Source organism: Mesorhizobium sp. M0040 (genome assembly GCF_040323505.1).
GTDB lineage: Bacteria > Pseudomonadota > Alphaproteobacteria > Rhizobiales > Rhizobiaceae > Mesorhizobium.
This window is the reverse complement of the sequence record NZ_JAMYVA010000005.1, coordinates 222,150-268,756: the sequence shown is the minus strand read 5'-3', so window position 1 is coordinate 268,756 and position 46,607 is coordinate 222,150. Positions and strand designations below refer to the sequence as shown.

Annotated in this window: 40 protein-coding genes and 1 pseudogene (1 of these 41 only partly in view); 26 read left to right on the top strand and 15 right to left on the bottom strand. The window is 63.8% G+C overall.

Annotated elements, in window-relative coordinates; genetic code table 11:
- Together NKJ91_RS07470 and NKJ91_RS07465 are read left to right on the top strand one after the other, a co-directional pair.
- Window positions 1-1,133 (top strand): annotated as a pseudogene (locus tag NKJ91_RS07470) (NAD-glutamate dehydrogenase); the annotation flags it as partial.
- 188 nt (window positions 1,134-1,321) lie between these two features.
- Window positions 1,322-2,698, top strand: a complete 1,377-nt coding sequence (locus NKJ91_RS07465; RefSeq protein ID WP_352455027.1) for an MFS transporter — start codon at window positions 1,322-1,324, stop codon at window positions 2,696-2,698.
- Between the two features lie 39 nt (window positions 2,699-2,737).
- Here the strand turns inward: NKJ91_RS07465 and purH are convergent, their stop codons facing one another.
- The 5 genes from purH to htpX form a co-directional block, all read right to left on the bottom strand.
- Window positions 2,738-4,354 (bottom strand): bifunctional phosphoribosylaminoimidazolecarboxamide formyltransferase/IMP cyclohydrolase, encoded by a 1,617-nt coding sequence (purH, locus tag NKJ91_RS07460; protein WP_352455026.1) that lies wholly within the window; start codon window positions 4,352-4,354, stop codon window positions 2,738-2,740.
- An 84-nt stretch (window positions 4,355-4,438) separates the two neighbouring features.
- Entirely contained in the window at window positions 4,439-6,187 is a 1,749-nt protein-coding gene (locus tag NKJ91_RS07455; protein WP_352455025.1) for a heparinase II/III family protein, read from the bottom strand.
- A 146-nt stretch (window positions 6,188-6,333) separates the two neighbouring features.
- Window positions 6,334-7,680 (bottom strand): RsmB/NOP family class I SAM-dependent RNA methyltransferase, encoded by a 1,347-nt coding sequence (locus tag NKJ91_RS07450; RefSeq protein ID WP_352455024.1) that lies wholly within the window; start codon window positions 7,678-7,680, stop codon window positions 6,334-6,336.
- Complete coding sequence (locus tag NKJ91_RS07445; RefSeq protein ID WP_352455023.1) at window positions 7,677-7,973, bottom strand: hypothetical protein; 297 nt, start codon at window positions 7,971-7,973, stop codon at window positions 7,677-7,679. Before NKJ91_RS07445 ends, NKJ91_RS07450 begins: the two co-directional genes overlap by 4 nt.
- A 26-nt stretch (window positions 7,974-7,999) precedes the next feature.
- Entirely contained in the window at window positions 8,000-9,016 is a 1,017-nt protein-coding gene (gene htpX, locus NKJ91_RS07440; RefSeq protein WP_352455022.1) for a zinc metalloprotease HtpX, read from the bottom strand.
- Between the two features lie 116 nt (window positions 9,017-9,132).
- Here htpX and NKJ91_RS07435 point away from each other — a divergent pair, with 116 nt between their 5' ends.
- Window positions 9,133-9,345 carry a DUF1674 domain-containing protein gene (locus NKJ91_RS07435; RefSeq protein ID WP_352455021.1) on the top strand — a complete coding sequence of 71 codons (213 nt, stop codon included), beginning with the start codon at window positions 9,133-9,135 and terminating at the stop codon, window positions 9,343-9,345.
- Between the two features lie 17 nt (window positions 9,346-9,362).
- On the opposite strand, the gene NKJ91_RS07430 is transcribed toward NKJ91_RS07435, so the two are convergent.
- Window positions 9,363-10,034 carry an HAD-IA family hydrolase gene (locus tag NKJ91_RS07430; protein ID WP_352455020.1) on the bottom strand — a complete coding sequence of 224 codons (672 nt, stop codon included), beginning with the start codon at window positions 10,032-10,034 and terminating at the stop codon, window positions 9,363-9,365.
- Between the two features lie 177 nt (window positions 10,035-10,211).
- Between NKJ91_RS07430 and NKJ91_RS07425 the strand changes: the two genes are divergently transcribed.
- The 3 genes from NKJ91_RS07425 to NKJ91_RS07415 all read left to right on the top strand — a co-directional run bounded on the left by NKJ91_RS07425 (window position 10,212) and on the right by NKJ91_RS07415 (window position 14,427).
- Window positions 10,212-11,081 carry a transglutaminase-like domain-containing protein gene (locus tag NKJ91_RS07425; RefSeq protein WP_352455019.1) on the top strand — a complete coding sequence of 290 codons (870 nt, stop codon included), beginning with the start codon at window positions 10,212-10,214 and terminating at the stop codon, window positions 11,079-11,081.
- A gap of 329 nt (window positions 11,082-11,410) precedes the next feature.
- On the top strand, window positions 11,411-12,772 hold the full coding sequence (locus tag NKJ91_RS07420; protein WP_352455018.1) for a pilus assembly protein TadG-related protein: 1,362 nt from the start codon (window positions 11,411-11,413) through the stop codon (window positions 12,770-12,772).
- A 386-nt stretch (window positions 12,773-13,158) separates the two neighbouring features.
- Window positions 13,159-14,427, top strand: a complete 1,269-nt coding sequence (locus NKJ91_RS07415) for a class I SAM-dependent methyltransferase (RefSeq protein ID WP_352455017.1) — start codon at window positions 13,159-13,161, stop codon at window positions 14,425-14,427.
- On the opposite strand, the gene NKJ91_RS07410 is transcribed toward NKJ91_RS07415, so the two are convergent.
- Entirely contained in the window at window positions 14,428-15,171 is a 744-nt protein-coding gene (locus tag NKJ91_RS07410) for an MOSC domain-containing protein (protein WP_352455016.1), read from the bottom strand.
- Window positions 15,171-17,126 (bottom strand): acetate--CoA ligase, encoded by a 1,956-nt coding sequence (gene acs, locus NKJ91_RS07405; RefSeq protein ID WP_352455015.1) that lies wholly within the window; start codon window positions 17,124-17,126, stop codon window positions 15,171-15,173. The genes NKJ91_RS07410 and acs overlap by 1 nt, the downstream gene beginning before the upstream one ends.
- Window positions 17,127-17,431: 305 nt before the next feature.
- Between acs and NKJ91_RS07400 the strand changes: the two genes are divergently transcribed.
- Complete coding sequence (locus NKJ91_RS07400; RefSeq protein ID WP_023678111.1) at window positions 17,432-17,704, top strand: usg protein; 273 nt, start codon at window positions 17,432-17,434, stop codon at window positions 17,702-17,704.
- A gap of 45 nt (window positions 17,705-17,749) precedes the next feature.
- Here NKJ91_RS07400 and NKJ91_RS07395 read toward each other — a convergent pair whose 3' ends face one another.
- Entirely contained in the window at window positions 17,750-18,784 is a 1,035-nt protein-coding gene (locus NKJ91_RS07395) for an aldo/keto reductase (protein ID WP_352455014.1), read from the bottom strand.
- Between the two features lie 55 nt (window positions 18,785-18,839).
- The gene (locus NKJ91_RS07390) at window positions 18,840-20,021 is read right to left on the bottom strand and encodes an MFS transporter (RefSeq protein ID WP_352455013.1); all 1,182 of its coding nucleotides are present in this window, start codon (window positions 20,019-20,021) and stop codon (window positions 18,840-18,842) included.
- Between the two features lie 137 nt (window positions 20,022-20,158).
- Between NKJ91_RS07390 and NKJ91_RS07385 the strand changes: the two genes are divergently transcribed.
- Window positions 20,159-21,067 (top strand): LysR family transcriptional regulator, encoded by a 909-nt coding sequence (locus tag NKJ91_RS07385; RefSeq protein ID WP_352455012.1) that lies wholly within the window; start codon window positions 20,159-20,161, stop codon window positions 21,065-21,067.
- Between the two features lie 60 nt (window positions 21,068-21,127).
- Here NKJ91_RS07385 and NKJ91_RS07380 read toward each other — a convergent pair whose 3' ends face one another.
- Entirely contained in the window at window positions 21,128-22,177 is a 1,050-nt protein-coding gene (locus NKJ91_RS07380; protein WP_352455011.1) for an aldo/keto reductase, read from the bottom strand.
- 110 nt (window positions 22,178-22,287) lie between these two features.
- A complete protein-coding gene (locus NKJ91_RS07375) occupies window positions 22,288-22,950 on the bottom strand; it encodes a YggS family pyridoxal phosphate-dependent enzyme (RefSeq protein ID WP_352455010.1) in 663 nt (220 codons plus the stop codon).
- 146 nt (window positions 22,951-23,096) lie between these two features.
- Here NKJ91_RS07375 and leuS point away from each other — a divergent pair, with 146 nt between their 5' ends.
- Entirely contained in the window at window positions 23,097-25,721 is a 2,625-nt protein-coding gene (gene leuS, locus NKJ91_RS07370) for a leucine--tRNA ligase (protein ID WP_023678105.1), read from the top strand.
- A complete protein-coding gene (locus NKJ91_RS07365) occupies window positions 25,708-26,289 on the top strand; it encodes an LPS assembly lipoprotein LptE (RefSeq protein WP_023678104.1) in 582 nt (193 codons plus the stop codon). Before leuS ends, NKJ91_RS07365 begins: the two co-directional genes overlap by 14 nt.
- Window positions 26,290-26,359: 70 nt before the next feature.
- Here the strand turns inward: NKJ91_RS07365 and fsa are convergent, their stop codons facing one another.
- Window positions 26,360-27,013: a fructose-6-phosphate aldolase gene (gene fsa / locus NKJ91_RS07360; RefSeq protein ID WP_023678103.1), complete on the bottom strand. Its 654-nt coding sequence runs from the start codon at window positions 27,011-27,013 to the stop codon at window positions 26,360-26,362.
- 90 nt (window positions 27,014-27,103) lie between these two features.
- On the opposite strand from fsa, the gene NKJ91_RS07355 reads away from it, so the two are divergent.
- The 7 genes from NKJ91_RS07355 to NKJ91_RS07325 all read left to right on the top strand — a co-directional run bounded on the left by NKJ91_RS07355 (window position 27,104) and on the right by NKJ91_RS07325 (window position 35,199).
- Complete coding sequence (locus NKJ91_RS07355) at window positions 27,104-29,287, top strand: primosomal protein N' (RefSeq protein ID WP_023678102.1); 2,184 nt, start codon at window positions 27,104-27,106, stop codon at window positions 29,285-29,287.
- A 108-nt stretch (window positions 29,288-29,395) separates the two neighbouring features.
- Window positions 29,396-29,791: an AGROH133_08824 family phage infection protein gene (locus NKJ91_RS07350; RefSeq protein WP_023678101.1), complete on the top strand. Its 396-nt coding sequence runs from the start codon at window positions 29,396-29,398 to the stop codon at window positions 29,789-29,791.
- Window positions 29,792-30,037: 246 nt separating this feature from the next.
- Window positions 30,038-30,598: a F0F1 ATP synthase subunit delta gene (locus NKJ91_RS07345; RefSeq protein ID WP_023678100.1), complete on the top strand. Its 561-nt coding sequence runs from the start codon at window positions 30,038-30,040 to the stop codon at window positions 30,596-30,598.
- Window positions 30,598-32,127, top strand: a complete 1,530-nt coding sequence (gene atpA, locus NKJ91_RS07340; RefSeq protein WP_023678099.1) for a F0F1 ATP synthase subunit alpha — start codon at window positions 30,598-30,600, stop codon at window positions 32,125-32,127. Before NKJ91_RS07345 ends, atpA begins: the two co-directional genes overlap by 1 nt.
- 28 nt (window positions 32,128-32,155) lie before the next feature.
- The gene (locus tag NKJ91_RS07335) at window positions 32,156-33,040 is read left to right on the top strand and encodes a F0F1 ATP synthase subunit gamma (protein ID WP_352455009.1); all 885 of its coding nucleotides are present in this window, start codon (window positions 32,156-32,158) and stop codon (window positions 33,038-33,040) included.
- Between the two features lie 67 nt (window positions 33,041-33,107).
- Window positions 33,108-34,673, top strand: coding sequence for a F0F1 ATP synthase subunit beta (gene atpD / locus NKJ91_RS07330; RefSeq protein ID WP_352455036.1), 1,566 nt, complete (start codon window positions 33,108-33,110; stop codon window positions 34,671-34,673).
- A gap of 118 nt (window positions 34,674-34,791) precedes the next feature.
- On the top strand, window positions 34,792-35,199 hold the full coding sequence (locus NKJ91_RS07325; protein WP_023678096.1) for a F0F1 ATP synthase subunit epsilon: 408 nt from the start codon (window positions 34,792-34,794) through the stop codon (window positions 35,197-35,199).
- Window positions 35,200-35,367: 168 nt separating this feature from the next.
- On the opposite strand, the gene uxuA is transcribed toward NKJ91_RS07325, so the two are convergent.
- Entirely contained in the window at window positions 35,368-36,546 is a 1,179-nt protein-coding gene (gene uxuA / locus NKJ91_RS07320) for a mannonate dehydratase (protein WP_352455008.1), read from the bottom strand.
- A complete protein-coding gene (locus NKJ91_RS07315) occupies window positions 36,543-38,069 on the bottom strand; it encodes a mannitol dehydrogenase family protein (RefSeq protein WP_352455007.1) in 1,527 nt (508 codons plus the stop codon). Before NKJ91_RS07315 ends, uxuA begins: the two co-directional genes overlap by 4 nt.
- Before the next feature lie 175 nt (window positions 38,070-38,244).
- Here NKJ91_RS07315 and uxaC point away from each other — a divergent pair, with 175 nt between their 5' ends.
- The 9 genes from uxaC to recQ all read left to right on the top strand — a co-directional run.
- Window positions 38,245-39,654 carry a glucuronate isomerase gene (uxaC, locus tag NKJ91_RS07310; RefSeq protein WP_352455006.1) on the top strand — a complete coding sequence of 470 codons (1,410 nt, stop codon included), beginning with the start codon at window positions 38,245-38,247 and terminating at the stop codon, window positions 39,652-39,654.
- A gap of 37 nt (window positions 39,655-39,691) precedes the next feature.
- Entirely contained in the window at window positions 39,692-40,669 is a 978-nt protein-coding gene (locus NKJ91_RS07305; protein WP_023678091.1) for a TRAP transporter substrate-binding protein, read from the top strand.
- A 103-nt stretch (window positions 40,670-40,772) separates the two neighbouring features.
- Window positions 40,773-41,300 carry a TRAP transporter small permease gene (locus tag NKJ91_RS07300; RefSeq protein WP_023719697.1) on the top strand — a complete coding sequence of 176 codons (528 nt, stop codon included), beginning with the start codon at window positions 40,773-40,775 and terminating at the stop codon, window positions 41,298-41,300.
- 4 nt (window positions 41,301-41,304) lie between these two features.
- Window positions 41,305-42,585 (top strand): TRAP transporter large permease, encoded by a 1,281-nt coding sequence (locus NKJ91_RS07295; protein ID WP_023678089.1) that lies wholly within the window; start codon window positions 41,305-41,307, stop codon window positions 42,583-42,585.
- 10 nt (window positions 42,586-42,595) lie between these two features.
- Complete coding sequence (locus NKJ91_RS07290) at window positions 42,596-43,372, top strand: FadR/GntR family transcriptional regulator (protein ID WP_352455005.1); 777 nt, start codon at window positions 42,596-42,598, stop codon at window positions 43,370-43,372.
- 28 nt (window positions 43,373-43,400) lie between these two features.
- Window positions 43,401-44,258 (top strand): 5-dehydro-4-deoxy-D-glucuronate isomerase, encoded by an 858-nt coding sequence (gene kduI, locus NKJ91_RS07285; RefSeq protein ID WP_352455004.1) that lies wholly within the window; start codon window positions 43,401-43,403, stop codon window positions 44,256-44,258.
- On the top strand, window positions 44,255-45,022 hold the full coding sequence (kduD, locus tag NKJ91_RS07280) for a 2-dehydro-3-deoxy-D-gluconate 5-dehydrogenase KduD (protein ID WP_352455003.1): 768 nt from the start codon (window positions 44,255-44,257) through the stop codon (window positions 45,020-45,022). The genes kduI and kduD overlap by 4 nt, the downstream gene beginning before the upstream one ends.
- 24 nt (window positions 45,023-45,046) lie before the next feature.
- The gene (locus NKJ91_RS07275; RefSeq protein ID WP_352455002.1) at window positions 45,047-45,385 is read left to right on the top strand and encodes a cupin domain-containing protein; all 339 of its coding nucleotides are present in this window, start codon (window positions 45,047-45,049) and stop codon (window positions 45,383-45,385) included.
- A 364-nt stretch (window positions 45,386-45,749) separates the two neighbouring features.
- Window positions 45,750-46,607, top strand: the beginning of a protein-coding gene (gene recQ, locus NKJ91_RS07270; protein WP_352455001.1) for a DNA helicase RecQ. 978 nt of this gene lie beyond the right edge of the window; the window shows 858 of its 1,836 coding nt (coding positions 1-858); the start codon lies at window positions 45,750-45,752; the stop codon falls past the right edge of the window.

Below are 46,607 nucleotides of genomic sequence, written 5' to 3'. Positions count from 1 at the left end.
ACTTGGCCCTTCCGAGCGGGGTCAGGGCGGCGCCCCTGGCGCGGGGCCGGCCCCCCCGGGCCGCCGCGACGCGGCCGGCCCCGGCGGCTCTGGCCGCCCGCTACCCGCGCGGCGAGCCGCTCACCCGGGCCGAGCTCGGCGTGCTGCTTGCCTATGCCAAGATCGTGCTGTTTTCCGATATCGTCGCCAGCGACGTGCCGGACGATCCGCATTTCGACCGCGACCTGATGGGTTACTTTCCCGACCGCATGGCAAAGAAATATGCGGCGGAAATCCACGGCCATCGCCTGCGCCGCGAGATCATCGCCCGTGTCGTCGCCAATGATCTGGTCAATCGCGGCGGCCCGTCCTTCGTCAACAGGCTGCAGGAAGCGACCGGGCGCAGTGCCGCCGATGTCGTGCGCACCTTCGCCGTGGTGCGGGATGGCTTTGCACTGCCGGCGCTCTATCGCCAGATCGATGCACTCGATAACCAGATCGACGGGCAGATCCAGCTCGACCTCTATCAGGCGGTCAGCCGGCTGATCTATGTGACCAGCGGCTGGTACCTGAAGAACGATGCCGACACTGCACTGCTCGGGCAGCGGATTGCCGAGTTGCAGGATGCGCGCAAGGCGCTGGAGCCGAAGCTCGTTTCGCTGCTGCCGGCCTTCTCGCGCGAGCGGATCGAGGAGCGGCGGCACAGCCTGTCGAAGGGCGGCGCGCCCGAGAGCCTTGCCGAGCAACTGGCGTTGACCGATGTGGCGGAACTCATCCCCGACATAGCGCTGACGGCTCGGACGGCAAATGCCGGCATCGTCGCTGCCGCCAAGGCGTTTTTTGCAGTCAGCGATGTCTTCCGCATCCCGCGCGTCGAAGATGCGGCGCGCTCGATCACGCCCTCGGATTATTACGATCAACTGGCGCTTTCCCGCGCCACCGACACGATCGGCGCGGCCAGGCGCGGCATCGCCGTGGCGGCACTCACCAGTCATGCCGAGGCGGCGGATCCGGTGTCGGCATGGTTGGAGGCCGGCGGCGAACGGGTCGGACGCATCCGCGAGCGGTTGCAGGCGCTGACCGAGGGCGGTGACATCACCGTGTCGCGGCTGTCGGTGGCATCCGGCCTGATGAGTGATCTGACGCAGCTGTGAGACGTCTTCCACATCGCGCGGGATTGCCGGGAAGAACTGCGCTATTGAGCGAACGGCGCCCTGCTTTGGGGGGCGCCGGAGCATGATCCCAAAAAGTGACGATCGGCTTTTGGACAAGATCGTGCTCAACAGAAGACGGAGCGTCATTCCGATTCGATCGGCATGGAGCAAGCTCCAGCGGAGGGGACATGGCTGAGATGGCAGTGCAGCGGGCATCGGGACGCGGCATCTGGGGATGGATGCTGTTCGACTGGGCGGCACAGCCGTTTTTCACGGTCGTTACCACCTTCATCTTCGGTCCTTATTTCGTCTCGCGCATGGCCAGCAATCCGGAGACCGGGCAAGCGGCCTGGGGCTACGGCATTGCCGCCGCCGGCCTCGTCATTGCCGTTTTGTCGCCGGTCCTCGGCTCGATCGCCGATCAGACCGGACCACGCAAACCGTGGATAGCCTTCTTCGCCGCGGTTAAGATCACCTGCCTCACCCTGCTGTGGTTCGCCGCGCCCGGCTCTAATCTTTTTCTGGTCGTGGCGTTGTTCTCGCTGGCATCGGTCGCGGCGGAATTCTCGACTGTGTTCAATGATTCGATGATGCCCCGCCTGGTGCCGAAGAGCGACATCGGCAGGATCTCGAACATGGCCTGGGGACTCGGCTATCTCGGCGGCATGATCGCACTGATCTTCGTCGTTACCGTCATGGCCGGCTCGCCTGAAACCGGCAAGACCGTCGTTGGGCTCGACCCGATCTTCGGCCTCGACCCCAGGCTCGGCGAGGACGCGCGCGCTACCGGGCCGTTATCGGCCGCCTGGTATTTCTTGTTCATCCTGCCGATGTTCTTCTTCACGCCTGATGCGATCAAAGGCATTCCAATCGGGCCGGCGGTGCGCGAGGGACTATCGGAACTGAAGTCGACGCTGGCCGAAGTGCGCAAGCGCAGCGGCATTTTTCGCTTTCTCGTCGCCCGTATGATCTATCAGGACGGCGTCAACGCACTGCTGGCGCTGGGCGGAACGTTTGCGGCGGCAATGTTCCATTGGTCGATTACCGAGATCGGCCTGTTCGGCATCATCCTCAACGTCGTTGCCATCGTCGGCTGCCTGGTTGCCGCACGCCTCGACACAGCGCTGGGTTCCAAGACCATAGTGATGATTTCGCTGGTCATGCTGAGCATTGCCACGCTCGGCATCGTCTCGACCGGCCCGGGCTATACGCTGTTCGGCGCCTGGGTGATGCCCGGACTGGACGGCGGCGGATTGTTCGGCACGGCGGCGGAAAAAGCCTACATTTTCTACGGCCTGCTGATCGGGCTTGCTTTCGGGCCGGTGCAGGCATCGTCGCGCTCCTACATGGCGCGCAGCGTCTCCGCTGCCGAATCGGGCCGCTATTTCGGCATCTATGCGCTGGCCGGCCGGGCAACCAGTTTTGCCGCACCCTTCATGGTGGCCACGATCACCCTGGCCAGCGGCTCGGCGCGGCTCGGCATGGCGGCGATCGTGCTGTTCCTTGGCGCCGGCATGGCGATCCTGATCGGCACGCCCTATCCGGCAGATCGGCCGGCGGAGTGAGCTGCTCTTGCCTTCTCCCACAGCGGGAGGGTAACGCGTTCAATGCCGGAAATGCCTCACTCCGGTGAAGACCATGGCAATGCCGTGAGCGTCGGCGGCGGCGATGACATCGTCGTCGCGCATCGAGCCGCCGGGCTGGATGACGGCGGTGGCGCCGGCTTCGATTGCCGACAAAAGCCCATCCGCGAACGGGAAAAAGGCATCCGAGGCGACGACCGAGCCCCTGGTCAAAGGCTCCGTCAGGCCGGCAGCCTCGGCCGCGTCGAGCGCCTTGCGCGCCGCGATGCGCGAGGAATCGACCCGGCTCATCTGGCCGGCGCCGATGCCGACTGTAGCGCCATCCCTGGCATAGACGATGGCGTTCGACTTGACGTGCTTTGCCACGCGAAAAGCGAATTTCAGATCGGCCAATTCGGCCGGCGTCGGAGCGCGCCTGGTCACCACTTTCAGCTCGAGGTCATCCACCACCGCGTTGTCGCGGCCCTGGACCAGCAAACCGCCAGCAACCGATTTCAAGCCAAGGCCCGCCGCGCGCGGGTCGGGCAGGCCGCCGGTGACCAGCAGGCGTAGGTTCTTCTTGGCGGCAATGATGCGGACTGCTTCTTCGGACGCCTCCGGTGCGATGATCACTTCGGTAAAGGTCTTGACGATCTCTTCGGCGGTTCCGGCATCGAGGATGCGGTTCATGGCGACGATGCCGCCGAAAGCCGAGACCGGGTCGCAGGCCAGCGCCTTGGCATAGGCCGCCTGCAGCGAAGCGTCCTCAGCGACGCCACACGGGTTGGCATGCTTGATGATGGCAATTGCTGCGGAGCGCGACGGGTCGAACTCGCCGACCAGCTCGAAGGCAGCGTCGGTGTCGTTGATGTTGTTGTAGGAAAGCTGCTTGCCCTGAAGCTGGCGCGCCGTGGCGACGCCCGGCCGCCTGTCGCCGTTGACATAGAAGCCGGCGCCCTGATGCGGGTTTTCGCCATAGCGCATCACCGACTGCAGCTTGCCGCCGAAGGCGCGCCATGTCGGATGCTCGATCTCAAGCGCCTCGGCGAACCATCCCGAGATCGCCGCATCGTAGGTGGCGGTGCGGGCAAAGGCCTTGGCTGCCAGCTTCTTGCGGAAATCCAGCGACAACGACCCGAAATTCATCTCCAGCGCGTTGAGCACCGAGGCATAGTCATCGGGATCGGTGACGATGCCGACATAGGCGTGGTTCTTGGCCGAGGCACGGATCATCGCCGGGCCGCCGATGTCGATGTTCTCGACGATCGCCGCGTAGTTGGCGCCGGAGCGACGCACCTCTTCGAACGGATAGAGATTGGAGACGACGAGATCGATCGGCTCGATGCCGTGGTCGCGCATCGCTGCGGCGTGCTCGGGATCGTCGCGCACGCCAAGCAGTGCGCCATGCACCGACGGGTGCAGCGTCTTGACGCGGCCGTCCATGATCTCGGGAAAGCCGGTGAGCTCGGACACGTCGCGCACGGCCATGCCTGCCTCGGCAAGGGCCCTTGCGGTGCCGCCGGTCGAGACTAGCTCGACGCCGGCCGAAGCCAGCGCCCTGGCGAAATCGATCAGGCCGGTCTTATCAAAGACGGAAAGGAGCGCGCGACGGATGGGTACAAGGTCGGGCGCGGGAATGTTCTTGGCGGCGACGGCCATGGGCTGGCGGCCTTTCCAGTTCTGGTTGGAGAGCGTCCGCGGGCCGTAGCATATGAGGCCCGGAAATCAAGCCGCAAGACTTGATCAGTGTCTGCCGTTGCCACCGGCTTCAGCTTTTTCCGGACGGCCGGCGATGATGGTGCGCGTCAATTGCCAGTGGACCTCGGAAATTTCCGAGGCCTTGAACGCAAGCACGATCTGGCGGCTGCGGCGCGGGCCGCCAAGCCCTGCGAAATAGATCGATTCCTCGACCTCGGGCACCACTTCGGTAGAGGTAAACACCCAGGTGTCGGCATGGTCGGCGGCCAGCACCAGACGGTCATGCTCATCCTGGAGCAGGCTTATATCGGGATGGACATGGAAACGCACCGTGACGAAGTCACGGCCATTGTTGCGGATAGAAGCGCCGCCCGGGCGCAGGAAACGTTCCTTGCCGGCAAGCACATTGCCTTCGGTCGATAATTTCAGCTCGCGCTCATGCAGGAAGCCGAAGCGCGCCACATAGCCGTCATGGCGGGCGATGAAGCCCTGGCTGCCCTTCTGGTCGGTGCGCTTGCAAGGCACATGCTGCGGCCCGCCGATCAAAGGCGTGCCGAGCAGGTCGTTGACGCGCAAGGAGTGATTGAAGCGCGCCGACGACGTGTCGTTGATGGTGGCGGTCGAGTGGGCGGCGGTGGCGCGGGCAAGCGGCCGGAACTCGGCGGCGCCATAAGTATCTATTCCGGCATTGACGATATAGTGCTGGCGGCCCGACGACAATTCGAAGGCGAGGCATCCGGCGTGAGCGGCATTGGATACGTCGACGGGGGGCGGCGGGCCGGTATCGGCGATCACAGTGACACCGCCCATCGACAGGCGCTCATAACCCGAATGCGGCGCGTGCAGCAACGGTGCGCCGGCGGTGTCGTCGTGATGCAGGATGCTGGCGATACGGTCGTGAATGGTGGCGCCCATGCCGTTGAAGCGGGCAAGGCTGCCGTCCTGATGGCGAAAGAAGCGCAGTGCCGGCAGCATCCGGTCGATGGCTCCGATCAGGGCGGCCGGCGGCGTCTCGGCCTGATTGGCGTATGTCTGGCGCAACGGCAGAAGGTCGGCGAGGATTTCAAGCACGGTCATCGGATTACGCGAGATATGGCCGCCGTCAGGCAGGATCTGGCGGTCGAGCTCCTCGGCGAGATTGCGGGTAGCACCGCGTAGCGCCGAGGCCGGCGCCGGCAGCGACAAAGCGGCAAAGGCCAGCGCAATGCGGGCGCGCAGCCTGTCCTTGCCGTCCGGCATCTCGCGCACCATGGCGCGCAGATAGCGGATCTGGACGGCGAGCGATTTCAAGAACGCGCGGTAGAACGGAAATTCGGCGCCCTGCAACACGATCGAGGAATGCTGCAGCCAGGCAATGACACGCTTGGCCGTCGTGCCGGGCTCCCAGGCGACGCCGGAAATATGGCTGCCATGGATTGCAATCCAGTCGGAAACCAACGCCCGCGCGTTGGCGGCGGCGAGCTCGGTACCGGCGGCACGCATATGGCGCAGCCAGCGAAAGCCATGCAGCGTTTTTTGCCAGCCGGGATTGGGCACGTCGATCTGGAAGGGCGATTTGCCGCCGGTCTCGACCAGATGCCCCGAAAGCGGATAGCGGCCGTAATAGATCTCGAGCGCGATCTGAGGATCGGCGAGCCGCAGGTCCGGTGGGGCGATCAGGACGCGCTCCGGCGTGCGGCCTGAGTAGCGCCAGCGATAGAGTGGCCCGGCGCGCAAGCGCCGGCGCGTCTTGCGCCAGAACTCCCTCGCGACAAGCGTCCAAAGACGCGTCGTGTTACCGGCAGCGATTGCCAAAACCCCTCCTGATCGTCCTCACCCAAGCACAAGTTTATATGATTCAAGAACTTGTGCGAAGGCGAATTCCGCGGCAGTGGGGCCGTTCAGCCTGTTTTCCATGCCTCCTCGCCCCAAGAAGCCGGACGGCGCTTCAAGATCGGCCCTTAGCCGGCTCTGCGCATGCGGGCGGCGAAGAAGCCGTCCAGCCCGGAGCGGCCCGGCGAGCCTAGCTCCAGATCGGCAGGCGTGGTGCGCAACGTGCCTTGCGGCGTCAGAAACGGGTCGATGCCGGCGATCTCACCCGGCCGAAGCGGGTCGTCGACAATCTCCGCATTGCCGGCGAGAAAGTCGCGATAGAGCTCTTCGCCTTCCAGCGGATCGAGCGAACAGTTGGAAAAGACGATGCGTCCACCAGGCTTGACCAGGGTGACGGCGCGGGCAAGCAGCCGGCGTTGCAGGTCGGCCAGTTTTTCGACGTCGGCCGCCGTCTTCGTCCAGGGAACGTCGGGATGCCGCCGCACCGTGCCGGTCGAAGAGCAAGGTGGGTCGAGGAGGACAGCGTCGAAGAGGTCCTTCGGCTCGTATTTGAGCAGATCGGCCTGGACGATCTCGGCGGCCAGACCGAGCCGTTCGAGGTTCTGCGTCAGCCGTGCCAGCCGCGTTTTGGACATGTCGAGCGCGGTGACGTGGGCGCCGGCGAGGATCAGCTGGGCGGTCTTGCCGCCCGGCGCGGCACAGAGGTCGGCGATTCGCAAACCATTGATGTCGCCGAACAGCCGGGCCGGCAGGCTGGCCGCTGCATCCTGAACCCACCAGGCGCCTTCCCCAAAGCCGGGCAGTTCGGTCACGGAAGCGCTGAGCTTTTCCACCCGCACCGTGCCGGTCGGCAAGACAAAGCCGCCGAGCCGTTCGGCCCACAGCGCCGGGTCCGACTTGACCGAGAAATCGACCGGTGCCTCATGGCGATGGGCGAGCAGTATCTGCCTGGCCTTGTCGAGGCCGTAGACCGTTTTCAAACGGTCGGAAAACCATTTTGGCGCCTCGTCGGTAGCGGCAAGTGCTGCGGCGAGCTCGTCCTGCTTGGCCCGCGCCAGCGTGCGCAGCACGCCGTTGACGAGGCCGGAAAAGCGCGCCGTGCGCGGATCGGACTTGGCGTGTGTCACGGCGAGGTCGACGGCGGCGCTGTCGGGAACATCGAGGAACAGGATCTGCGCTGCCGCCACATGCAAAATGTGCGAAAGCGCCGTGGCGTTGGGCGGCAGCGGCTTTTCCAGGCGACGGGCCAAAAGGCCTGATATGGTCATGCGGTAGCGCAGGGCGGTGACCAGAATGGCGCGCACCAAGGCGCGGTCGCGCAGGTCGAGCGCCTTGTATTGTGGATGGCCGTTTTCATGGTCGGTCAGCCCGTCGAGCGGCGTTTTCGCATCGATGACGGCGGCAAGCAGGCGCGCAGCTGCTTTGCGCGCGGCGAGGCCGGGCGCTTCCGAAGGTTGTCTTGGAAGCGGCGTCATCGTGCGGGTGATCGCTTGGCTAATGCGAAGACGGCGTTGAGAAAATCGTCTTTGCTACCCGCGGGGGAAGACAGCCCCAGGTATTCATTCTCCACCTTGCCGAGATAGTCGGAGATTTGCCTGGGATCTGCGCCGTCGACCACGAGACGCATAATCTGCAGCAGATAGTTGTCATACTCATCTGCAGGAAGCGGACGGAATCCAGGTTCCCTGGATGTCGCTGTACTCTCCATAGGTATTCCAATCGGGTTCCAGTGCTTAGCGCACAGGATACGCATCTCCTCAAGTTGCATAGGCCCCTTCCCGCCCGCGGCTGCGCTCACGACCACGGACCTTTGGGTCCGGTCGGATTGCGTCCCCAGGGATTGGGTCTCGGCTTGGCCGTCTCAGGCGGCCTCTCGGGCCGCGCGGCCCTGTCCCACGGACCAGACGGCTGCTGCCCGGTCCCTTCCGGCGCCGGCCTTGGCGTCGCGGCCGCTTCGGGTGCGCCGGCCATTTCGCTCGCCATCCTCTGCAACGCGGCGATGCGGTTTTCTGTGCTCGGGTGAGTGGAAAACAAACTGTCCATGCGCTCGCCGGAAAGAGGATTGATGATGAAGAGATGGGCGGTTGCCGGATTGCGCTCGGCATCCGGGTTGCGGATGCGTTCGGCGCCCCGCGCGATCTTGTCAAGTGCCGAGGCGAGCCACAGCGGGTGTCCACAGATTTCGGCACCGCGCCGGTCGGCCTCATATTCGCGGGTGCGGCTCACCGCCATCTGCACGATCATGGCGGCCAGGGGCGCGACTATCATCGCCACCAGCACGCCGACGATGCCAAAGGAATTGTTATTGTCGCGGTTGCCGCCGAAAAAGAAGGCGAAATTGCCGAGCATCGAAATTGCGCCGGCAAAGGTGGCGACGATCGTCATGGTCAGCGTATCGCGGTGCTGCACATGGGCGAGCTCGTGTGCCATCACCGCCGCGACTTCTTCATGCGATAGCCGCTCGAGCAGGCCGGTGCTGGCGGCGACAGCGGCATTTTGCGGATTGCGGCCGGTGGCGAAGGCATTGGGCTGCGGATTGTCGATGAGATAGGTTCTCGGCATCGGCAGGCCGGCACGTTGCGCGAGACCCTTCACGATGGCGTAATATTCAGGCGCGTTGCGTTCGTCGACTTCGATCGCACGGTGCATCGACAGCACCATCTTGTCGGCGTTCCAATAGCTGAACAAATTGGTGCCGGCGGCGATCAGCAAGGCAATCATCATGCCGCCGGATCCGCCGATGAGATAGCCGACGCCCATGAACAGGGCCGTCATTGCGGCCAAAAGCATGGCGGTGCGAAGGGTGTTCATCGTCTGCTCCATTTTGGCCCAACAAAGGGGTCGATCCTTGTGGGCCCATCGCTATATGATGGGAAACAGCGGTTCCCGTTTCAATCGGGGCCTGTTTCAATCTAGCGGAAGATCGCATGATCGACAAAACCAGCCATACGCATGCTAACGGCTCGCCGCAAAAGCCGCTGACCCCGGCAGCCAGGCGCGCCTTGGTCGAGGCCGAGGCCCGGCGGGAGAAATATCGCGAGCAGGAAGCCACGCTGCCGAGGGAGATCGGCGGGCGCGGCGGCAAGGAGCCTGGCCGCTATGGCGACTGGGAGGTCAAGGGCCTGACCAGCGACTTTTAGCGCAAGCAGGGTGCTAGTTAAGCAGGCTGTGCGGTCCGTTCCGCTTCGATGGCAATCCAGCCGTTGTCATCGACGGCGATGCCGATCGCGCCATAGCCGGTGATGGCGGCATGCGGCGTCTCCAACGGATGCCGGTGCGTGGCGCTGATCACCACGATTGCAGCGCCCGCGGCTTCGGCCGCCGCTATGCCGGCCGGCGCGTCCTCGAAGACGAGGCAGTCGCCCACATCGACGCCGAGCCGTTCGGCCGCCAGCCGGAAGCAGTCGGGCGCCGGCTTGCCGCGCGATACATCCTCCGCCGCAACAATCACGGCGGGAGCCGGAATACCCGCGGCCTGCAGGCGCAGCAGGGCGAGCTCGCGCGGTGCCGAAGTGGCGATCGCCCAGCTTCCAGGCGGCAGCGACGCCAGGAAGGCCGCGGCGCCGGCAATCGGGCGAATGCCCTCGACATCGGCCGCCTCGGCCTGCAAAAGCGAATCGGCTTCGCGGGCAGGATCGACGCCTGGGAGCGCCAGCCGGCCGATGGTCTCGATCGCCCGCACGCCGTGGATGGTCGGCAGGAATGCGGCGACATCAAGACCTTGCCGATGCGCCCACGCTGCCCAGACCCTTTCCGCCGCGGCGATCGAATTGAGAATCGTGCCGTCCATATCGAACAGGAAGGCCGCGAATTTTCTGCCTTCAAACATCGGTTTCCCGGGGTTATCTTGGAGGGATTATTTCGAAAGACGCGTGTCAATCGACCGTAACGTTGCCGCGTCCGTATGGGAAGCCGCGAGGCGTCGTTTTTGACGACCACAAGGAACCGCCACGCACTGTCCCGCGTTGATCGGCACTATCTTCCATGACGATCGTAGGGGAGGGCGATGCTGATTCGGCTCGGCTATGAAATTGCCATTGAATGCGTTGCAGCAACGCCGGTCGTTTCATTGCTCGATATCCACAGGGATCGCCAGGCCGACATCAAGCGGCAGACGCGCGTGCTGACCTCGCCGTCGGTCCCGACCAGGGTCTACCACGACCTTTTCGGCAATAGCTGCCGCCGCTTCACGGCGCCGGCCGGAAGCTTTCGCATCCTCTATGACGCGGTGGTCGAGGACAGCGGCGAGACGGACGAAGTCAACACGCTGGCGAGAGAAGTCCCGGTTGCCGAATTGCCGGACGAGGTGCTCGGCTATCTGCTCGGCAGCCGTTACTGCGAGACCGACCATCTCGGCGACCTGGCCTGGCAACTTTTCGGCCAGCTTCCGCCGGGCTGGGCGCGGGTGCAGGCCATCGTCGACTATGTCCACAACCGCCTGTCCTTTGGCTACGGCTATGCGCGCTCGACCCGCACGGCGGCGCAGGCGCATGAGGAACGCGTCGGCGTCTGCCGCGACTTTGCCCATCTGGCGATCACGCTCTGCCGCTGCATGAACATCCCGGCCCGCTACGTGAACGGCTATCTCGGCGATATCGGCGTGCCCGCCGATCCGGCGCCGATGGATTTCTCGGCGTGGGTGGAAGTGTTCCTCGACGGCAGGTGGTACACTTTCGATCCTCGCCACAATGTGCCGAGGATCGGCCGCGTCGTCATCGCCCGCGGCCGCGACGCCACCGACGTGCCGCTGCTGCACAGTTTTGGCCCGCATCGGCTCACCCTGTTCAAGGTCTGGACGCACGAGCAGGAAGGTAATCTGTTCAAGCCGCCTTGTCGTGGCGTCGACAAGACGGTCAGCGCACGGATGCTGGCCTAGTCTTTCGGGACACATTCACAGTCCGTGTTTCCATTTCCCGCCACCGCGATCGTGCTGAACCGGTTCGATACATCTCGTCTGTACCGGATTGGGACGCAGTCCAGTCGTCCTGAATTGCGAGCCTGTTCGTGGTAAGCGCTTTGTCAACAAAGCCGTGCCGGCGCAGCTTTCGTTTACCCGCTGTTTACCCTGCCGCCGCTCGAAACCGTTTGGAAACAATGACCTGATCGCGGGCCGGTCGCTTTCCCGGGCCTGGCGGCGCGATCCGGCCGGATTCCTGCAATGCACGTTCGGACAGCTGCAGGCTGTAGCGAATGGAGGCGGAAGGAATGCGGCGTTTCGGGGGTCTTGTTCAGACGATCGGCGGCTTTGCCGGGGATCGCAGCGGAAATTTCGCGGTCCTGTTTGGGATAATCGGCTCAGTGCTGGCACTGAGTGTCGGCTTTGCGGTCAACGTGTCCCAACTCTACAATGTAAAATCGAGCCTGCAAGGCGTGGTCGATGCAGCGGTCACCTCGACGGCCCGCGACCTGACAACCGGCGTCATCAGCGAGGCCGACGCCAGCAAATCGGTGCAGGCCTTTCTCGATGCCAACAGCACGGCGGGTATCCTCCAGGACAACCAGATCGTCCTCGACAATCTGGTTGTCGACAGGACAGCCAAGACTGTCCAGGCGGACGTCCATGTCAACGTCAACTACTATTTCCCGCTTTTCAGCACGGTTGGCATGCAACGCGTCCCCGCATCGACGACGGCGCTCTATTCGGACAAGCAGATCGAAGTCGCGATGATGCTGGACGTGACCGGGTCGATGGCCGGCCAGAAAATCATCGATCTACGGGCGGCCGCGGCGAATGCTGTCGACAGCTTCCTGGGCGGCCAGGACCCCTCCAAGCCACGTGTGCGGGTTGCCATCGTGCCTTATGCCAATTCGGTGAATGCAGGTACACTTGCCGCCAGCAGCGTCTATGTGGAAACCACCGCCAGTCAACGCAAACAGGCGCCGGCCAATGACGCCGTGCAGTATGTCTCGGGCTTTATCCGTCCCGATAATTGCGCCACCGAGCGCAAGGGGATCTATCAATATTCGGACGCAGGCCCCGACGCCAGCATGGTCAACCGCGACTACCTGCTGTCGTCCTTCGCCTGGCAGACCGGCACCGCCGCCTGCCCGATCGCCGCGCTGATGCCGCTGACAGCGGATGCGACGGCGCTCAAGACGGTCATCAAGAATTTCGTCGCCTCCGGCGGCACCGCCGGCCATATCGGCGTGCAGTGGACCTGGTACATGCTTTCGGAAAACTGGGGCAGTGTGATGAAAGCCTCGGAACGGCCGGCCAAGATGGATCCAAAGAAGGTTGCCAAGATCGCGATCCTGATGACCGATGGCGAATTCAACCTGTCCTACTTCGATGCGAGCACGGTCAGCGACGTCTACAATGACGCCGGCAAGGAGCCGACCCGCACGGCCGCCAAGAAACTTTGCGCTGCCATGCGCGACAAGGGCATCGAGGTCTTCACCATTGGGTTTGACCTAAACGAAACGAATGCCAAGGCGACACTCCAGGATTGCGCGAGCCCGGACACCGCCAAGATCAAGCACTTTTATCAGGCGGCCAATGGAACGGAACTCAACCAGGCTTTCCAGGATATAGCGCGCAACGTCGAGATGTTAACCGTAACCAAATAGGGACAACAGCCCAAAAAGGAAAAGGCCGCCGCTTCTCGCGAAGCCGGCGGCCTTCCGTGTTTCCGTCCATGGCGCGGCTCCTGGCGGCGACCCTGGTCGCCAGCCGCGCATCTCGCGCCTTAGCGGGAAGACTGCTTCCCGAAAGTGCGATCCGCTGAGGCCACGTTCTGGAAAACGAAATCACTCGACATCGGATCACCTCCTTTCGATTTGTTGAACACTCCCTCATGATGGGGTGTCATCCGGCAAATGGCAAGGCGCGGCACCCGAAAATCCTGAACAAGCCTGCTTGTGCACTCGGGCGGCTTGCGGCCGGCCGATCGGGCAGGCAAGATCGAGCCGCTATTGTTCCGGGCCACTATTTTGCCGGATAAGGGAGGACGGGGATGGAGGCAGCCGAGAGAGCGGCCCGGATTGTTCGGACGGTCATCGAGACGCTGAAGCCGGGTTTTGCGGTGAGGCTGTGGACAGGCGAGCGGATCGGCCCGGCTGCCGGCCCGGTGCTCACCATCAACGACCAGGACATCGTCTGGCAGATCGTACGTCGGCCCTCTTTATCGACGCTGATCGAGATGTGGATTGCCAAGGCGGTCGACGTCGAAGACGGATCGCTGTTCGATTTCTACGCCTTGCCCACGCACGGCAAGCTCAGGACGAAGCTCAAGACATTGCCGAAGCTGGCGATCCTGCGCGACCTGCCGGCGGTGCTGTTTTCGCGAAAACAGATGACGACGCGAACCGATCTTTCCGGCCGCAATCCTTTCGTCAGCGGTTCGAGCAAGGAGGCGATCCAGCATCATTACGACATTTCCAACGCATTCTACCGGCTCTTCCTCGACGAGCGCATGGTCTATAGCTGCGGCTACTTCAAGGATTTCGCCAACGATATCGATCAGGCCCAGAGAGACAAGCTCGACCATATCTGCCGCAAGCTTCGGCTGAAGCCCGGCGATAGATTGCTCGACATCGGCTGCGGCTGGGGAGCGATGCTCATCCATGCGGTGAAGAATTATGGCGTCGTCGGCCACGGCGTTTCGCTATCGGAAGCACAGACCGAGCTCGCCCGTGAACGCATCCGCGCCGAGGGGCTGGAGGACCGCATCACCATCGAGATAAAGTCCTATGCCGAGCTGTCCGGCTCCTTCGACAAGATCTCGTCGATCGGCATGTTCGAGCATCTGGGGCTTGCCAACCATACGGCCTATTTCTCGAGGATCCATCGCCTGCTCAAGCCGGGCGGCATCTATCTGCACCACGCCATCACCCGGCGCGACAAGGGCAGCTTGAAGAAGACGCTGCGCAAGGGGCCGGAATTCAAGGCGCTGATCAAATACATTTTTCCGGGCGGCGAACTCGATACGATCGGCATGACGCTCGGCAATCTCGAGGCGCACGGCTTCCTCGTCTACGACGTCGAAAATTTGCGCGAGCACTATGCGCGCACCTGCAGGCTATGGGCCGAGCGCCTCCACACACGCTTCGACGAAGCTATCGCCGAGGTCGGCGAAGCCAAGGCGCGGCTCTGGCTGCTTTATCTCACCGGCTGCTCGATTACCTTCGAACGCGCCTCGGCGCAGGTTTTCCAGACCGTCGCCACAAGGCGCGCGCGTGGGCCGAGCGGCCTGCCGCCGACGCGGGCGGATTTGTACCGATAGCTACAGGAGGCGCATCGTGGCGCCGATCTCGACGCGGGCCGGTCGATCGACGGTGCAGTAGACGCCGAGGTTATGGGCGTTGTGGCGGACCAGGCTGCGCAGGATTGCCGGGTCGTGGTCGAACCCGTCCTGGCCAATGATGGTGAAGCCGCAGCGGCGGCACGGCTCGGAGATGGTCAGGAGCAGGTCGCCGATTGCCAGCTTGCGCCCGATCCATTCCGTCTCGGGGAACGATCCCTCGACCTCCGGCATATCGACGACGATGTTGGGGCGGAAGCGGCGCGCGTCGGCGGTGCCCTCTGGATGCAGCACTTTCAAACGCGCCAGTGAGGCGGTGGTCAGCAGATGAATAGGGGCTTTGACGTAGCGTTCCGTCAGCGGAGGGCCGGCGTAATCCGGAGCCGCATTTTCCCGACGGAACGGCCGGATGGAAGCCGCAAAGCCGAGATAGGCGCAAATGGCGCGATCACTTTGCGCGCCAGGTGCCGAAAGCCAGCGTCCGTCGGGGATGGCGACCTCCAGCCTGCCGGCCTGCGACAGCCGGGTGCGGATGCGGGGCACCTTGTGCCATTTCGCTTCGCGGTCGGGCCGTGCGATTTCATCGGTCGAGGTATCGACAAGACCAAACAGGCGGTCGCCTTCGACGGTATGCCAGTCGACGGAGATCGCCTGCTGAAACTCGCCGGCGAGCGAGCTCGCGGGATAGCGCCAAAGCTCGGTGACGGCGCCCAATGCGGGTTGCATCAGCCCTTCTTGTTTTGCCGGTTGGCGATAAGGTCGTCGACGACCGCCGGATCGGCCAGCGTCGAGGTATCGCCGAGCGCGGCAAAATCATCCTCGGCGATCTTGCGCAGGATGCGTCGCATGATCTTGCCGGAACGCGTCTTCGGCAGGCCGGGCGCGAACTGGATCTTGTCGGGCGAAGCGATGGCGCCGATCTCCTTGCGGACATGGGCGACGAGCTCCTGGCGCAATTCCTCGCTTGGCGTCTCGCCGGCCATCAGCGTGACATAGCAGTAGATGCCCTGGCCCTTGATATCGTGCGGGTAGCCGACGACGGCGGCCTCCGAGACCTTCCCATGCGAAACCAGCGCCGATTCGACCTCGGCGGTGCCCATGCGGTGGCCGGAGACGTTGATGACGTCGTCGACGCGGCCGGTGATCCAGTAGTAGCCGTCAGCATCGCGGCGGCAGCCGTCGCCGGTGAAGTATCTGCCCTTGTAGGTCGAGAAATAGGTCTGCACGAAGCGGTCGTGATCGCCATAGACGGTGCGCGTCTGGCCCGGCCATGAGTCGGCAATACAAAGATTGCCGCTGGCTTCGCCTTCGAGCACCTTGCCGTCGGTATCGACCAGCTGCGGCTTGACGCCAAAGAAGGGCCGCGTCGCCGAACCCGCCTTGAGGTGGGTGGCGCCCGGAACCGGCGTGATCATGATGCCGCCGGTCTCGGTCTGCCACCAGGTATCGACGATCGGCACCTTGCCATTGCCGACGACGTTGAAATACCACTCCCAGGCTTCCGGATTGATCGGCTCGCCGACGGTGCCGAGCACGCGCAGCGACTTGCGCGACGTTTTGGTGACATGGGCATCGCCGGCGCCCATCAGCGCGCGCAACGCCGTCGGCGCCGTGTAGAAGATGTTGACCTTGTGCTTGTCGATCACGTCCCAGAAACGCGACTGCGACGGGTAGTTCGGCACGCCTTCGAACATCAGCGTGGTGGCGCCGTTGGCGAGCGGCCCGTAGACGATATAGCTGTGGCCGGTGACCCAGCCGACATCGGCGGTGCACCAGTAGATATCGCCGTCATGATAGTCGAAGACATATTGGTGGGTCATCGAGACATAGACGAGATAGCCGGCGGTGGTGTGCAGCACGCCCTTCGGCTTGCCGGTCGAGCCGGATGTGTAGAGGATGAACAGCGGGTCCTCGGCATTCATCTTCTCGGGCTTGCATTCGGCCTTAACCGTGGCGACCTCGTCATGGTACCAGACGTCGCGCCCGGCGGCCCAGCCGGTCTTGCCGCCGGTGCGGCGTACGACCAAGACCTTTTCGACTTTTGTTCCGGCCTTGGCGGCGATCTCGATCGCCTTGTCGGTGTTCTCCTTTAGCGGGATCGGCTTGCCGCCGCGCAGGCCTTCGTCGGCGGTGATGACGAAGGTCGACTTGCAGTCATCGATGCGTCCGGCCAGCGCATCCGGCGAAAAGCCGCCGAAGACGACCGAATGAATGGCGCCGATGCGCGTGCAGGCGAGCATCGCATAAGCGGCCTCCGGGATCATCGGCATGTAGATGGTTACGCGGTCACCCTTCTTGACGCCGTGCTTTTTCATCACATTGGCGAAGCGGCAGACATGCGCGTAAAGCTCGTTATAGGTGATCTTCCTGTCGTCGTAGGGATTGTCGCCTTCCCAGATGATGGCGGTCTGTTCGCCGCGCTTCTTCAGATGCCGGTCGATGCAGTTCCAGGAAACGTTGGTCTGGCCATCCTCGAACCATTTGATCGAGACCTGGCCGTCGAAGGACGTGTTCTTGACCTTGCTGTACGGCTTGAACCAGTCGATGCGCTTGCCGTGCTTGCCCCAGAACTTGTCCGGGTTCTTGACGCTGTCGGCGTACCATTTCAGGTAGGTGTCGTTGTCAATCAGCGCGTTCTTCTTCCACGCCGGCTGGACGCGATGGACATGAACATCGGACATTTCTTCGCCTTCCTCCCCAAAACCAAACCGCCGGCTTGACTGCCGGCAGGATCGCGGCGATGCGGCCGCGAATTCGCGCGCATTATTAACAGTTCGGCCGCGACGGCAACATTAGACGTTGGATTCGCGCGGCGGGATGCCGCAGGTGCCTTGCCGGGCGGTGTCAGCACTCTCGTGAGGCGGCTGCTAAGCGCATGTTTTTGCGGGAGGAATCTAGTTTGATCGCAGAAATATCAATAGACGAATAAGTAAATGGGGTGCACAATTTCAGGCTGGGAGGAAGGAGAATCAACCAGGGGACCGCAATGCGCGACCATTCAGAAATGGACCTGATGCTCAAGGGCTATGGCTTGACCACGGCCAAGATTCTTTATCACTTTCCAGATCACCCGCATCTGCTGCAGAGCTTCATCTGGCAGGATTACGACATCGCCCCGAAATTTCCCGTGCTGATCCGTTTCATCGAGTTCTGGAAGGCCAAGCTCGAGGGCCCGCTGCATTCGGTCAGCTACACGCACCAGAAGCTGATCGCGCCGAACGAATGGCGCAAGGTCGACGGCGAGTTCGTTCTGCATTAGCCGGGCGGGCGGCAGCCTGGGAGCCGCCGCCCAGCTTTTGGAGCGTTAGACTGCGGGCGGGTTCAGCCGGGCAAAACCCTCCTGCCGGCGATAGGGAAAATACGGATAGGGTGCGGTGATCTCACTTGCCGTGTCGAGCTTCTTCATCTGCTCGGCTGTCAAGGACCAGCCGACGGCGCCGAGATTCTGGCGCAACTGCTCCTCGTTGCGCGCGCCAATGATGACGGAGGCGACGGTCGGCCGCTGCAGCAGCCAATTGATGGCGATCTGCGGTATGGTCTTGCCGGTTTCCTCGGCGACAACATCAAGCGCGTCGACGACCCGATAGAGATGCTCATCCTCGACGGGCGGTCCGAAGCTTGCCGTGTCGTGCAGCCGGCTTTTCTCAGGCAGCTTCTGGCCACGGCGGATCTTGCCGGTCAGGCGGCCCCAGCCGAGTGGGCTCCACACCAGCGCACCGACGCCCTGGTCGAGGCCGAGCGGCATCAACTCCCATTCATAATCGCGTCCGACCAGCGAGTAATAGATCTGATGGGCGACGTATCGGGGATAGCCATGTCTATCCGCCAGGCCGAGCGACTTCATCACTTGCCAGCCGGAAAAATTGGAGACGCCGACATAACGCAGCTTGCCGGCGCGCACGAGACTGTCCAGCGTCGACAGCACCTCCTCGATCGGTGTTGCGGCGTCGAAGGCGTGCAGTTGCAGCAGGTCGATGTAATCGGTGCCAAGACGCTTCAGCGCGTCTTCGACGGCCTTGATCAGGCGTGAACGTGACGAGCCGGCATCGTTGGGACCGTCGCCCATCGGCAGCGAGGTCTTGGTCGAGATCAGCACGGCGTCGCGGCGGCCCTTGATGGCAGCGCCGAGCACTTGTTCGGAAGCGCCACTCGAATAGACATCGGCGGTGTCGAACAGGTTGATGCCGGCCTCAAGGCAGATGTCGACCAGCCGCCGTGCTTCCGTCGCATCGCTGTTGCCCCAGGCGCCGAACAGCGGGCCTGAACCGCCGAAGGTTCCAGCGCCGAACGAGAGCGCCGGGACTTTCAGGCCTGATGCGCCAAGATTTCGATAATCCATGGGTTTGCTCCTTGTCGAAGGATGGCTGTTTCAAAGATTGGTTGAGGTTTGCGTTCTATGACCGCGCGATTTCCGGTGTGGCGAGGACAGGATCTCGGTCGAGACGCAGCGCAAACGCCGCCACGGCGAGCGCTGAAAGCGGCAACAGCGCCGCGACCCAGGTGACGGCACCGAGGCCGGGACCATGGGCGATGACCACGCCGCCGAGCCAGGCGCCGGCCGCATTGCCGAGGTTGAAGGCGGCGATGTTGAAGGATGAAGCTAGGCTCTGGCCGGCGCCTTGCGCCTTCTGCAACACCCATAACTGTAGCGGCGCGACGGTGGCGAAGGCGGCGGCGCCGAGCAGGCCGACATAGATAACGGCCATGACCTGGTTGTGCAGGGCGAAGGTCATGGTGCCGAGCACCATCGCCAGCACGACGAGACTGCCGAGAACGGACGGTACCAACCAGCGGTCGGCGAACTTGCCGCCGGCGAGGTTGCCGGCGATGAGGCCGCCGCCGAAGACCAGCAGGATCGGCGACACCGCTGCTTCGTCAAAACCGGTGATCTTGGTCAGCAACGGGGCGATGTAGGTGAAGACGGCGAAGACGCCGGCATAGCCAAGCACGGTGGTGGCAAAGCCAAGCAGGACCGGCGTGCGGCAGAGCACGGCGAGATCGGCGCGCAAATTGCTCTTCTCAGGCTCTGTTCGGCTGCGCGGCACCAGCAGCAGAATGATGGTAAAGGCGGCGATGCCGACCAGGGTCACCGCCCAGAAGGTCGCGCGCCAGCCGAAGGCTTGGCCGAGCCATGTGCCGAAGGGCACGCCGAGGATGTTGGCGATGGTCAGGCCGGTGAACATCAGGGCGATCGCCGAGGCTTTCTTGTTGGGCGCCACCAGTCCGGTCGCCACGACCGAGCCGACGCCGAAGAAGGTGCCGTGGGCGAAGGCGGTCAGTACGCGCGCACCCATCAGCGTCCAGTAGTCTGGGGCAAGCGCACAAGCGAGGTTGCCCAGCGTGAAGATCGCCATCAGCGCCAGAAGCACGGTTTTGCGCGGCCAACGGCCGGTCGCGATCGTCAGCAGCGGCGCGCCGATGACGACGCCCAGCGCATAGCCGGAAATCAGCTGGCCGGAAGCCGAGATCGAGACGCCGAGATCAGTGCTGACGTCGAGCAGCAGGCCCATGATGACGAATTCGGTGACGCCGATGCCAAAGGCACCAGCGGCAAGAGCGTAAAGAGCAAGGGGCATGGCGGTTCCCACTTCGATGACGACCAGTTTTGACGACGGGCGCCGTGTCCTCCCACGCCCCGATCCGGAAGATCGTGCCGCGATGTGCTGTGAACCAGCCTTGCATCGGGCACATCGTCTGTGAAATAAATTCACCAATGGGTAGGCCCGACATCAATCGCTCCGGCGAGATCGAAGTGTTCGTCCGCGTCGTCGAGGCGGGCAGCTTTTCAGCCGCTGCCCGTGCGTTGCGGATGACGCCGTCGGCGGTGAGCAAGCTGATCGCGCGGCTGGAGGCGCGGCTTGGTGCGCGGCTGGTCAGCCGTTCGACGCGCAAGCTGCAACTGACGCCGGAGGGGGCGGCGTTCTTCGACAGCGGCGTGCGCGTCCTGGCCGACATGGCGGCGGCCGAGCGCGAGGCAGCGGCGGGTGCCGCGCCGCGTGGCCGGCTGCGGATCAGCAGCTACGTGCCTTTCGGGCAGCACCGGCTGATCCCGCTTTTGCCGCGTTTTCTAGAGCGCTACCCCGAAATCTCGGTCGATCTGGTGTTGACTGACGATGTCATCGACCTGATGGAGGAGCGCGCTGACGTCGCCATCCGCGCCGGGCCGCTCGGCGAATCACGGCTGGTGGCGCGCAAGCTCGGGCAGAGCCGGGTGGTCGTCGTTGCGGCGCCATCGTATCTCGAAGCGCGTGGCACGCCCAAGGAGCCCGCCGATCTCGATCGTTACAACCGGATGGGCTTCCGTTTCGTACGTCACCTCGAGGGCTGGCCTTTTATCGACGCGGCCGGCAAGCCGATCACCCTGTCGATCATCGGAAATACGCTGGTCAGCGACGGCGAGGCGATGCGGCTGATGGCGCTCTCGGGGGCGGGCATCGCCCGGCTGGCACGCTGGCATGTGGAGGCCGACATTGCCGCCGGCCGGCTTCTGCCGCTGCTGGAAGAGTTCAACCCCGGCGACGAGGAACTCACCCACGCCGTCTATGTCGGCCAAGGCAAGCATCTGCCGGCGCGGGTGCGGGCGTTTTTGGACTTTTTGGTCGAGACTGTCCGGCTGACCTGAGCCCAAAAAAGATCGGGAGCCTGCCGGCTCCCGAAGCATCGAATCGAAGGTGAGTTTGAGTTACGTTTTCGGGACAACGGGCGCCGGACGCCGGCCCGCAGCCTGACGTTCCACCATCCAGCCGGGGTATTCGGCGGGCAGGGCACTGACTTCGTCGAGGCGAACGAGATCATCGGCATCGAGCTTCAACTCGGTGGCTGCAAGGTTCTGTTCCAGCTGCTCCATGCGGCTGGCGCCGATGATGACGCTCATCACGAACGGCTTGGCCAGCACATAGCCGAGCGCCACCGTGGCGACGCTGACGCCGTGCTTGGCGGCGATCTCGCGCATGACGGCGACTGCTGCCCAGGCACGGTCCTCATTGACCGGCGGGAAATTGAAGCTGGCGCGACGGCCCTCGCCATTGCCGGGGGCGCCCGGTCCGTATTTGCCGGAGAGCAGGCCGCCAGCCATCGGCGACCAGACCATCAGCCCGAGCTTCTCCTCGTTGAGCAGCGGCACGATTTCGCGCTCGAGTTCGCGGCCGGCGATCGAGTAGTACGACTGCACGGTCTCGAAGCGGGCAAAGCCTTTGCGCTCGGCAATACCCAGCGCCTTGGCAACGCGCCAGGCCTGCCAGTTCGAGACGCCGACATAGCGGACCGTGCCGGCGGCAACGAGGTCGTCGAGCGCCCGCAGTGTCTCGTCGATCGGCGTCACCGTGTCGGTGCCGTGCAGCTGGTAGAGATCGATGTGATCGAGCTGCAGCCGCTCGAGGCTGCCTTCGACCGAATCCATGATGTGGCCGCGCGAGGAACCACGCTGGTTCGGGCCCCCGCCCATGGCGCCATGGACCTTGGTGGCGATGATCACGTCCTGTCGGTTGACGCCAAGATTCCTGAGCGACTGGCCGAGAAGCCGTTCCGAGGCGCCGAAGGAATAGACATCCGCCGTGTCGAAGAAATTGACGCCGGCGGCGAGCGAGCGGGCAACGATCTCGTCGACGCCCTTCTGGTCGAGGCTGGCGATCAGGCCCCATTGGGCATTCTCGCCGGCCGCGCCGAACGTCATCGTGCCGAGGCAAAGTTCGGAGACGAACATCCCCGTATTTCCAAGTTGATTGTAACGCATGGGTGGCTCCAGACGGGTTGAGAATAACTCGACCCATATAGGAACGAAACGTTCCGTTTCTATACGCTGGCGCAGTCAATGTCAGCCTGTGGCCTAAGGTCGGCTGCGCCTCATCTGGCGCCGAAAATTGCCGATCCAACCCTGACACTGGTCGCGCCGAAGGCGATCGCGGTTTCGTAGTCGCCGGACATGCCCATGGAGAGCTTGTCGACGCCGGCCTCAAGCCCAAGCTTTTCCAGCAGCGCGAAATGCGGACCGGGGTTCTCGTCGGCCGGCGGAATGCACATCAGCCCTTCGATGGCGAGGGCGTGAACCGAGCGGCAGCGGGCCACGAAGGCGACAGCCTCGCGCGGCTCGATGCCGGCCTTTTGCGGCTCGGAGCCGGTGTTGACCTGGACATAGAGCCTTGGTGACCGGCCTTGCCTGGCGATCTCCTTGGCCAGCTCTGCGGCGATCTTTTCACGGTCGACGGTTTCGATGACATCGAACAATGCCACCGCTTCCTTGGCCTTGTTCGATTGCAGCGGACCGATCAGATGCAGCTCGATGTCGGAAAATGCCTCCTTCAGCACCGGCCATTTCGCTTGTGCTTCCTGGACGCGGTTTTCGCCGAAGACGCGCTGGCCGGCCTCGATAATCGGGCGGATATCGGCGGCGTCGAAGGTTTTCGAGACTGCGACCAGCGTCACCGCTCCGGCCTCACGGCCTGCCTCGCACTCGGCGGCAGCGATCCTTGCCTTGACCGTGAAAAGCTGTTCGACGGCGCTCGCCATGCCTATATCCTGCCTGTGTTTGGCTTTTCGCCGGATCGCCGCAGTTGACGGGTCCGGCAATCCATGGTGAACACCGCGACGACATTTCCTGAGCCGCCCGGGCATTGTCCGGCGGCTCGCGCATGCTTTTAAGTGAAAAACACCCGATGGCAACCGAACGATACAATCCGCGCGCGTCAGAGCCCAAATGGCAGAACGCCTGGGACGCCAAGAAGCTGTTCGAAGCCGACAATGACGACCCGCGCCCGAAATACTACGTGCTGGAGATGTTCCCGTATCCGTCGGGGCGCATCCATATCGGCCATACCCGCAACTATACGATGGGCGACGTGGTGGCGCGCTACAAGCGGGCCAAGGGTTTCAACGTGCTGCACCCGATGGGCTGGGACGCCTTTGGCATGCCAGCCGAAAACGCGGCGATGCAGAACAAGGTCCATCCCAAGGACTGGACCTATCAGAACATCGCCGCCATGCGCGAGCAGCTCAAGGTCATGGGCCTGTCGCTCGATTGGGCCCGCGAGTTCGCCACCTGCGACGTCGACTACTATCACCGCCAGCAGATGCTGTTCCTCGATTTCGTCGAGAAGGGGCTGGTGACGCGCAAATCCTCCAAGGTCAACTGGGATCCGGAGGACATGACGGTGCTTGCCAACGAGCAGGTCATCGACGGACGCGGCTGGCGCTCAGGCGCGCTGGTGGAACAGCGCGAGCTGACGCAGTGGTTCTTCAAGATCACCGATTACGCGCAGGATCTGCTGGATTCGCTCGACCAACTCGACGACTGGCCGGAAAAAGTGAAGCTGATGCAGGCGAACTGGATCGGCCGTTCGGAAGGGCTGCTGATCCGCTGGCCGCTGGCCAAGCCAGTCGCCGGCGAGCATGAGCTCGAAGTCTATACGACCAGGCCCGACACCATCTTCGGCGCGTCCTTCATGGCGATTGCGGCCGACCATCCGCTGGCCAAAAAGGCCGCCGAGGACAATCCGGCGCTGGCAAAGTTCATCGACGAAGTCCGCCATATGGGCACTTCGGCGGCGGCATTGGAGACGGCCGAGAAGAAGGGTTTCGATACCGGCATTCGCGTTGTCCATCCGTTCGACGAGAGGTGGACGCTGCCCGTCTACGTCGCCAATTTCGTGCTGATGGACTATGGCACCGGCGCCATCTTCGGCTGCCCGGCACATGACCAGCGCGACCTCGACTTCGCCAACAGATACGGCCTTCCGGTCATTCCGGTGGTGATGCCGGAAGGCGAGAATCAAGGAAGCTTCCAGGTCATCGACGAGGCTTATGTCGATGATGGCGCGATGATCAATTCGCGCTTCCTCGACGGCATGAAGCCGGATCAGGCATTCGACGAGGTGGCGAAGCTGCTGGAACAAAGGACCATCGGCAACCGGCCGATGGCCGAGCGCAAGGTGAATTTCCGCCTGCGCGACTGGGGCATTTCGCGCCAGCGCTATTGGGGGTGCCCGATCCCGATGATCCATTGCGAGGATTGCGGCGTGGTGCCGGTGCCGAAGGCCGACCTGCCGGTCAAGCTGCCGGACGACATCGAGTTCGACCGGCCGGGCAATCCGCTCGATCGCCATCCGACATGGCGGCACGTCAAATGCCCGCGTTGCGGCAAGGATGCGCGGCGCGAAACCGACACGATGGACACATTTGTCGATTCTTCTTGGTATTTCGCTCGCTTCACCGCGCCGTGGGCAAACGATCCGACCGATCCCAAGGCCGCGACTGAATGGCTGCCGGTCGACCAGTATATTGGCGGCATTGAGCATGCGATCCTGCATTTGCTCTATTCGCGCTTTTTCACCCGCGCCATGCGCGAGACCGGCCATGTCGATCTCGCCGAGCCGTTCAGGGGCCTGTTCACGCAAGGCATGGTGGTGCACGAGACCTATCGGGTTGGCGGCGCCTCGAACGGCCGCTGGCTTGCGCCTAGCGAGGTCAGGCTGGAAGACGCCGACGGCAAGCGCCGCGCCTTCGAAATCGCCACCGGCGAAGAGGCGGTGATCGGTCCGCTCGAAAAAATGTCGAAGTCGAAGAAGAATACGGTGAGTCCGGAAGAGATCACCGACGGCTACGGCGCCGATACGGCGCGCTGGTTCATGCTGTCGGACTCGCCGCCCGAGCGCGATGTCGAATGGACCGACGAGGGTGCGGCCGGCGCGCATCGCTTCATCCAGCGCATCTGGCGCCTGGTGTCGACGGCTGCCGAATCGCTCGCCGGAGTCCGGCCAGAGGCGGCGAAGGACGGCGAGGCCGGGACAGTGTCCAAGGCCGCGCACAAGATCTTGAAGTCGGTCGGCGAGGATATCGAAAAGCTCGCCTTCAACCGCGCCATCGCCCGCATCTACGAGCTCGCCAATGCCTTGACCGTACCGCTCAACGAGGCGGCAGAGGGCAGGGCCGGTCCGGCGCTGCAAGCGGCCTGCCGTGAGGCCGTCGAGATCCTGGTGCACCTGATCGCGCCGGTCATGCCGCATCTGGCCGAGGAGTGCTGGCAGACGCTCGGCGGCACCGACCTTGTCGCCGAACGGCCCTGGCCGGATTACGATCGCTCGCTTGTCGTCGACGCCGAGATCGTGCTGCCGGTCCAGGTCAACGGCAAGAAACGCGGCGATTTGACAATTGCCCGTGACGCGGATCAAGGTGCGGTCGAAAAGGCGGTTCTGGCTCTCGACTTCGTGCAGAAAGCGCTCGAAGGTAAGGCGCCGCGCAAGGTGATCATAGTGCCGCAGAGGATCGTCAATGTCGTTGCCTGATCCGCGAAAGACAGAGTTGACGCTGCGCCGCGTTGTGCTTTGCGGGCTGCTCGCCTCGGTGGCGCTGGTTTCCGCCTGCACGGTGCGGCCGCTCTATTCGAGCGCGCCGCTGATCGCCGGCTCGCAGGTCGGCGCTGCTGCCGAACTGGCATCGATCTCGGTCAAGCCGGTCAAGACCCGCTACGCCCAGCAGGTCCGCAACAATTTGATCTTCGCGCTCGGCCAGGGCGCCGGCGAGCCGGCTTCGCCGGTCTATTCGCTTGATCTCGGCGTCTCCGAACTCGTCGAATCGGCGGCAATCGAGCAGGTCACGACCGACGAAGACGAGCCGACCGCCGGCACTGTGACGCTGACTGCCAACTATGTGCTCAGCGATGCCAAGACGGGCACGGTCATAGCGAGGGGCAAGCGCTCGATTCCGTCGTCATACGACAGGCCGCGCCAGGAATTCGCGTCATACCGGGCCCAGATCGACGCCGAGAACCGTGCGGCGCGCGAGCTGGCAGATGTGCTGCGGCTGTCGATTGCCCAGGATCTGATCAAGCACGGCAAGCCGGCGGCAAGCTAGGTCTTTCCAGAGTGCGCAATCTGCAAAAAAGGCCGATTGCTCGGCTTTTTTTGTTCGTAGGATAGTCGCTTCAGCCGATCTTCTGCCCGGTCTTTGCCCAGTCGGCGAGGAACAGTTCCAGGCCCTTGTCGGTCAGCGGGTGCTTGACCAGCGCCTTGAGCGTCGCCGGCGGCGCGGTGATGACATCGGCACCGATCAGCGCCGCCTGCTTGACATGGTTCACGGTACGCACCGAAGCGGTCAGGATTTCAGTCTGGAAGTCATAATTGTCGTAGATGGTGCGGATATCGGCAATCAGCTCCATGCCGTCCCAGCCGCTATCGTCGATGCGGCCGACGAAGGGCGAGATGAAGGAGGCGCCGGCCTTGGCGGCGAGCAGCGCCTGGGTGGCCGAGAAGCACAGCGTGACGTTGACCATGCGGCCGTCCGACCGGATGTCCTTGCAGGCTCTCAGGCCGTCGAGCGTCAGCGGCACCTTGATGCAGACATTGTCGGCGATCCTGGCCAGGATCTTGGCCTCCGCCATCATGTCCTTGTATTCGGTGGCGACGACTTCGGCCGAGACTGGGCCCTTGACGATCTCGCAGATCTCTCTTGTGACGTCGGCGATCTTGCCGCCGGATTTCAGGATCAGCGACGGATTGGTGGTTACGCCGTCGAGCAGCCCCAAATCGTTCAGCTCGCGGATTTCCTTGACATCGGCGGTGTCGACAAAAAATTTCATGGCGGTCTCCTGAAGATTTTTCATGTGCACGTCATGCACATTTGGGGTCGGACTTTGATCTAGACCAAAGTCGGGGCAAGGTCACGCCTCATGATCGAAGATTCGCCCTTTGTCGCGGCCGCACCGGTGCTGGTGCCGATGCCCGCCGAGCGCCCCTACACCTATGCCGTGCCGGCTGGCATGCGCGTGGTGCCGGGCTCGATCGTGCGCGTTCCGCTTGGGCCCCGCCAGGTCGCCGGCATCGTCTGGGACGGCGCCGTCGAAAAGGTCGACGCGAAGAAATTGCGGCCGATCGAGCAGGTTTTCGACTGCCCGCCGATCGACCGCGCGATGCGGCGTTTTGTCGATTGGGTGGCGCAGTACACGCTGTCGCCGCCCGGCATGGTGGCGCGCATGCTGCTCAGGGCGCCGGAGGCGTTCGACCCGGAGCCGTGGATCGAAGGGCTGCAGCGCACGTTCGCCAAGCCCGACCGGATGACGGAGGCGAGGACGCGCGTGCTGGAGACGGCCGAAGGCGGACTTGCCTGGACGCGATCCGGCCTGGCGCATGCGGCAGGCGTGTCGTCGACGGTGGTGGACGGGCTGCGGGTGCAGGGCGTATTCCAGACGGTGATGATCCCGCCGCGGCCGGTGGTCGCAGCACCCGATCCCGGCTACGCCGTGCCTTCACTGATGCCCGACCAGAGCGATGCCGCCGAGACGCTGCGCGCCAATGTCGCGACCGGTACATTCGGCGTCACCCTGCTCGACGGTGTAACCGGATCCGGCAAGACGGAGGTCTATTTCGAGGCGGTCGCGGCCGCGCTCGATCGCGGCAAGCAGGTGCTGATCCTGCTGCCGGAAATCGCGCTGACCCACGCCTTCCTCGAACGCTTCCAGGAGCGGTTCGGCGCCAAGCCGGCGGAGTGGCACTCGGACCTGCCGCCAAGGATGCGCGAAAAGGTCTGGCGGCAGGTAGCGGAAGGCGGCGTGCGGGTCGTCGCAGGCGCGCGCTCGGCGCTGTTCCTGCCATTCAGGGAGCTTGGACTGATCGTCGTCGACGAAGAGCACGATCCCGCCTACAAGCAGGAGGATCGCGTCTTTTACAACGCGCGCGACATGGCCGTGGTGCGCAGCCATATCGGCGGCTTTCCGGTCGTGCTCGCCTCGGCGACACCGTCGGTCGAAAGCCGGGTCAATGCCAGCCAGGGCCGCTACAGCAGGGCGGTGCTTTCGGCGCGCTTTGCCGAGGCGGCACTTCCCGATCTCAAGACGATCGACATGCGCCGCGCGCCGCCGGCACGCGGCGGCTTCCTGTCGCCTGTACTGCTCGGCCATATACGGCAGACGCTGGAAAGAAAGGAACAGTCGCTGCTGTTCCTCAACCGGCGCGGCTATGCGCCGCTGACGCTCTGCCGGGTCTGCGGCCACCGCTTCGGCTGTCCGGTCTGCTCGGCCTGGCTGGTCGAGCACCGCTTTCGCGGCCAGCTCGTCTGCCACCACTGCGGGCACAATGAACGCCGGCCCGAAGCCTGTCCGGAATGCGGCACGCTCGATCATCTGGTCGCCTGCGGGCCAGGCGTCGAGCGCATCGCCGAGGAGGTCGTCGCGCATTTCCCCGATGCCCGCACCATCGTCTTGTCGTCCGACCTGATGGGCGGCGTGCGGCGGCTGCGGCTCGAGCTTGAAGCCATCGCCAATGGCGAGGCCGACATCGTCATCGGCACACAACTCGTCGCCAAGGGCCATAATTTCCCCAACATGACGCTGGTCGGTGTGGTCGATGCCGATCTCGGCCTTGCCAATGGCGACCCGCGCGCCGCCGAGCGCACCTTCCAACTGCTCAGCCAGGTGACCGGCCGCGCCGGCCGCACCGGCAAGAAAAGCCTCGGCCTGCTGCAGACCTTCCAACCCGACCACCCGGTGATGCGCGCGATCGTCTCAGGCGATGCCGAGGCCTTCTACGAGCGCGAGATCGCCGAGCGTGAGCGGGCGGGGCTGCCGCCCTTCGGCAGGCTCGCCGGCGTCATCGTCAGCGCGGCGACACGGGCCGAAGCCGAAGGGCACGCCCGTGGCCTGCGTCGCGCCGCGCCGCAGGCCAGCGACCTGTTCGTGCTCGGCCCGGCCGAGGCGCCGCTGTCGTTGATCGGCGGCCGCCATCGCTTTCGCCTGCTGATCCAGGGCGAACGGCGCGCCGACATGCAAGGGTTCATTCGCACCATGCTGGCCGAGGGACCGAAGATAAGGGGCTCGGTGCGAGTCCAGGTCGACATCGACCCGCAGAGCTTTTTGTGAAGGGGCTCAGAGGACAGGCTTCCGTAAATTGCCGATGCCCATCTGGCGTATGTCTCTTGCTTCGTTAGAATGCCCGAAATTTTGAATATCCATTTACGAGGGGACAACATGGAATTTGCGTTTCCGTGGCCGATGAGCCAGGGCGAGTGGCTGGCATGGTCGAGCGCCGTGGTGACCTTGCTGTTCGGCCTGCTGCTGTTCCTGGCGCCAGGATTGGCCTTCCGGATCCTGCGGCTGCAGGTCAGACCGGAGAAGGCAGCGGCGATCGCCGAGGGGCGCGGCCGGATGTCGGGCTTCTATCTCGGCCTCAGCCTGTGCTGCATCCTCCTGGCGCAGCCGCTGCTCTATATGGCGCTCGGCTTCTCCTGGCTGTTCACCGCCTTCGGCCGGCTGCTGTCGATGATGTCGGACGGCGCCAACACGCCGTTCAACTGGGCATCCATCGTCGTCGAGCTGGTGCTGGCGGCGCTGCCTCTGGCCTTCGCCTTCGGCTTTTTGCCCTGAATCAGGGATCAATCCGGGGTTGGTTGCTGAACTCGGCCGGCGGATGCGACAATAGTGCCTGAAAACCATGCCGGACGACGCATTGCGGTCTGAAAATGCCTGTGCTAGACGGCAATCGACTTTCGACCGGGGATAGCGGAAGCCGCGCCTCCGTGCTTGGAAAAATGCAGTAAGGTCAAAGATTTAGCCAGAGTTTTTGCTCGCGCCAACAATCTGCGGCCTGTCAGACAAGAGAAAAGACGGTCCGTGGCCCAATCGTCATCGCCAATCTCAGGTGTCGCAGAACGCTATGCGGGTTCGCTGTTCGAACTCGCGCTGCAGGCCAATTCGGTCGCCAGCGTCGAGGCCGACCTCAATAGGTTCGAAACGATGCTCGAAGGCAGCGCTGACCTTTCGCGGCTGATCAGGAGCCCTGTCTTCTCCAGCGAGGACCAGGCCAAGGCGATCGCCGCGATCGCCGACAAAGCGGGGATCACCGGCCTCACCGGCAATTTCCTGCGCGTCGTTGCCCAGAATCGCCGGCTATTTGCCGTGCCCGGCATGATCAAGGCGTTCCGCCAGATCGCCGCCGAACACCGCGGCGAGACCGCCGCCGAGGTTACCTCGGCGCATGCGCTGACGCCTGCCCAGGAAACCGAGCTGAAGGCAGCGCTGAAAAGTGTCGCCGGCAAGGATGTGGCGATCACGGTCACCGTCGATCCGTCGCTGCTCGGCGGACTGGTGGTCAAGATCGGCTCGCGCCAGATCGATACGTCGCTCAAAACCAAACTCAATTCGCTCAAGCTTGCACTGAAAGAGGTCGGCTGATGGACATCCGCGCCGCGGAAATTTCCGCAATTCTGAAAGACCAGATCAAGAATTTCGGCAAGGAGGCCGAGGTCTCCGAAGTCGGCCAGGTGCTGTCCGTCGGTGACGGTATCGCCCGCGTCTACGGCCTCGACAATGTCCAGGCCGGCGAGATGGTCGAGTTCCCCGGCGGCATCCGCGGCATGGCGCTCAACCTCGAAGCCGACAATGTCGGCGTTGTCATCTTCGGCGCCGACCGCGACATCAAGGAAGGCGACACCGTCAAGCGCACCGGCGCCATCGTCGATGCGCCCGTCGGCATGGGCCTGCTCGGCCGCGTCGTCGACGCGCTCGGCAACCCGATTGATGGCAAAGGCCCGATCCAGGCCACCGAACGCAAGCGCGTCGACGTCAAAGCGCCCGGCATCATCCCGCGCAAATCGGTGAACGAGCCGATGTCGACCGGCCTCAAGGCCATCGACGCGCTGATCCCGGTCGGCCGCGGCCAGCGCGAACTGGTCATCGGCGACCGCCAGACCGGCAAGACCGCGATCATCCTCGACACCATGCTCAACCAGAAATCGGTGCACGACAACGGCCCTGAGAAGGAAAAGCTGTACTGCGTCTATGTCGCCGTCGGCCAGAAGCGCTCGACGGTGGCGCAGTTCGTCAAGGTCCTGGAAGAGCGCGGCGCGCTCGACTATTCGATCATCGTCGCCGCGACCGCCTCCGATCCGGCGCCAATGCAGTTCCTGGCGCCGTTCACCGCCTGCACCATGGGCGAATATTTCCGTGACAACGGCATGCACGCGCTGATCAGCTACGACGACCTGTCGAAGCAGGCCGTCGCCTATCGCCAGATGTCGCTGCTGCTGCGCCGTCCGCCGGGCCGCGAAGCCTATCCCGGCGACGTTTTCTACCTGCACTCGCGCCTGCTCGAGCGCGCCGCCAAGCTCAATGACGAAAACGGCGGTGGGTCGCTGACGGCGCTGCCGATCATCGAAACGCAGGCCAACGACGTGTCGGCCTATATCCCGACCAACGTCATCTCGATCACCGACGGCCAGATCTTCCTGGAAACCAATCTGTTCTTCCAGGGCGTGCGCCCGGCGGTCAATGTCGGCCTTTCGGTGTCGCGCGTCGGCTCCTCGGCGCAGATCAAGGCGATGAAGCAGGTTGCCGGGTCGATCAAGGGCGAGCTCGCGCAGTACCGCGAAATGGCTGCTTTCGCGCAGTTCGGCTCCGATCTCGACGCCGCCACGCAACGCCTGCTCAACCGCGGCTCGCGTCTGACCGAGCTGTTGAAGCAGCCGCAATTCTCGCCGCTCAAAGTCGAGGAGCAGGTCGCGGTGATCTTCGCCGGCGTCAACGGCTATCTCGACAAGCTGGCGGTCAACCAGGTCGGCAAGTTCGAGCATGGTCTGCTGTCGCATATGCGCTCGGCCGGCAAGGACGTGCTCGACGGCATCCGCAAGGAGAAGGCGCTGTCCGACGATCTGCGCGCCAGGCTGAAGGCAGAAATCGACGCCTTCGCCAAGACCTTTGCTTGAGCAGGACGGACGGGATCAGGTTTGAAGCATGCCTTCGTTAAAAGACCTTCGTAACCGTATCGCCTCGGTCAAGGCGACGCAGAAGATCACCAAGGCGATGCAGATGGTCGCCGCGGCGAAGCTGCGTCGCGCGCAGGAAGCGGCGGAAGCGGCGCGTCCCTATTCGGAGCGCATGGGCGCGGTGCTGGCCAATATCACCCAGGCGATCGGCGGCGGCGGCGATGCCCCGGCGCTGATGACCGGCACCGGCAAGGACGACGTGCATCTGCTTGTCGTCTGCACGGCCGAACGCGGTCTGTGCGGCGGTTTCAATTCGCAGATCGCCCGCTTTGCCCGCGACCACATCCGCAAGCTTCTGGCCAACGGCAAGCAGGTCAAGATCATCTGCGTCGGCAAGAAGGGGTTCGACATATTGCGCCGCGACTACGGGGCGCTGATCATCGAGCGTGTCGACCTGCGCGAGGTCAAGACGCTGGGCTTCGTCAATGCCGATGCCATCGCCAAGAAGGTGATCCGCCTGTTCAACGAAGGCGGCTTCGACATCTGCACGCTGTTCTATTCGCAGTTCAAGTCGGTGATCAGCCAGATCCCGACGGCGCAGCAAATTGTCCCGGCGGGCGCGCCTGCGGCTGGCGCGGAAGTGAAGGACGGCGGCAGCGCCGTCTACGAATACGAGCCGGAGCCGGGCGAGATCCTCTCCGATCTCATCCCACGCAACATTTCCGTGCAGGTTTTTCGCGCGCTGCTCGAGAATGCTGCCGGCGAGATGGGCGCCAAGATGAGCGCCATGGACAATGCGACGCGCAACGCCGGCGACATGATCAACAAATTGTCGATCACCTACAACCGCCAGCGGCAGGCGCAGATCACCAAGGAATTGATCGAAATCATTTCGGGCGCCGAGGCGCTCTAGGCACGCCCACAAGGAGGTCATCGACCTCAAGCGTGTGAGAAACAAAGAGACGAAAAGGGTAATGACGATGGCGAAAGCAGCGACCCCGAAGACGGCAGCCCCTAAGGCCGCGGCACCAGCGAAGGCTCCGGCAGCAGCAAAGGCCGCTCCGGCCAAGAAGGCGGCAGCAACCAAGGCCGCCGCTGTGAATACGCCGGCCGCCTCCATCAAGAAAACCGGCCTGGCAGGCAAGGTTCGCCAGGTCATCGGCGCCGTTGTCGACGTCCAGTTTGGCGAACATCTGCCGGCGATCCTGAACGCGCTTGAGACGATCAACGTCGGCAATCGCCTGGTGCTAGAGGTGGCCCAGCATCTCGGCGAAAACACCGTGCGCTGCATCGCCATGGACTCGACCGAAGGTCTGGTCCGCGGCCAGGACGTCTATGACACCGGTGCACCGATTACCGTGCCGGTCGGCCCGGGCATGCTCGGCCGCATCATCAACGTCATCGGCGAGCCGGTCGACGAGGCAGGCCCGGTCGACGGCATCGAGATGCGCTCGATCCACCAGCCGGCGCCGACCTATGTCGAGCAGTCGACGGAAGCGCAGATCCTGGTCACCGGCATCAAGGTGCTCGACCTGCTGGCCCCCTATGCCCGCGGCGGCAAGATCGGCCTGTTCGGCGGCGCCGGCGTCGGCAAAACGGTGCTGATCCAGGAACTGATCAACAACGTCGCCAAGGCGCATGGCGGCTTCTCGGTGTTCGCCGGCGTCGGCGAGCGCACCCGCGAAGGCAACGACCTCTATCACGAGTTCATCGAGTCCGGCGTCAACAAGAAGGGCGGCGGCGAAGGCTCCAAGGCCGCGCTCGTCTATGGCCAGATGAACGAGCCGCCGGGCGCCCGCGCCCGCGTCGGCCTGACCGGCTTGACGGTTGCCGAATATTTCCGCGACCAGGGCCAGGACGTGCTGTTCTTCGTAGACAACATCTTCCGCTTCACGCAGGCGGGCTCGGAAGTGTCGGCGCTGCTCGGCCGCATTCCTTCGGCCGTGGGCTACCAGCCGACGCTGGCTACCGACATGGGCGCGCTGCAGGAGCGTATCACCACGACGACCAAGGGTTCGATCACCTCGGTGCAGGCGATCTATGTGCCGGCCGACGACCTGACCGACCCGGCACCGGCGACCTCGTTCGCCCACCTCGACGCGACGACCGTGCTCAACCGCGCGATTTCGGAAAAGGGCATCTATCCGGCCGTCGATCCGCTCGATTCGACCTCGCGCATGCTCGACCCGATGGTTGTCGGCGAAGAGCATTACCAGGTCGCCCGCCAGGTGCAGTCGATCCTTCAGCGTTACAAGTCGCTGCAGGACATCATCGCCATCCTGGGCATGGACGAGCTGTCGGAAGAGGATAAGCAGACCGTGGCCCGCGCCCGCAAGATCGAGCGCTTCCTGTCGCAACCCTTCTTCGTCGCCGAAGTGTTCACCGGCGCACCGGGCAAGCTGGTCGACCTCGCCGACACCATCAAGGGCTTCAAGGGCCTTTGCAACGGCGATTACGACCATCTGCCGGAGGCCGCCTTCTACATGGTCGGCGGCATCGAGGAAGCGGTCGAGAAGGCACAGCGCCTGGCCGCCGAAGCGGCCTGATGGTGAATGGTCAATAGTGAATTGTGAATGGGGAGTAGCGGATAGGAAATCGGGGCTGAGTGAAGGTCATTCTTTCTGACCGTTCACCATTCACCATTCACCAGTCGCTAAACTGATCATGCCTGAAGCTTTCAAATTCGAACTGGTCTCGCCGGAGCGCCTCTTGGTTTCCGAGCAGGTCGAATCCGTCGTCATTCCGGGCGCCGAAGGCGAGATGACTGTCATGGCGCATCACGCGCCGGTCATGACCACAATCAAGCCGGGCGTCGTTACGCTGAAGACCGCGCAAGGCAAGGAAGAGCGCTATGTGGTGTTCGGCGGCTTTGCCGACATCGTTCCGGCCGGCTGCACGCTGCTGGCGGAATCGGCTGTGGCCGTCGGCGACATCGACCGCGCCGACCTTGCCCGCCGCATCCAGGAGGCGAGGGAAGACGCCGCCGACGCCAAGGACGACCAGACCCGCAGCAAGGCCGAGCAGTTCCTCAACCAGCTTACGACGCTTGAAGGTGCGCTGTTGCCGGCTTAACAGGCGCCCCTTGCCTTCTCCCCTTGTGGGAGAAGGTGGATCGGCGCGCAGCGCCGAGACGGTTGAGGGGTGTTGGAAGAAACGAGACGTCGGCGTTCCCTGGAACACCCCTCATCCGACCGAGCTTCGCTCGGCCACCTTCTCCCACAAGGGGAGAAGGGGGGCTGGTCACACCGTCAGTGCCTCCACTGCGCGCATGACGCCGCGCAGTTCGGCGAGGCCCTTCAGCCGTCCGATGCAGGAATAGCCGGGGTTCACCTTCTTGCCGATGTCGTCGACGATGGCATGGCCATGGTCCGGACGCATCGGCATCTGCCAGTCCGCCCTGCCTGCCGCCTTGCGCCGCCGCTCTTCGCCAATCAGCGCCGACACGACCGCCACCATGTCGGTGTCGCCGTCGAGGTGCTCGGCTTCGTGGAAGGAGCCGTCTGGCTCCTTGGTGACATTGCGCAGATGGGCGAAATGGATGTTTTCGGCGAAGGCCTTGGCCATTGCCGGCAGATCGTTCTGCGCGCCCGCTCCGTAGGAGCCGGTGCACAGTGTCAGCCCGTTGGCCGGCGAAGCGACCGCGTCGAGCAGCGCGCGGGCATCATTGGCGCTGGAAACGATGCGCGGCAGGCCGAACAGCGAAAAGGGCGGATCGTCGGGGTGGATCGCCATCCTGACGCCGGCCTCTTCGGCCACCGGCACGATCTCGCGCAGGAAGGCAAACAGGTTTTCGCGCAGGCCTTCGGTGGAGACGTCCTTGTAGAGGTCGAGGGCGCGGCGGAAGCTTGCCCGATCGAAGATGAATTCGCGCGCCGGGACCCAGCCGATCAGGTTGCGCTCCAGCCTTGCCTTGTCGCTGTCGCTCATCCCTTGCAGTCGCACACGCGCGGCCTCGACGCGGGCCGGTGGGTGATCGGCCTCCGCCCCTTCTCGCTCAAGGATGAAGACGTCATAGGCGCAGAGCTCGACGACATCGAAGCGCAGCGCCGTGCCGCCATGCGGCATCGGGTAATCGAGGTCCGTCCGCGTCCAGTCGGTGATCGCCATGAAATTATAGCAGACGGTGTTGATACCGGCGGCGGCGACGGCGCGGATCGAAGCCTTGTAATTGTCGATCAGGCTGCGCCAGTCGCCGCTGCGGGTCTTGATGTCCTCGTGCACGACGATGCTCTCGACCACGTCCCAGGTCAGCCCTGCTGCCTCGATCTCGGCCTTGCGCCTGGCGATCTCGTCCGCCGGCCAGGCGCGGCCGTCGTTGAGGTGGTGCAGCGCGCTGACGATGCCGACGGCGCCGGCCTGACGGACATGGGCAAGCGTCACCGGATCGTCTGGCCCGAACCAGCGCCAGGTCTGTCTCATGGCTTCTCACTCCCTATGCCAAGCGCCGCCAAAGCTGCGGCAGTGCCGCCCCGCCGCAGGCGCTCGAGATGGGCTGCCGTCAGATCGATCAGTGTCATGCGGTGGGCATGATCCTTGGCGAAGCCGGCGAGATCGAACATCGCTGTCACCGTTTCACCAGCCGGCCGGCTGCCGAGCGCCGTAAGCCGAGTGTCGATCGGGTCGGTGAAATGGGCTTCCGGCAAGGTTTTGCCGCGCGCCTCGCAAGCGGCGACCCAGGCCGCCACCACCAGCATCAGATGGGCTGGCGGGTCGCCGGCGCCCAGCCGCTCGACGGCCGAGGCGACGATGCGCTGCGGCAGCTTCTGGCTGCCGTCATTGGCGATCTGCGCCGTGCGATGGGCGAGCGCGGTGTTCGAATAGCGTTCGGCGAGCTGGGCCGTGTAGCCGGCCGTATCGAGCCCGGCGTCCTGCGGCAGCGTCGGGATGGCCTCGGCCCATAGTCCGTCGACGAATTGCCGGATCGCCGGATCGGCAAAGGCGCGGTCGACCGTGTCGTAGCCGCTGAGCAGGCCGAGATAGGCGATTGCCGAATGCGAACCGTTGAGCAGCCGCAGCTTCATGTCCTCGAAGGGCCCGACGTCGCCGACCATGGTGACGCCGAACTTTTCCCAGGCCGGCCTGCCTGCCGGGAAATCATCCTCGACCACCCATTGGCAGAACGGCTCGGTCATCACCGGCCAGGCATCCTCGACGCCGAGCTCGACGGCGATACGCGCCCGGTCGGCACCGGTGGTCGCCGGCACGATGCGGTCGACCATGCTCGACGGGAAGGCGACGCCGTCGGCGATGTGTGCGGCGAGCCTGGCATCGCCTGAAGTGGCGAGCCTGGCATCGCCCGAAGTGGCGAGCCTGGCATCGCGCAGTGCGGCGAATTCGACCAGCAGGCGGTGCAGCGTGGCACCATTGGCCGGAAGATTGTCGCAGCAGAGCACGGTGAAAGGCTGGATGCCGGCGGCACGGCGGCGCGACAGCGCTTCGGTGAGAAAACCATGCGCCGTCCGTGGCATTTGCGGGCTAGCCAAATCATGGACGATGTCCGGATGGGTGCTGTCCAGACCGCCGCCGGCTGCTCTCAGATAAGCCTTTTCGGTGATCGTGAGCGTGACGATGCGGGTGCGCTGATCTGTCAGAGCGGCGAGCACCGCAGCCGGATCTTCCGGCGCCACCAGCAGCGACAGGATCGAACCGATGACGCGCAGCTCTTCGCCGATGCTGCTCCTGATCGCCAGCGTGTAGAGGCCATCCTGCGGCGCCAGTGCGTCGCGCGTGTCTGGACTGCGCAAGGACACGCCGACAACGCCCCAGTCCGCCTCTCCCGCCGCCAGGCAGTCGTCGACATAGGCCGCCTGGTGGGCGCGATGGAAGGCACCGACACCGAGATGGACGATGCCAGGTGCGACGCCGCCGCGGTCGTAGCGCGGAACCGCGACCGAAGCCGGCAGTGCCTTCAGCGTGCTGTTGGAAAGGCGTCTACTGATCATTGCGCCACGTGTCTGGTCGAGATTGTTGGGTCACTGCTGGCAGGCGGCGTAACACCCGATGCCGTCACGCACAATGGGCAATGGCCGACGAAAAGTCATCATACAACAACCAAGTTTTTGTATGTTGACATTATTTCTTTCCAACCCTACCGATGTCCGGATTGGGAGGATTTACGTGGCCGCATTGACGGATCCGGACTTGCTGTTTGCCGCCGAGGCGCGCCCGCGTTCGCTGGCCCGCGATCTCTACGCCACGGTCAAGGACCTGCCGATCGTCAGCCCGCACGGCCACACCGATCCGCGCTGGTATGCGCTCAACGAGGCGTTTCCCGATCCGGCGCAGTTGCTGATCGTGCCGGACCACTACATTTTCCGCATGCTGTTCAGCCAGGGCGTTCGGCTTGAGGAGCTTGGTGTGCCGACGCTTGACGGCTCGCCGGTTGAAACCGACGGCAGAACGATCTGGCGGTGCTTCGCCGAGCATTATTACCTGTTTCGGGGTACGCCGACCCGGCTGTGGTTCGACCATGTGCTTGCCCATCTGTTCGGCATCGACGAGCCGTTGACGGCCGCAACCGCCGACCGCCATTACGACATGATCTCGACCTTGCTGCAGTGGGAGAATTTTCGCCCGCGAGCGCTGTTCGAGCGCTTCAATATTGAAGTCATCGCAACGACCGAAGGCGCGCTCGACGATCTCAGATGGCACCAGATGATCCGCGACAGCGGCTGGGACGGCCGCGTCGTCACCGCCTATCGGCCGGATGCGATCGTCGATCCCGACTTCGAAGGGTTCTCGGCCAATCTCGACCGGCTTGGCGAGATCACCGGCTGCAACACCGGCAATTGGGCCGGCTATCTCGATGCGCATCGCCAGCGGCGCGCCTTCTTCAAGAGCTTTGGCGCGACTTCCTCCGATCACGGCCATCCGACGGCCGAAACAGCCAATCTCTCGGATGCCGCCGCGCAGGAGCTGTTCAACCGCATCCGCCGGGGCTCGGACGACGAGCGCGAGCGAAAGCTGTTCCGCGCCCAGATGCTGACCGAGATGGCCAAGATGAGCCGCGACGACGGGCTGGTCCTGCAGATCCATCCCGGCTCCTGGCGCAATCATTCGCCGGCTGTCTTTCACAAGTTCGGCAGGGACAAAGGCTTCGATATTCCGACCCGAACCGACTATGTGACGGCGCTGAAGCCGCTGCTCGACTGCGTCGGGCTGGAGCGCGACCTCACCATCATCCTCTTCACGCTCGACGAGACCAGCTATGCGCGCGAGCTGGCGCCGCTCGCCGGCGTCTATCCGGCATTGAAGCTCGGGCCGGCCTGGTGGTTCCACGACAGCCCCGAAGGCATGCGCAGGTTCCGTGAGATGACCACCGAAACGGCCGGTTTCTACAACACCGTCGGTTTCAACGACGATACCCGCGCCTTTCCATCCATACCGGCCCGCCATGATGTGGCGCGCCGGGTCGATTGCGCTTTTCTGGCGCGTCTCGTCGCCGAGCATCGGCTCGGCGAGGACGAGGCGCACGAGCTGGCGCAGGAACTTGCCTATACGCTCGCGAAAAAGGCGTACCGGCTCTAACGGCGCTTGCCGCCATCGTTCAAACGGGAGGAAACCAATGCTGCATTTTTCGAGATTGGCGGGAGCTACGCTACTTGCCGCCGCACTGCTGGCCGGATCGGCAAGCGCCCAGACGGTCCTGCGCTCGTCCGACACCCACCCGGACGGCTATCCGACGGTCGAGGCAGTCAAATATTTCGGCGAGCTGGTGAAGGAGCGCACGGCCGGCCGCTATGTGGTCGAGATCTATCCTTCCGCGCAACTCGGCGAGGAAAAGGACACGATCGAGCAGGTGCGCACCGGCGTGATCGATCTCAACCGCGTCTCGATGGCGCCGTTCAACGGGCTCATCCCGGAGACCACCGTGCCCTCGCTGCCCTACATCTTCCGTTCGGAAGAGCATATGCACAAGGTCATGGACGGGGCGATCGGCGACCAGATCGCGGCGGCGTTCGACCAGGTCGGGCTGGTGCTGCTCGCCTTTTACGACGGCGGCTCGCGCTCCTTCTATAATTCGAAGAAGCCGATCAACACCGTAGCCGACATGGCCGGGATGAAGTTCCGCGTCATCCAGTCCGACATCTTCGTCGACATGGTGGCGGCACTCGGCGCCAACGCGACGCCGATGCCGTATGGCGAGGTGTATTCGGCGATCGAGACCGGGGTGATCGACGGCGCGGAGAACAATTTTCCGAGCTACGACACCGCCAAGCATGCGGAAGTCGCCAAGTACTATTCGCTCGACGAGCACACGATGGTGCCGGAAGCCTTCGTCATGGCGAAGTCGAGCTGGGACAAGCTGACGCCGGAAGACCAGGCGATCTTCAAGGCGGCCGCCAAGGAAAGCGTCGCCAAGCAGCGCGAGCTGTGGACCGCCAAGGTCAAGGAATCGCGCGCCAAGGTCGAGGCGGCCGGTTCGCAGATCACGACGCCGGACAAGCAGCCCTTCATCGACGCGATGGGGCCGGTCTACGAGAAGCACGTCAAGGACGACAAGCTGAAGGCCATGGTCGAAGCCATCAAGGCCGTGCAGTGATCAAGCGGCGGCGCGGACATTCCGTGCCGCCATCCTCCTGGAGAGAAAACCGGTGACTTCCAGCCCAAGACCAACACCGCTCCTGTCCGGCGTCGCGCAAGTGATGTCGCGCGTCAGCACGGCGGCGCTGTCGATCGCCGGCATCGGGCTGGTGCTGATGACCGCCTTCGTCGCCTGGCAGGTGTTCGGCCGCTATGTTCTGAACCGTTCGCCGAGCTGGACCGAGCCGGGCTCGGTGATGCTGATGAGCTGGTTCATTTTCCTCGGCGCTGCCGTCGGCGTGCGCGAAAACTATCACCTCGGCTTCGACGTCCTGCTCTACGTGCTGCCGAAAGGCGGCAAGCGCTGGCTGCGGATGATTTCGGACCTCGTCGCGCTCGCCTTCGGCATCGGCATGATCTGGTACGGCAGCCAGCTGGTCGCATTGACCTGGGGCTCCGTCTTGCCGTCGCTCGGCATATCGGGGGGCTGGGACTATGTCCCTCTTGTCGCGGGAGGCGCGCTCATCGTGCTCTTCACGCTGGAGCGCATCGTGCTTCGCCTCTCCGGCGCGCCGATCGACGATGCCCTCGATGAACTGCCGCCGGCCGAAGTCGCGGCCGAACTCGACACCGCCAACGTGAAGGTCTGACGCCATGGAACTGTGGATTCTCTTCGGCGTCTTCACCCTGCTGATGCTTATCGGCACGCCGATCGCTTTCTGCCTGGGCGTCGCAAGCCTCGCCACCGTCCTCTATATGGGCCTGCCGCCGCTCATCGTGTTCCAGCGCCTGAATTCCGGCATGAGCGTCTTTTCGCTGCTGGCCATTCCGTTTTTCATCTACGCCGGCGACTTGATGGTGCGCGGCGGCATCGCCAGCAAGATCGTTGCCTTCGCCGGCTCGCTCGTCGGCCATTTGCGCGGCGGCCTCGGCCAGGTCAACATTGCAACCGCTACACTGTTCGGCGGCATTTCCGGCTCAGCGGTTGCGGAGGCAGCGGCGGTAGGCGGCCTGATGATCCCGCAGATGAAGGCGCGTGGATATGGAGCGGACTACGCCGTCAACGTCACGTCGATGGCGGCACTGATCGCGCTGCTGCTGCCGCCGTCGCACAACATGATCATCTACTCGATCTCGGCAGGCGGAAAGATCTCCATCGCCGATCTGTTCACGGCCGGTATCATCCCGGGCCTGCTACTGGCCCTGTCGCTGATGGTCACCGCCTATATCGTGGCGCGCTCCCGCGGCTATCCGACCGAGGCGTTTCCGGGCTTCACCGCGGTCGCGCATCTTTTCGCCGTCGCCGTGCCCGGCCTGCTGCTGATCGCGATCATCTTCGGCGGCGTGCGATCGGGCGTCTTCACCGCCACCGAGAGTTCCTGTATCGCCGTCATCTATGCGCTGCTCGTGACCGTCTTCGTTTACCGGCAGATGACCTGGGAAGGGTTCGTTCATGCCACCCATGGCGCCGTGCGCACCACGGCTATGGTGCTGCTCATCATCGGCATGGCGGCGGCGTTCTCGTGGCTGATGGCCTTCCTGAAAGTGCCGGCAGCGTTGATAGCCTCCATGAACGCGATCTCGGACGATCCGCTGGTTGTGCTTCTCCTGCTCAACCTCTTGATGCTGTTCCTCGGCACGTTCATGGACATGGGGCCGACGATCATCATTTGCACGCCTATCTTCCTGCCCGTGGCGCAGGCCTACGGCGTCGATCCGGTGCATTTCGGCGTCATCATGATCCTCAATTTCGGCATTGGGCTGAACACGCCGCCGGTGGGCGCAGTTCAGTTCGTGGCGTGTGCCGTGGGCAAGATATCCGTCTGGGAATCGATGCGCTCGATCTGGCCGTTCTATGGCGCAGGCCTCGTGGTGCTGGCGCTCGTCACTTACATTCCGGCCATTTCGCTATGGCTGCCGAGCGTCTTCAAATAGGGGGTGTGACATGGCCTCGGACACTGCCGTCGGGCTCCGCGTCGAACGAAGACCGAAGCTTTCGGAAACCGTCGTCGCGGCGATCCGCAAGCAGCTGCAGGCGGGCGAGATCCGGCCTGGGCAAAAGCTGCCGACCGAGGGCCAGCTGACGGAAACCTTCGGGGTCAGCCGCACCGTGATACGCGAGGCGCTTGCCAAGCTTGCCGCGGACGGCCTGGTCGAGCCGCGCCAAGGCGCCGGCGTTTTCGTCACCGAACATATCTCGACAGCGTTCGGTGCTCTGGCAGCGGAGATGGGCAGCAAGGATTCGATTGCCCTCAACGTGCTCGAAGTCCGGTTGGCGATCGAGATCGAATCCGCCGGGCTCGCCGCCATCCGGCGCAACGCCGCGCAGGAAGCGGCAATCCAGGAAGCCTTCTTCGAGTTCGAACGGCTGCTCCTCAACAGCGAGCCGACTGGACCGGCCGACCTTGCCTTCCACCGTGCAATCGCCAGCGCCACCAACAATCCGTTCTATGTCGAGATGCTCGACGTGCTCGGCCGCCGCGCCATTCCTTGCGACGTGACCTCGCCCTGGTCGACCGAGATCGCCCAATCGGACGCCTATCAGCGCGGCCTGCAGCGCGAACACCTGATGATCCTCAACGCCATCTCGGCAGGCGATGCCGAAGCGGCCCGGGAGGCGATGCGCGCGCATCTCGGTGCCAGCCAGCAGCGCTATCGCGAGCGCCTGCACGCGCGCCAGGTTTTTTATGCCGACTCGGTCAAGGCCGCAGCAACCGAATAAGCAATTGAGGCAGCCCCATGGGACAGCAATGAATCACACCGACAATCATACGGATTTCACCTCCCGCTTCGCCATCGATCCTGTTTCTGCTGCGGCTATGGGCACAGACGAACTGCGTCACAATTTCCTCATCGAAGGCCTGTTCCGGCTCGGCAGCATCAGCCTGACCTACACCCATTACGACCGCATGATCGTCGGCGGCGCCATGCCCGCCGGTACACCGCTGCCGCTGCAGGCGATCAAGCCGACCGGGACCAAGAATTTTCTCGACCGCCGTGAGATGATCATCGTCAACATCGCCGGTGCCGGCGTCGTGAAAGCCGGCGGTCAATCCTACGAGTTGCAGGCGCGCGACATGCTCTATCTCGGCATGGGCACGGATGAGGTATCGTTTGCTGCGACCAATCCGGCAGCGCCGGCTAAATTCTACCTGCTCAGCGCGCCGGCGCATCAGGGCCATCCCAACCGGCTGATCCGCATCGGCGATGCCAAGCGGCTCGATCTCGGCAGCCAGGCGACCTCCAACGAGCGCTCGATCTTCCAGTTCATCCATGCCGATGGGGTAAAGACCTGTCAGCTTGTCGTCGGCATGACGCAGCTTGCCCCCGGTTCCGTCTGGAACACCATGCCATGCCATGTGCATGACCGGCGCATGGAGGCCTATCTCTATTTCGACCTGCCGGAGGCGGCGCGGGTGTTTCATTTCATGGGCGAACCGGACGAAACGCGCCATCTCGTCATGCGAAACGAGGAGGCGGTGCTGTCGCCGGGATGGTCGATCCATTCGGGCGCCGGCACCTCGAACTACGCCTTCATCTGGGCGATGGCCGGTGACAATGTCGACTATACCGATGTCGACCTGGTGGCGATGGAGGAGCTCAAGTGAGCGACCTCTCGGCCTTCAGCCTTGCCGGCAAGCGCATCCTCGTCACCGGCGCCAATACCGGCATCGGCCAGGGCATCGCCGTGTCGATCGCGCGCGCCGGCGGCGCGGTGGTCGGCGTCGGCCGGTCGGCGATGGACGAGACGGCGGAGAGGATTGAAGCGGCCGGCGGCCGCTTCGAGGCGGTCCGCTGCGATCTTGGTGATGATGCAGCTGCCCAGGCGATGCTTGACCGCGTCTGGGACGGCACCGGACCGCTCGATGGCCTGGTCAACAATGCGGGCATCATCCGGCGTGCCGATGCGGTCGACCTGACCGAAGCCGACTGGGACGACGTCTTGGGCGTCAATCTGAAGACGGTGTTCTTCCTCAGCCAGAGTTTTGCCAGGCGCGTGCTTGCCGAATCTGGACGGCGTGGCAAGATCGTCAACATCGCTTCGGTGCTGAGCTTTCAGGGCGGCATTCGCGTCGCCTCCTACACCGCCTCCAAACACGGCGTGCTCGGCATCACCCGCCTGCTTGCATGTGAATGGGCGGCAAAGGGCATCAATGTCAACGGCATTGCGCCGGGCTATATCGAGACCAACAACACCGAGGCGCTGCGCGCCGATCCCGACCGCAGCGCCTCGATCCTGGCGCGCATCCCGGTCGGACGCTGGGGCGCGCCGGAGGACATCGGCGACGCAGCCGTCTTCCTGCTGGCGCCAGCGTCCAACTATATGCATGGCGCGGTGGTGCCGGTGGATGGCGGCTGGCTGGCGCGATGAGCAACAAAAGATGAGAGTTTGGCGATGACCGGAACCAAAATCTTCTCGCATGCCGGTGAGGGCGCATGGACGCCGACGCCGGATGGCAACCGCCGGCGCGTGCTCCTGCACACGGATGAGCTGATGATGGTCGAGTTTGCCTTCGACAAGGACGGCGTCGGTGCATTGCACTCGCACCCGCATGTCCAGGCGAGCTACGTCGCCGAAGGTCGCTTCGAAGTCACCATCGACGGCAGGACCGAGATCCTGGAAACCGGCAGCAGCTTCATCGTTCCTTCCAACCTTGTCCATGGCGTCAAGGCGCTGCAGGCGGGACGGCTGGTCGACAGCTTCACGCCGCACCGCGCCGATTTCCTCGACTGAGCTGCGCGCCCGAAGATCAGGCAGCCGGTTCTCAGAAAAAAACCCGCGCCTCCGGAGAGACGCGGGCGTGTTGCCTGGGCGCTTGTGGCGCCGCGGTACTCAAAACATCACCGCAGAACCTGAACCTGCCGAATGATGGTGAAGATAGGATTAACCGCCCCGACCGAGACGTCGCGATATTCACAGCCCAGGCGAATAGGGGCTGGAACGACGGCCTCATATCAGCCAATGAGAGAGAAGTTCGCTCCAGGCGGTGCCGCGGACAGGACCAGAGGGGTCGATAAATGTTCGAATCTGCTGTCCAGGCAATCACCTGGCGATTTGCCGGGGAATTTCGGCAGGTCGTATCCCCGAAAGTTCCCTAATGCAGGTAGCAGCGAGCATCCCGACAGAGGATTCCAAGCGGCGCGTCCTCAGGGATGTATTCGGCTTCGATGATTTTCGTCTCGGCCAGGCGGCCGTGATGGAGGCGCTGCTGACCGGGCATCATGTGCTGGCTGTCATGCCGACCGGCGCCGGCAAATCGCTCTGCTACCAGGTCCCGGCGCTGGTGCTGGGCGGGCTCACCATTGTCGTTTCGCCGCTGGTGGCACTGATGCAGGATCAGGTCGCCGCATTGCGCCTTGCCGGTGTGGCGGCCGATACGATCAATTCCTCGCTCGACCGCGATGCCAATGTCGCTGCATGGCGCCGTGTCGCGGCAGGCCAGACGCGCCTGCTCTATCTTGCACCGGAGCGGCTAATGACCGTGCGAATGCTCGAGGCGTTGACCAAGCTCGATGTCCGGCTGATCGCCATCGACGAGGCACATTGCATCTCGCAATGGGGACCGGCGTTCCGGCGCGAATACGAAGAATTGTCACGGCTGCGCGGCATCTTCCCCGATGTGCCGATCATTGCGTTGACGGCGACGGCGGACGAGACGACGCGCACCGACATTGCCGCGCAGCTGTTCGACGGGCGCGTCGATACGGTGGTGCTCGGCTTCGACCGGCCGAATATCAAGCTAGGCATTGAGCCCAAGCAGGACAGCAAGCGCCAATTGCTAAACTTCGTGCAGCGCCATGCAGGCCGCAGCGGGATCGTCTATTGCCTGTCACGCAAAAAGACCGAAGAGATGTCGGCGTTCCTCGAGCGGAACGGCGTACGCGCGCTCGCCTATCATGCCGGCATGAGCAAGGACACGCGTGAAGCGAATCAAAATGCTTTCATGACCTTGTCC

Coding starts and splice junctions, on each gene's coding strand:
- purH (WP_352455026.1), bottom strand. CDS start 4,354: ATGGCCGTCGCCGCCAAGAACATTCCCGCGCCCGACCTTGTACCCATC.
- NKJ91_RS07325 (WP_023678096.1), top strand. CDS start 34,792: ATGCCTGAAGCTTTCAAATTCGAACTGGTCTCGCCGGAGCGCCTCTTG.
- NKJ91_RS07400 (WP_023678111.1), top strand. CDS start 17,432: ATGCGCGACCATTCAGAAATGGACCTGATGCTCAAGGGCTATGGCTTG.
- NKJ91_RS07445 (WP_352455023.1), bottom strand. CDS start 7,973: ATGCAACTTGAGGAGATGCGTATCCTGTGCGCTAAGCACTGGAACCCG.
- NKJ91_RS07450 (WP_352455024.1), bottom strand. CDS start 7,680: ATGACGCCGCTTCCAAGACAACCTTCGGAAGCGCCCGGCCTCGCCGCG.
- atpA (WP_023678099.1), top strand. CDS start 30,598: ATGGACATCCGCGCCGCGGAAATTTCCGCAATTCTGAAAGACCAGATC.
- NKJ91_RS07290 (WP_352455005.1), top strand. CDS start 42,596: ATGGCCTCGGACACTGCCGTCGGGCTCCGCGTCGAACGAAGACCGAAG.
- NKJ91_RS07300 (WP_023719697.1), top strand. CDS start 40,773: ATGTCGCGCGTCAGCACGGCGGCGCTGTCGATCGCCGGCATCGGGCTG.
- kduI (WP_352455004.1), top strand. CDS start 43,401: ATGAATCACACCGACAATCATACGGATTTCACCTCCCGCTTCGCCATC.
- NKJ91_RS07425 (WP_352455019.1), top strand. CDS start 10,212: ATGCTGATTCGGCTCGGCTATGAAATTGCCATTGAATGCGTTGCAGCA.
- leuS (WP_023678105.1), top strand. CDS start 23,097: ATGGCAACCGAACGATACAATCCGCGCGCGTCAGAGCCCAAATGGCAG.
- NKJ91_RS07390 (WP_352455013.1), bottom strand. CDS start 20,021: ATGCCCCTTGCTCTTTACGCTCTTGCCGCTGGTGCCTTTGGCATCGGC.
- NKJ91_RS07365 (WP_023678104.1), top strand. CDS start 25,708: ATGTCGTTGCCTGATCCGCGAAAGACAGAGTTGACGCTGCGCCGCGTT.
- NKJ91_RS07395 (WP_352455014.1), bottom strand. CDS start 18,784: ATGGATTATCGAAATCTTGGCGCATCAGGCCTGAAAGTCCCGGCGCTC.
- NKJ91_RS07410 (WP_352455016.1), bottom strand. CDS start 15,171: ATGCAACCCGCATTGGGCGCCGTCACCGAGCTTTGGCGCTATCCCGCG.
- NKJ91_RS07305 (WP_023678091.1), top strand. CDS start 39,692: ATGCTGCATTTTTCGAGATTGGCGGGAGCTACGCTACTTGCCGCCGCA.
- NKJ91_RS07295 (WP_023678089.1), top strand. CDS start 41,305: ATGGAACTGTGGATTCTCTTCGGCGTCTTCACCCTGCTGATGCTTATC.
- NKJ91_RS07335 (WP_352455009.1), top strand. CDS start 32,156: ATGCCTTCGTTAAAAGACCTTCGTAACCGTATCGCCTCGGTCAAGGCG.
- NKJ91_RS07430 (WP_352455020.1), bottom strand. CDS start 10,034: ATGTTTGAAGGCAGAAAATTCGCGGCCTTCCTGTTCGATATGGACGGC.
- NKJ91_RS07315 (WP_352455007.1), bottom strand. CDS start 38,069: ATGATCAGTAGACGCCTTTCCAACAGCACGCTGAAGGCACTGCCGGCT.
- NKJ91_RS07415 (WP_352455017.1), top strand. CDS start 13,159: ATGGAGGCAGCCGAGAGAGCGGCCCGGATTGTTCGGACGGTCATCGAG.
- NKJ91_RS07385 (WP_352455012.1), top strand. CDS start 20,159: ATGGGTAGGCCCGACATCAATCGCTCCGGCGAGATCGAAGTGTTCGTC.
- NKJ91_RS07275 (WP_352455002.1), top strand. CDS start 45,047: ATGACCGGAACCAAAATCTTCTCGCATGCCGGTGAGGGCGCATGGACG.
- uxuA (WP_352455008.1), bottom strand. CDS start 36,546: ATGAGACAGACCTGGCGCTGGTTCGGGCCAGACGATCCGGTGACGCTT.
- atpD (WP_352455036.1), top strand. CDS start 33,108: ATGGCGAAAGCAGCGACCCCGAAGACGGCAGCCCCTAAGGCCGCGGCA.
- NKJ91_RS07380 (WP_352455011.1), bottom strand. CDS start 22,177: ATGCGTTACAATCAACTTGGAAATACGGGGATGTTCGTCTCCGAACTT.
- NKJ91_RS07435 (WP_352455021.1), top strand. CDS start 9,133: ATGATCGACAAAACCAGCCATACGCATGCTAACGGCTCGCCGCAAAAG.
- acs (WP_352455015.1), bottom strand. CDS start 17,126: ATGTCCGATGTTCATGTCCATCGCGTCCAGCCGGCGTGGAAGAAGAAC.
- htpX (WP_352455022.1), bottom strand. CDS start 9,016: ATGAACACCCTTCGCACCGCCATGCTTTTGGCCGCAATGACGGCCCTG.
- NKJ91_RS07465 (WP_352455027.1), top strand. CDS start 1,322: ATGGCTGAGATGGCAGTGCAGCGGGCATCGGGACGCGGCATCTGGGGA.
- NKJ91_RS07375 (WP_352455010.1), bottom strand. CDS start 22,950: ATGGCGAGCGCCGTCGAACAGCTTTTCACGGTCAAGGCAAGGATCGCT.
- fsa (WP_023678103.1), bottom strand. CDS start 27,013: ATGAAATTTTTTGTCGACACCGCCGATGTCAAGGAAATCCGCGAGCTG.
- NKJ91_RS07355 (WP_023678102.1), top strand. CDS start 27,104: ATGATCGAAGATTCGCCCTTTGTCGCGGCCGCACCGGTGCTGGTGCCG.
- NKJ91_RS07350 (WP_023678101.1), top strand. CDS start 29,396: ATGGAATTTGCGTTTCCGTGGCCGATGAGCCAGGGCGAGTGGCTGGCA.
- NKJ91_RS07420 (WP_352455018.1), top strand. CDS start 11,411: ATGCGGCGTTTCGGGGGTCTTGTTCAGACGATCGGCGGCTTTGCCGGG.